The following is a 49,052-nucleotide window of genomic DNA, read 5'->3' on the forward strand; positions in this document are numbered from 1 at the left end:
GCCATGCTCGCCTTTCGTTTAGGAATAAAACAGTTAGATGGTCATCATAAGCCGCTTTATGAATGGATTAGACCGGATTGGTGATATCCACAAAATGGTGCACGAGATCAAACTCACGGGCGAGATGACGGCCTAGGGCTTCAATACCGAAACGCTCAGTCGCATGGTGACCCGCTGCATAATAATGTATGCCCTGCTCTACCGCACTGTGAAACGTTCGCTCGGACACTTCACCACTGATAAACGCATCCACACCTAAACTCGCCGCAACATCGATATAATCCTGTGCGCCACCAGTACACCAAGCTACATGTTGGATCTTTGCATCGCTATCACCAATGTGCAGTGGGGCTCTGCCTAACGTATTCTCAAGGGTGTGAGAAAATTCGCTAGCACTGACTGCAAGATCAAGTTTTCCACGCCACAGTAGCCCCTGAGCCACCTCTTCGATGGCTTCTGCGTCGATGATCCCAAGCTGTCTCCCCAAAGTCGCGTTATTACCGAGCATTGGGTGGGCATCTAAGGGTAAATGATACCCAAACAAGCTAATATCATGCTTGAGCAGCGCCTTAATTCGGCGTTGTTTCATGCCTGTGATCACTTCAGGCTCATTCTTCCAAAAAAAGCCGTGATGAACCAATATCGCATCTGCGTTCAATCGAATCGCTTCATCGATCAAGGCCTGACACGCTGTCACGCCCGTGACTAAGGTTCGGATCTCATCCTTGCCTTCTACCTGCAGCCCATTGGGTGCGTAATCCTTAAAGGCCGACACATGTAAAAAATCGGCTAAATATTGGCTTAGTTCTGTCCGTGTCATTGCATTACCGTCCGTTACTCAAGATGACCATTTACTGAAGATGAGCACTTATTCAATATGAGACAATCGCTTACATCGCGATATCAACACGCACGCCACCTTGCAGGTACACCACTCGAACTCTGTCACCCGCGTTAAACGTCATGCCAGCATCGTAATCTTGGATCACCATGACCTGAGTACCATCTTCTTGATTGATCATCAGTTCAACCAGCTTAAACGATTGCACGCTAGTACCACTGCCATAACGGTTACCGATACCCCCACCAATCAAGGCACCTAAAATCGTCGCCACATCTCGACCCGAACCGCCACCAAACTGATTACCAATCACCCCACCCGCTAAGGCGCCGCCGAAGGTTTTCCAACCTTGATTACGGTCTTCAATTAACTGGGTTTCGGTGATATTACGCACCGAAGTGATATCGCCATAGAGTACTTTCTCAACTGGCACGGCTTGATTGCGATCATAGCCAGCATTAGCGGGGCTGATGATAAAAGCAAAAATAAACATAAAGCTTGCTAGAGTAGGTTTCCACATATCTGAATTTCCGCTAACTTAATAATAAGGTCTATAACTAAATCATACTCAATTGTGAAGTCACTGTCTTTCCTGAATCACGAATTTGACGTTTTTCCTTCGCCCGAGCTCGCCTTAACCGATCCTAATGGTTTATTGGCTATCGGCGGCGACTTACGTCCTGAACGTTTACTCTCTGCTTACTACAACGGTATTTTTCCTTGGTTTAATTCTGACGATCCCATCCTATGGTGGTCACCGGATCCCCGCGCCGTGTTTATTCCAGGTGAAATTCACATCAGCACCAGCCTGCGTAAATACTTAAAAAAACAACCTTGGCGGATCACTATCAATCACGCTTTCACCGATGTGATGGCGGGATGCGCGCAGCCAAGAGAAAAACAGAGCGGCACTTGGATCACCCAAGAAATTCAAATGGCCTATCGAGAATTGCATCACACAGGTCATGCCCACTCCATTGAAGTGTGGGAAGGTGAACGTTTAATCGGTGGGCTTTACGGCTTAGCGATCGGCCAAGTATTTTGTGGCGAATCCATGTTTCACCGAAAAACCAATGCGTCCAAGGCCGCCGTTGCAGCACTGCAACAACATTTACTCAAGATGGGATTCAAACTCATCGACGCACAAGTGATGAATCCCCACCTAGAAAGTTTGGGAGCTAAAGCTATTAAACGCATTGATTTTATAACGTTACTGAGCGAACTGAGAAACAATCCCGTGGACCCAAATACTTGGGCCACTAAAGAGGTCATCCTTGAACTCGAGTAAAGCATCGATCGCTATCGGTATCAGTCAAATATTTCCCTGCAGCTACCTTGATGGCCAACAGGAGCAGCTACTCGTCATCCAAGAAGATACGCTCGATCCCATTTTATTTGAGCGTTTGCTCGCAGTGGGTTTTCGCCGCAGTGGTAGCTCTATCTACAAACCACGTTGCCCTAGATGCAGTGCATGCCAACCAATCCGTGTACCAACGCATGAATTTGTCCCATCGAAACGCCAAAAACGCACTTTAGCAAAAAACCAAGATCTGACTTGGCGTATAACATCGGAGCAAACCGCCGAGCAATATACGCTATATGAACATTACATTCGTGGGCGACATTTTGACGGCCCCATGTTTCCCCCGAGTGAAGATCAATATAATCACTTTCTTTTTTGCCATTGGTTACCGCCAACGTTTATCGAAGTCTATGATGGAAATAAATTATTGGCAGTTGCGGTCACTGATAGTTTGCCCAATAGTCTTTCGGCAATTTACAGCTATTTTGACCCCGACGAAGAACATCGCTCCCTCGGCGCACTGTTAATTTTAATTCAATGTCGACTGGCGAAACTCATGAATAAAGAATTTGTTTATCTCGGATATCAAATAGATGAAAACCGTAAGATGTCTTACAAGCGTTTGTATCGCCCTTATCAAATTCTGACACCGACGGGCTGGGAGTATTCCCAAGTTTGCTAAGTACTTCCCCTTTACAGCGGGGGGAATTTGGGGCATGATACGCCCGTTTTTTATATTCGAAGGCTAATGGGATAATTAATTAATGGCGAAAGAAGACAACATTGAAATGCAAGGCACTATCCTTGAAACCTTGCCAAACACAATGTTTCGTGTAGAGCTTGAAAATGGTCATGTGGTGATAGCCCACATTTCAGGCAAAATGCGTAAAAACTACATCCGGATCCTTACTGGCGATAAAGTTACCGTCCAGCTGACTCCTTATGATCTGACCAAAGGTCGCATTGTCTTCCGCGCACGCTGATATAGCCTCTTAGATTTAAAAACCCGGCAAGGCCGGGTTTTTTTGTTTGCGAAAGATGAAAAAAATGGCTGCAATTGCAGCCATTTTTATGTCTAAAACTAATGGATAATCAAGCATTAAGCTTTTGTTGTCGCTTTTTCGTGACGTTCGGTACGAATGACAATCTCGCCCTCCTTCACATCCACATACGCAACGCCGCCTGACTCTAAGACACCAAATAAGATCTCGTCTGCCAATGGACGTTTGATCAATTCGGTCACGACCCGAGCCATTGGACGTGCGCCCATGTTCTTATCGTAGCCTTTCTCGGCCAACAAGGTTCTGGCTTCGTCGCTGACTTCCAAAGTAACGTGTTTTGCATCCAACTGAGCCTGCAATTCCACCAAGAATTTATCGACCACTTTGGCGATAATCGTCATATCCAAATGATTGAACCAAATGATGGAATCGAGACGATTTCGAAATTCTGGCGAAAATACTCGATTAATTTCAGATAATGCATCTTGGGTGTGATCTTGCTGGGTAAAGCCAATCGACTTACGAATAGTCTCCTGTACACCCGCGTTAGTGGTCATCACCAAAGTCACATGTCTGAAGTCCGCCTTACGACCATTGTTATCGGTCAAAGTACCGTGATCCATCACCTGCAACAGCAGGTTATAGACATCACGGTGGGCCTTCTCAATTTCATCCAATAGCACGACACAGTGCGGATTTTTAATCACAGCATCCGTGAGCAAGCCACCTTGGTCATAACCCACATAACCAGGAGGCGCACCAATCAGGCGTGACACTGTATGGCTTTCCATGTACTCAGACATGTCAAAGCGCACCAGTTTCATCCCCAAGCAGTTGGCCAGTTGGTTAGTGACTTCGGTTTTACCCACACCGGTGGGACCGGCGAATAAGAAGCTCCCCACAGGTTTTCGGTCAGCACCTAAGCCACTGCGCGATAAGCGAATGGCCGAACTCAGACTCTCAATGGCCTTATCTTGGCCAAAGACCACCATCTTAAGGTTACGCTCAAGGTTACGCAGTAAGTCCTTATCAGTAGCGGATACCGACTTCTCAGGGATACGTGCCATTTTCGCCACAATCGACTCAATCTCGGCCTGGCCTATGGTCTTTTTACGTTTGCTCATAGGCAACATCACCATACGCGCACCCGCTTCATCAATCACATCGATGGCTTTATCGGGTAAATGCCTGTCGTTGATGTGCTTGGCCGACAATACTGCAGCGCTGCTGATCGCGGCCTGAGTATAACGAACACCATGATATTCTTCGTATTTAGACTTAAGCCCCATCAAAATCTTAGTGGTTTCTTCCACTGAAGGCTCATTGATATCCACCTTTTGGAAACGACGTGCAAGTGCGCGATCTTTCTCAAAAATACTTTGATATTCTTGGAAAGTAGTCGAGCCCATGCAACGCAAGTTGCCGCTAGATAGCAAAGGTTTCAGTAGATTAGAGGCATCCATTACGCCGCCAGAGGCCGCGCCCGCACCGATAATGGTGTGGATCTCATCGATGAATAGGATGGCATGCTTATCCGCCGCCAGTTCTTTTAACAGGTTCTTAAAGCGTTTTTCAAAGTCGCCGCGATACTTAGTTCCCGCCAGCAGTGAACCTAAATCTAAGGAATACACTGTCGCTTCAAGCATTACATCGGGCACTTGTTTATTGACGATGCGATACGCCAATCCTTCAGCTATCGCCGTTTTACCTACACCCGCCTCACCCACTAACAGTGGATTATTTTTACGGCGACGGCACAGGGTTTGAATCGCGCGCTCAATTTCTTGGTCGCGACCAATCAGTGGGTCAATGATCCCTTGCTTTGCAAGTTGGTTTAAGTTGGACGCAAATTGCGACAACATACTGCGCTCTTCGCTGCCTTCGCCCTGATCTTCGACACGTTCTTGATCTTGATGTGACTCAGCATCATCATTTTTGGCGAAACCATGGGAAATAAAATTCACTACGTCTAAGCGACTAATATCGCAGCGGCGCAGTAAATACACGGCTTGGGATTCTTGCTCACTGAAAATGGCGACTAACACGTTAGCGCCGTTCACTTCATTGCGACCCGATGACTGCACATGGAATACTGCCCGTTGCAGCACTCGCTGGAACCCAAGCGTCGGCTGAGTTTCTTTGTCATCATCAATATCGGCAATGATTGGGGTTGTTTGTTGGATAAAGCTTGCCACTTCATCTCTGAGTTTATCTAGATTCGCTCCACAGGCGATTAACGCTTCTTGAGCCGCAGGATTGTCGATCAGAGCTAATAACAGATGTTCCACTGTCATATACTCGTGACGCGCGTCTCTGGCTTGCTGAAACGCCAGATTTAAGGTGACTTCCAGATCTTTGTTCAGCATAAGCACCCCCAAAATTAACAACAGACTACAGAGTAAAGCGGTTTTATGCTTTCTCTAACGAACACAGTAACGGATGTTGGTTTTGTCTTGCAAATTGATTTACTTGTATCACCTTAGTTTCTGCAATCCCAAACGGGAAAATACCGCAAATTCCTTTTCCTTGGTGATGGATCGTCAACATGATATCGGTCGCTTCCTGCTCGTTCTTGCGAAAGAAAACCTGCAAAACTTCAATCACAAAATCCATTGGGGTGTAATCATCATTATTGAGCACCACCTTATACATAGAAGGCGGCATTAACTCTGATTCGACACGTTCTTCAACGTGTTCAATATTTCCTATCTTTGCCATTTTTTAATACTAGCCTCTCGTGTTGGCCTCTTCCAATTGATCCGTTCAAATTAATCAGTTGTTACCCCTTTGTTAATTTTAGCTTGACTTCCGCATTTACTCCTTACATTCTGTTGTGCAGACGGTGAACGAATACCCGTCTATACAGGTTTTACTATCTTACTGGTAAGTAGACAACAGAAGGAAGTGGAAGTATGGCAAGCGGAACTGTTAAATGGTTCAACAACGCCAAAGGATTCGGGTTTATTTGCCCTGATCAAGGTGGTGAGGACGTTTTTGCACACTATTCTACCATTGAAATGGAAGGCTATCGAACTCTAAAAGCAGGCCAACCCGTTCAATTTGAAGTAGAAGCCGGTCCAAAAGGGATGCACGCTTCAGCCATTTCACCAACAAAATAACGTTTGGTGAGGCCAATGATCAAAAAGGCAGGGACTTGTCCCTGCCTTTTTATTGCTGCGTGTTTCATCAATTCTCACCACTTAATACTGCATCGCTCATCATCATTTCGCATGAATTTAATTCAAGTTCAATCGCCGCACATCACCCATTACATCCCAGCAAAAAAATTTTATCATCGGTCTCGACAGCAAATTTAGGGTATAAAAAAGGATCTGCAATGCAGACCCTTTTTTAAAATCAGTCTAATGACTTACAACTTTACATCAACTTAGATGGCCACACTGACGCGCACGCCATCTAAAAGTGATAACGAGCGGGATTAAGCAATCAACAGCTTGTTCAACGTCTCGCTTGGGCGCATGGCTTTTTCAGCCTTAGCCGCATCTAAACGGTAGTAACCGCCTAAATCGACTGGTGCACCTTGTGCCGTCGCTAATTCAGCCACAATCACTTGCTCATTCGCCGCTAGCGCATGCGCTAACGGAATGAAGTGAGCTTGTAACTGCTCATCGCCCGTTTGCGCTGCTAAGGCTTGTGCCCAGTACATGGCTAAGTAGAAATGACTGCCACGGTTATCCAGCTCACCGACTCTTCTTGATGGCGATTTATTGCTATCTAAGAATTGGCCAATGGCTTGATCTAACGTATCGGCTAACACTTGGGCTTTTGGATTGCCCACGGTTTGGCTTAAATGCTCAAGAGACGCTGCCAGAGCCAAGAATTCACCGAGCGAATCCCAACGTAAGTGACCTTCTTTCTCAAGCTGTTGCACGTGTTTAGGTGCACTACCGCCCGCACCTGTTTCAAATAGACCGCCGCCGTTCATTAATGGAACGATTGACAGCATTTTGGCACTGGTGCCTAGCTCGAGGATGGGGAACAAGTCAGTCAGGTAGTCACGTAGAACGTTACCCGTAACTGAAATGGTATCTTTGCCTTCTTTGATGCGAGCCAAAGACAAACGCGTCGCGTCTTCTGGAGACATAATGCTGATGTCTAAGCCATCAGTATCATGCTCTGGCAGATACTGCTGCACTTTTGCAATGATTTGCGCATCGTGGGCACGTTTGCTATCTAACCAGAATACCGCTGGAGTATTGCTTAAACGGGCACGGCGCACGGCCAGTTTAACCCAATCACGGATTGGTGCGTCTTTAACTTGACACATTCTCCAGATATCGCCCGCTTCGACGTTATGGCTCATCAATACCTTACCGCTGGCATCAACAACGTTGACCACACCGTCAGCAGGAATTTCAAAGGTCTTATCGTGGCTGCCGTACTCTTCGGCTTTTTGCGCCATCAAGCCCACGTTTGGCACGCTGCCCATGGTTTTAGGATCAAAAGCGCCGTGCTCTTTACAGAAAGCAATCGTTTCTTGGTAGATACCGGCATAACAACGATCTGGGATCATGGCTTTAGTGTCATGCAGTTGACCGTCTGGTCCCCACATTTGGCCAGATGAACGAATCGCAGCAGGCATAGACGCATCGATAATGATGTCGCTTGGCACGTGTAAGTTGGTGATACCTTTGTCAGAATCAACCATAGCCAATGCGGGACGCGCAGCGTAAACGGCGGCGATATCGGCTTCGACTTCGGCGCGGCTATCAGCAGGTAATGTCGCGATCTTGGCATAAACATCACCAAAACCGTTGTTAACATCAACGCCTAATTCAGCGAAAAGCGCCGCATGTTTGTCAAATACTGGCTTGAAGAAGACCTTCACAGCGTGACCAAACATAATAGGATCAGACACTTTCATCATAGTGGCTTTCAGATGCAGCGATAACAGCACATCTTCAGCTTTGGCGTTTTCGATTTCACGCTCATAGAAGCTCACTAAGGCTTTTTTACTCAACACCGCAGCATCGATAATTTCGCCAGCCAGCAGCTTAAGACCCGATTTGAGCACCACTTCTTGACCATCTTTTTGGGTCAGCACGATATTCACGCTGCCCGCATCAGATAAAGTGACAGACTGCTCGCTGCCGTAGAAATCGCCGTCAGTCATGTGAGCAACATGTGACTTGGAATCTTTGGCCCATTTCCCCATGGAATGCGGGTTTTTCTTGGCGAAGTTTTTCACCGATAATGGGGCACGGCGATCTGAGTTACCTTCACGCAGTACTGGGTTTACCGCACTACCTTTGATCTTGTCGTAACGGGTTTTAATTGACTTTTCAGCGTCGGTTTTTGGCTCATCCGGATAATTAGGGATGTCGTAACCTTTTTGCTGCAGTTCAAGGATACAGGCTTTTAATTGTGGGATCGAAGCACTGATATTCGGTAACTTGATGATGTTCGCTTCTGGCTGATTCGCTAACTCGCCAAGCTCTGTCAGATGGTCGCCAATCTTTTGTGCTTCGGTCAGTTGCTCAGGGAAACTGGCAATAATACGGCCCGATAACGAGATATCACGGGTTTCAACCGCAACGCCCGCGGCGTCGGTAAACGTTCTGATAATAGGTAAGAGTGAGAGGGTGGCCAGTGCTGGCGCTTCGTCTGTTTCAGTGTAAATAATTGTTGATGAGTTATCTTTCATGTTACATCCTACATTATTGTAAAATTTAATATTTTTTATAATAATTTTATAGCATGGCGAACAAATCTGAGCACAGGGAAAATATCAATCAAGGCAATCGACCACGCCCTCACCTTTCAAATTCTCAATGCCCTTCTGTCTTTGCGCGCAAGCTAAAATTTGTTACAACGACTCATTAAAACCTAATAAACATTTAGGCACAGATCACATTTTCTGGCCGACATCATAGAGCATTCGCAATAATATTCAAATTCCACTAACGGCGAATGCCAAGTACACTATGACCACATTAACGACTCAATCAAGTCAGGTAAGCGTGTCTCAACCTCCTGTTAGCAAAAGTATGAACAAAAACAAGTTTCAACCTAAAGGTGCCAATGCCAGCGCAAGTTCCCCAGCCAAGAGCCCGATTAAACCCGCTAAGCCCGCCAGCAGAGGCCCTGCCAACCGCACTACCGCCGTAGATAGCAAAGTGGCGCCAGCACGAAATGCCAATGGCAGTTTAAAGAAAGAACCCTTTAAAAATCCTAATCGACGCGCAATTGCGGCGGCAAAACCGGTGCAGAGTCAAACGCTCGCACCAATTATCGTGCTGTTTAATAAGCCTTTTGATGTACTTTGCCAGTTTACCGATGAACAAGGTCGTAAAACCCTAAAAGACTACATTCCCATTGCTGACGTGTATGCCGCAGGCCGCTTAGACAGAGACAGTGAGGGCTTGTTGTTGCTGACTAATGACGGTCAATTACAGGCAAGGCTGACAGAGCCAAAAAAGAAAACCTTTAAAACCTATTGGGTGCAAGTAGAAGGCGTTCCGACGGAAGATGTACTGACAAAACTGCGCCAAGGTGTTGAATTAAATGATGGTATAACGCTGCCTGCTAAAGTCAAAATCATGGATTCACCCGACATTTGGCCACGTAATCCACCGGTGAGAGAGCGCAAAAATATCCCAACAACTTGGCTAGAAATCCAAATTCATGAAGGCCGCAACCGCCAAGTCAGACGCATGACAGCGCATATCGGTTTTCCGACCTTAAGATTAATCCGTTATAAAATAGGCCAATGGAGTCTAGATAATTTGCCATCGGGTGAGCACAAATGCATCCGTCTCGGTGATGAAGTCTAAATTTCAGCCTAATTTTTGCGTTCCAATCCACTCAAAGGAGGCTCCATGAGTCAAAGATATAAACCCAATGTGACCGTCGCTTGTATTGTTCATGCAACTTCACAGGACAAATATCTGATGGTAGAAGAGTGGATTGAAGGCGAGCAACGCTTTAATCAACCCGCGGGTCACTTAGAAGCAAATGAAAGTTTAATCCAAGCCTGTGAGCGCGAAGTGTTTGAAGAAACGGGGTTATCACTCAAAGCCCAAGGACTCGTCGGCATTTATCAACTCAGCGCCAGTGAAGACTTAGCCTTTGTACGCTTTACTTTTTTCGTGCAGTTAGATGATATGCCCTCACCTGCGCCGCAGGATAAAGCGATCCATAGTGCGCATTGGTTAAGTCTTGCGCAGATAGAAGCCAAGCCATCTTTACTGCGCAGTTCCTTAGTACTCGATTGCTTAAAAGACTATCTCAATCAGGCACAAAATGGCCAAACTTATCCCCTTAGCTTACTCAATAGTGACCGCCTCACGATAGCCCAAACGAGCAAGGCGTGATAGAATACCGCCCCGCATAAACAGCTGGCTAAGCTTAATGCGTGTGCTACTGCAGAGGCCTTGTACAGCAAATAAATAGTTGGCCGTAAATGCGAGGTTTACTGACAGTTTGCGGACTCATTTTATTTGATAGCGCTGGCAAAGTTTGATTTAGCAATCAGCAGCACAGCACCTAGATGTAAAGTTAGCTTGGATTTAAAGTGAGCTTGGATTTTTAGTTAGCCCATATTTTTAGTTAGGTTAGGTATTTTTGTTACGCGCTCAATGTCGCGGCTTAAATTCATCCACCTAGCCAACACACATACTGCCAACACACATACTCAATGGTTTTTAGGATTTATGACATCAATCGAACCCACTCATACAGGAAAAAAAGTCATTGTCGGCATGTCCGGCGGTGTAGATTCATCTGTTTCAGCCTATTTGCTTATGCAGCAAGGCTATCAGGTTGAAGGCCTATTCATGAAGAACTGGGAAGAAGATGACAACAACGAGTACTGCGCGGCCGCAGAAGATTTAAAAGATGCCCAAGCCGTGTGCGACAAGCTCGGGATCAAGCTACACACAGTCAACTTTGCTGCCGAATATTGGGACAATGTATTTGAGTATTTCCTCGCCGAATACAAAGCCGGCCGCACGCCAAATCCCGATATCATGTGCAACAAAGAGATAAAATTTAAGGCATTTTTAGAATTTGCCGACGAAATCCTCGACGCCGATTACATCGCAATGGGCCACTATGTTCGCCGTCGCGACGGCAGTACGCAAATGCTCCGCGGTGTTGATGGCAATAAAGATCAAAGTTATTTCCTCTACACTCTTAGCCATGAGCAAGTTGCCCGAAGCCTGTTCCCTGTCGGTGAGCTCGAAAAACATCAAGTACGTGAAATTGCGAAAGAAATGGGCTTAATCACCCATGATAAAAAAGACAGTACTGGCATCTGCTTTATCGGTGAGCGTAAATTTACTGAATTTCTAGGGACTTATTTACCGGCGCAGCCTGGCAATATCGAAACCCCAGAAGGCGAAGTCATAGGCACGCACCAAGGACTCATGTACCACACCTTAGGCCAACGTAAAGGCTTAGGCATTGGCGGCATGAAAAACAGCAATGACGATCCTTGGTATGTGGTCGATAAAGATCTTGAGCGTAACGTATTGATCGTGGGTCAAGGCGGACACCATCCCCGTTTGATGTCGACCGGCATGACAGTTAACCAACTGCATTGGGTAGATAGAACTGGGCCTGTCGATGGCTGTCATATCACCGTCAAAACCCGTTATCGCCAACAAGATGTGCCTTGTACTTTGACCTACACAGATGAACACACCTTGCGCGTGGTCTTCGATGAGCCTGTTGCGGCGGTGACGCCAGGACAGTCTGCGGTATTTTATGATGGTGAAGTCTGCCTAGGTGGCGGCATCATAGATCAATTAATCCGAGGGTAAAGCGTGAACGAGCAACTCATTAATCGGACTATGGCGTTTGCAGGCATACTGCAAGCCATTGCCCAAGTTCAACATTTAGCGCGCCATGGCGAATTGGATAATGCCGAGCTCGCAGCGAGCTTAAACACCATTCTCGTCACCAATCCTGACAATACGGCCGATGTCTACCAAGATAAAATCGTATTGCAAAAAGGCTATAAGCTGATCCTGAACCAGCTCGGTGACAGCAGCCAAAAAGATGTTGAAATCACCCGCTATTTAGTGGGCGTGTTGGCGTTAGAGCGAAAATTAGTTCGCTCTAACAGCGGCTTAGGCATGTTGGCTGAACGTATTAATCAAGTGAATCGCCAGCTACATCATTTTGCCATCACAGATGAGCAAGTTGTTGCCAATCTTGCCAGCATTTACAGTGATATCATCAGTAATTTAGGGCCAAAAATCCAAATATCGGGTAATCCTGTGTGTTTGCAGCGCCCTATTGTACAACATAAAATTCGTGCTCTGCTGCTTGCCGCTATACGCAGCGCAGTACTGTGGCGTCAGTTGGGCGGTAAACGTCGACACTTAGTCTTCGCCCGCAAAGCCATAGTCGATACAGCCAAGAAAAGTCTTACCCTATAATAAAATTAGCGTTCATCAAGGAGCTACACATGGATCTTTCCGCACTAACTGCTATCTCTCCGGTAGACGGTCGTTATGGTAGTAAAACCGCGTCATTGAGAGGGATTTTCAGCGAGTTCGGTCTTACAAAGTACCGTGTTCAGGTTGAAATCAATTGGCTAAAACTGTTAGCCGACTGTCCAGACATTAGCGAAGTGCCAACATTGAGCGCGTCAGCTATCGCCGTACTCGATGGCATTAAAGACAATTTCAACGAACAAGATGCGCTGCGTGTTAAGGCTATCGAAAGCACCACTAACCACGATGTAAAAGCGGTTGAATACTTCATTAAAGAAAAAATCGCGGGCAATAGCGAATTAGCCGCTGTGGGTGAGTTTGTTCACTTTGCTTGTACTTCTGAAGATATCAACAACTTAAGCCACGGTTTAATGCTGACTGAAGCCCGTGAGCATGTATTACTGCCTTACTGCAACGAGTTGCTGACGGCAATTAAAAAGCTGGCGATTGAATATCGCTCTGTGCCATTAATGTCACGTACCCATGGCCAACCCGCGTCACCTTCGACGCTCGGTAAAGAAATGGCGAACGTCGCAGTGCGCCTTGAACGTCAAATCAAACAAATCGCCAATGTTGAAATCATGGGCAAACTGAACGGTGCCGTAGGTAACTACAATGCTCACCTGTCAGCCTATCCTGAAGTTAACTGGCATGAGCTGTCTGAGCGTTTTGTGACTAGCCTTGGCTTGCACTGGAATGCCTACACGACGCAAATCGAGCCACACGATTACATTGCCGAATTGTTTGATGCGGTTGCCCGTTTCAACACTGTGCTGATTGACTTTGACCGTGATATTTGGGGTTACATCGCCCTAGGTCACTTCAAACAACGCACTATCGCCGGTGAAATCGGTTCATCGACTATGCCGCACAAAGTTAACCCCATCGATTTTGAAAACTCTGAAGGTAACTTAGGTATCGCTAACGCCCTGATGCAACATTTAGCGTCTAAACTACCGTTATCAAGATGGCAACGTGACTTAACTGACTCGACTGTACTGCGTAACTTAGGTGTGGGTATTGCCCATGCGTTGATCGCGTATCAAGCGACCTTAAAAGGCATCAGCAAGTTAGAAGTTAACGAAGCGCATCTGCGTGATGAGTTAGATCACAACTGGGAAGTGTTAGCAGAACCTGTACAAACGGTAATGCGTCGTTATGGTATTGAAAAGCCATACGAAAAATTAAAAGAACTGACGCGCGGTAAACGTATTGACGCGCAGCAACTGTCAGTGTTTATTGACGGACTTGAATTACCAGACTCAGTGAAAGCTGAACTGAAGAAAATGACGCCAGCCAATTACATTGGTCGCGCCGAAACGTTTGTCGACGAACTGAAGTAAGTTATTAATTAAAATTGGCGATTAACTAATATTAAGCTATTGACTGAAATTAGTTATTAACTGAAGTTGGCGACGGACAATACTCTTTCTTAAACAGAAATAAGGATTAAGGCGACCCACATCACCGCGATGTGGTCGCCTTTTTTAACACTATGTATACACTCAATCTCGATATCGCCCAGTTTCTTAGTGAATACTGGCAAAAGAAACCCCTGTTGATCAAAAAAGCATTTCCGCAATTTGAAGATCCTATCAGCGCCGATGAACTAGCAGGCCTTGCCTGTGAAGAAGAAATCTCTTCACGCATCGTCGTCACCAAAGACAATGATTGGGAAGTAGTGCAAGGTCCGTTTGAAGATTACGACAGCTATGGCGAAACCCATTGGCAGTTATTAGTGCAAGCAGTCAACCATTGGTATCCTGATTCGCAGCCATTAGTTGAAGCGCTGCGCTTTTTACCTGACTGGCGCTTCGATGACTTGATGGCCTCATTTGCAACCCCAAGTGGCGGTGTCGGCCCGCACGTCGATAACTACGATGTATTTATCATTCAAGGCGAAGGTGAGCGTCGCTGGACCGTGGGTGACAATACCCCGCAACAACGCCGCGGTGGCAATCCCAACTCGCCGCTGGTTGAGGACTTTACGCCCATTATCGATGTAGTGTTAGAAAAAGGCGACATGCTTTATATTCCACCCGGTTTCCCGCATTGCGGCGAAACCCTAACTGTGGCAATGAGTTACTCGATTGGTTTCCGTGCTCCTAGCCAGCAAGAATTGGTCAGTGAAGTCGCCGATTATTTGCTCGACAATAACTTAGGTCAGCAGCGTTTCACGTCGCAAACTGAACCGAGTTCAGCCGGTATCGTCAGCCAAGACCATCAAGTGGGCATCATGTCACTCTTGAGCCAGCTGAGCCAAGATCCTAATAGCTACCAAATCGTGTTGGGCAAGTTGCTTAGTCAAAACCGTTTCGAGCTTGATTTGTGTGAAGGCGAAGAAGCTTACAGCATGGAAGATTTGCAAGATGCCTTCGCCCAAGGTGCTGGAGTGAGCCGTATCGGTGGTTTGAAAGTATTGCGCCTTGAAAATGACGCCACGCCGCGATTATTCATCAATGGTGATGTACACGAACTGCCCCAAACACCGGCAGACGTAATCGCACAGTTGAGCGATAACGTCAGCTTAAACGCCGATGAAGCGACTGAAATATGTCAGCATGAAGAAGTCCAAGCCTTACTGTTGAAACTCATCAATCAAGGTTTCTACTACTTGAGCGACAGCGAAGAATAAGCCCTATCGACTTTGTTCGATGACCTTGTTCTTAACATAGGAAATCAACATAAAAGTCAGTATAAAAAAGGCACTCAATTGAGTGCCTTTTTATTATTTATGCCGTTATTTTGAGCAATCAACACAAGTGACTGTATTAACTCAATACTATCTAAATACAACCCTCAACTCATTTGAGTTTAAGCATTCCACAGTTTATCGTCATTGTGCATACGATATAAACTCTCGGCACGCGATACTAATAATTGAGCAAATTTAGCCTGAGTGGCATCACGGGTTGCACCCGAACGCACTAAGTTTTCCGCCTGCATTTGCCACATCATAGAGAAATGACGCACGGCATCACGGGCCGTCGCCGCCACTTTCACATCGACAAAATCCGACGGTAAATCACCTGACATCACCCAATAGGTTTTGTTGCTTGGACGCTTTGATTCCATCTTCCAAATCGCCATATAAGGCGCAAGATAACGGCTTTCATCGGCTAGGACTTTGCTTGGGATCACGCCTTTTTCAGCGAGAAAACGATTAGCTTTTTGAAATTGAGTTCTGACCCACTCTTGACGCAGCTTTTCTATTTCTTCAGCTGATAAATTTTGTTGAGTTTGGTCGACAGCTTGTTCAGTCATACTTCCGTCCTATCTTATTGTTATAACGCGAGCCTAATTCTTGGGATCAGTGCGCGATTCATTCTATTCGTTACGTTAAATTCAGTACAATCCATTCTTAATCGCAAAGCTTACGTTTACGTAAAGTGGAAAGCTAAATTGCCACAAATAATGTATTTATTCGGTCATTATGCATGGTTGAGAGTATCGCTAAATGCTATGGTTCTGCAATAAATATAACAAGCAGTCGATAGAGGCTCACCTCGTCGGCTTTTTCATTGTGTATAGCGGAGAAATTCACGTGGCTGTATTTAATCATGTATCCTTTGACGAACATGAACAGGTTGTATTCTGTCATGATAAAGAAAGTGGCTTAAAGGCCATTGTCGCCATCCATAACACTAACCTTGGTCCTGCCGTGGGTGGATGTAGGATGTGGAACTACCAATCGGATGATGAAGCCCTGACTGACGTATTACGCCTTTCTCGTGGCATGACTTATAAAAATGCCCTAGCAGGTTTAACCATGGGCGGTGGTAAATCCGTGATCATTGCCGATCCGAAAAGACAAGATCGCGAAGCGCTGTTCCGCGCCTTTGGCCGTTTAATTAACAGCCTAGGTGGCCGCTACTATTCAGCGGAGGATGTTGGCACTACTACGGCTGATATTATGATCGCCCATGAAGAAACCCCTTATATGGCGGGTCTTGAAGGCAAAAGTGGCGATCCATCACCGTTCACAGCCCTTGGCACTTATTTAGGCATCAAAGCTGCGGTTAAACATAGACTTGGTTTAGACAGCCTTAAAGGCCTTAAAATCGCCGTTCAAGGCGTCGGTCACGTTGGCTATTACCTGTGCAAACACTTGCATAACGAAGGCGCAGAACTGATTGTTACCGACATTCATCAAGCCTCATTAGACAAAGTCGCTACCGACTTTGGTGCCATTGTTGTCGCGCCTCAAGAAATCTACGCACAAGATGTGGATGTGTATGCCCCTTGTGCCCTTGGCGCAACCTTAAACGATGCGACCTTACCGCAACTGAAAGCCAAAATTGTTGCTGGCTGTGCCAACAACCAATTAGCCGAAGTACGCCACGGTGAACAACTGAAAGAAATGGGCATACTATACGCGCCAGACTATGTAATTAACGCAGGCGGCATTATCAACGTGTCGTTCGAAAAAGATTACGACGCAGCAAAATCGACTGCTAAAGTAGAAGAAATTTACAACACGCTGCTGAAAATATTCAGCCAAGCCGATGCGCAGAACCGTACAACTGGCGCCGTGGCTGATGAAATGGCAAAAGCTATTATCGAAGCCGCTAAGCAGTAATTTTTTACGCGTTTATTATTTTTTATGCCCGTCAAATATTGAAAAAAGCGACCTCTGGTCGCTTTTTTGTTATCTAAAATTTAATCTATCACTAAGCTCATGGTTTAGCCGCGCTTTTAATTTCGACACAGAATATTCATTTAATCACGCTGGAAAACGTCATATTTGTCTGCTTGAATTAGTCTATCAGGTCCCAGCACAGGATAGCGCTATGATCCGTTTCAAATATGATCTCAACCAAGATGTGGTAGAACTGCAAGCCAGCAATTGGAGTGGTTTAGAGCGGGTCTTCGTTAATGGGCAGATGGTGTCGCACAAGCTTAACTTTAAACCTCAAAGCGAGCATACCATTCAGCTTAAAGATGGCGCACCTTGCAAGTTTGAACTGCTTATCGATCCCCAAACCGATGAGTTAATGTGCCGAATTTATAAGCAACATAGACTCGTCGCTAGCCTAAAACAAGGCAAAGAGAATTTATTAGCCAGCCGGCGTTATTTACAGCACTCAGTGATAGCCGTAAGTCTGCTTTGCGTCTTTGCACTTTACTTAAATTAATCAAACCAGTTTAATCCCGCAGAGTGAGGCATAGTGGATGGGATTAAACTGGGAACATGATTTAGATAACCACATACAGATAGAAGTAAAAACGGCTAAACCACAGTTTTCCTCCATACCCATTAGATTCAAAATTTCAAGCCAAACGGTTGATTTTATTTAATAGTAAAATGAATGTCTGTTGTTCATCTTCACTTAAATTTGACAGAAATTTTTCATTGACCCGCTCAGCTTCGCAGATAAGATCTTGCTCTAATGCTTTGGCTTCATCGGTCAAAAAGATTTGGAAAGCACGCCGATTATCGACTTCTTGATGACGAGTAATAAGACCTTGCACCTGCAACTGATCGAGTAAGCGCGTCATAGTGTAATTTGCCACATCGCAACGCTTAGACAATTCAGTTTGGCTTATGCCCTCTTCTTGCCACAAAGCAAACAGCACAGGCCACAGTTTTATATCGAGTTGATATCGCTTAAGATGCAGATCAAGCTCATTTTGCAGCTCGATATTTAAGTGGGATACAAGATAGCCTAAGCTTTCATGACGATTCAAACAGCACCTCCTACAGCAAAGGTTTAACGCGTTTTCACTTACTCTGCACGCCATCATAGGAACCCAGAGTTAGTTTTAATACTACCACTTAACCCATAATAAACTAGCTTAGACCACAGCAAATTATGCGATTAACCTACGAGCTCATTCCTCATCTAGATCAGATAAATTGAATTCATTCACAAAATTATAGTAACAGGCCCGACCTAATTTGCCCCATAAACCGCGCTCAAGCGGCAAATAAACACTGTCATCGGTGAGCTTCATCTGTTTTATATCGACTTTATGATGCTGTGTTTCAATACTGGTTCTTACATTGAGCAGCGAATGGGGTTGCGCTCGCTCGAAATCGACAATCAGTAAGGGAGCATCTTCAACCCACACTCGCACCTTCTCCACTGGGGTAATTAAGAAATACTCATCATCGATGCAATGTAAAATACTGGCGAACAACTTAGCAAACTTTGCTGGCAGCGATGTGCCTAGATATGTCCAATCACCCAAGGCGTTAATGTCAAACAATGGGACTTCACTGCACAATGGCACAACCGAGGTTAGCCTACTATCAGCGGCGAATTGTTTGAGCGTGTGTTGAATACTGTCAGTCATCTTTTCCATCTAGGCCTCCATCATCCATAAAAAAACCAGCCTTGCGGCTGGCTTTAGTGTGACATTCAACACTGGGATATACCAGTGAGGATAATTACGATCTGACTAGCGCAATCAAAACGGCATAAACACTATTAAATATTTGCTAACTCGAGTAAGGCCTCAAGTGGATGCTTTGGCTTGTATCCGGCAAAACGTTTTACCTGACTACGGCACGAATAGCCAGACACTAACACTTGCGGCTGCTCAATTTTCGCTAGCGTTTGCTGCCAAGACATATCAAACAAGGCCTTAGAGCGCTCGAGGTTTTCTGCCTCATGACCATAGGTTCCCGCCATACCACAACAACCTAAATTGACTGCGGTTAACTTAGCGCCAAAATGGGCAAAGATTTTAGTCCACTCATTGGCGGTATTTGGCTTGGCCGTCGATTCGGTACAATGACTAAACCAAGTATATTGCTTACCTTGCGCAGCTTTTGCAGGTAAATCTTTGATGACATTCAGTAGCCATTCGTTGGCTAACTTGACCTCAAAATTACCGCGATTAGCCCCTAAGACTTCACGGTATTCATCGCGATAACACAAGACTAAGGCAGGATCGATACCGACCATGGGCATGCCCAGTTTATGGACTTGGTTCAGAAAGTCCGCACTCGACTGCGCCGTTTTAGCAAACTTATCTAAAAATCCCTTGATATGTGTTGGCTTACCATTGGGTTTGTAGGGCAATAACACCGGCTTTAAGCCGAGTTTTTCAATCAATTGGATAAAGCGCAGCACAAGACCTGAATCATAGAAACTGTTAAAGGGATCTTGTACCACCAACACAAACTGCGAGCGCTTCTCTTCTGGAATCGCTTGCAACGCAGCTAAGTCGTAACCGCGGCTTGCATGACCATCGAGTCTTTGCTTCAAAGTCGGCACAGATAACGCAGGCGCATCCACATAACCAATCGCCTGTTTAATCACCCATTGGCTCAATGGATTTTGTGCAACAAAGTTAGTGAGACGCGGTGCAGCGGCCATCAGTGGCAAGCTATCTTCAATTCCTGCAACGAGATAGTCTTTCGCGGGTCTTAAATAGCGTTGATAGTAAATATTGAAGAACTGCGCCCTAAACTTAGGCACATCCACTTTGACCGGACATTGTCCAGAGCAAGCTTTACAGGCTAAACAGCCCTTAAGCGATTCCATCACCTCGTGGGAGTAATCATAATCACGTTTGGCATTGATGGTATTTTGTATGCGCTGCAATATACCAAAAGGTTTCGCTTTTGCGAGGGCATTAACATCAACCCCTTCAGCCTCAAGCAGTCTTAGCCACTCTCTCATGAGCCCTGCACGCCCCTTAGGTGACTGCACTCTGTCACCCGTCACCTTAAACGATGGGCACATAGGCGAATAGCTACTGTAATTAAAACACAGGCCATTACCGTTACAATTCATCACATCGGGGAACGCATCACGCACATCAACGGGGATTTGTCGATCAAACTTACCGCGCTTAGCACTGTCGACATCGTAATAGAGGGCACCTGTATCTTTAGGCGCCACCAGCTTGCCGGGGTTTAGTCGGTTATCGGGGTCAAACAAACCTTTAATATCTTGCAACACTCCGAAAAGTTCATCACCAAAGACAGCTGGACCGTATTCACCGCGCACGCCTTTACCGTGTTCACCCCACATTAGGCCGCCGTATTTAAGCGTCAGTGCCGCGACTTGATCAGAAATGACTCGTAGTAATTTTTCATCTTCAACATCGCACATATCGAGCGCGGGTCGCACATGCAACACGCCCGCATCCACATGGCCGAACATACCGTATTGCAGATTATGCCCGTCGAGTAACGCGCGAAACTCCATAATATAATCGGCGAGTTTTTCGGGCGGTACCGCAGTATCTTCAGCAAAGGCGATGGGCTTACGGCGACCTTTAGTGGCGCCGAGTAAGCCAACGGCTTTTTTACGCATGCCGTAAATTTTTTCGATACTCGGCTTATCTTGCGTCACTTGGTAACCCAACACACCGCACTCGCCTTTGCTGATCTGCTCAGTTAACACAGCTTCCAAACTCGCGAGCTTTTGCTCAACTTCGACCGTGTCACCTGCAAATTCGACCATATTGAGGCCATCAATAACTTTACCTGGCACTTCTTGGATAAGATCAGCCACTGAATGCCAGACAATATCTTCACGGGCTAAGTTAAGCACTTTTGAATCGACGGTTTCGACCACAGTCGCCCGCGCGGCAACTAAGGATGGCGCATGACGCAATGCCGATTGGAACGAATCGTACTTAATGTTCACCATAGCGCGCTCAGTCGGCAGCGGGGTGAGATTGAGTTTGGCTTCGGTTATCACCGCAAGCGTGCCCTCTGAGCCCGTCAGAATTCGTGATAAATCGAATTGCGTCAGCTTGTCGTTCCACACGTGTTTTAAGTCATAGCCGGTGAGGAAACGATTGAGCTTAGGAAATTGGTTTTCAATCTGAGTACGCTTTTCACGGCATACCGCCGCCACAGCAGAAATCAGTTTCTGCCCCAGCGGATTATCACTGACATTATCGGGGTTACACAGTAGTCCCGCATCTAGGGGATGCGTATCCAGCACACTGCCATCGATCAACACGCTGCGCAGCGCCAGCACGTGATCTGACGTCTTACCATAGACCAGTGAGCCCGCACCCGAGGCATCGGTATTGATCATGCCACCAATAGTGGCGCGGTTTGAGGTGGATAAATCGGGACTAAAAAAGAATCCATGGGGACGCAATGCATCGTTAAGCGCATCTTTAATCACGCCAGCTTCGACTCGAACCCAACCTTCCTCAGCATTCACTTCGAGAACACGGTTCATGTAACGCGACACATCCAAAATCAAACCATGGGTCAGAGATTGTCCGTTGGTGCCCGTACCACCGCCCCGCGCACTGAAGGTCACGCTGCGAAATGCGTCTGTAGCAGCCAGCGTCAATGCAATTTGAATATCCTGCTGATTTTTAGGATAAAGCACGGCTTGAGGCAAAAATTGATATACAGAGTTGTCGGTGGCTTGCACTAAACGGGCGCTGTAACGTTTGTCTATATCACCGGAATACTCACTTTGCTCCAGTGCATCAAGGTATGCCAAATACACTGGCTCTAATGTTTGTTGATGTGATAGCAGGGGTAGCATAGATGGCTTCTGTCAATTATCGTTATGGCGCCATTATAAACAAAAAAAAGCCGCTAAAAAGCGGCTTTTTTAACAAGTTTATAAAATTACTATCTAGATCAACCGTGCGCTTCGGCTAAATACAACCAAGTATCAATCACAGTATCAGGGTTTAATGACACTGTATCTATGCCTTGTTCTACCAACCAAGCGGCAAAATCAGCGTGATCTGAAGGACCTTGACCACAAATACCTATGTAAGCGCCCTTCGCTTTAGCCGCTTTAATGGCTAATGAAAGTAGCATTTTAACGGCTTCATCACGCTCATCGAATAAATGGCTAATGATACCTGAGTCACGGTCAAGGCCGAGTGTCAGCTGAGTTAAATCGTTTGAGCCGATAGAGAAGCCATCGAAATGCTCAAGGAATTGGTCTGCTAACAGGGCGTTTGAAGGCACTTCACACATCATGATGACACGTAAACCGTCTTTACCACGCTCTAAACCTTGCTCTTTGAGCAGACCAACCACTTGCTCAGCTTCTTTCACTGTGCGAACGAATGGGATCATGACTTCAACGTTTTTCAGCCCCATGTCATTACGAACGCGTTTGATCGCTTCACACTCAAGGGCAAAACAGTCACGGAAGGATTCAGAGATATAACGGCTCGCACCGCGGAAGCCCAGCATTGGGTTCTCTTCTTCTGGCTCGTATCTGTCACCACCAACCAAGTTTGCGTATTCGTTAGACTTAAAGTCTGACATACGTACGATCACTTTCTTCGGATAGAAAGCTGAACCGATAGTCGCAATACCTTCAACCAGACGGGCAATGTAGAACTCAACAGGTGATTCGTAACCAGCAATCATTTCGTTGATTTCAGTTTGCAGCGCTGCATCCTGTTGATTGAATTCGAGCAGTGCTTTCGGATGAATACCAATCATACGGTTGATGATGAATTCTAAACGCGCTAGACCCACACCTTCGTTTGGCAAACGGGCAAAATCAAATGCACGATCAGGGTTACCCACGTTCATCATGATTTTCATTGGCAATGCAGGCAGAGAGTCAACACGGTTTGAAATCACTTCAAACTCTTGTTTACCTTCGTAGATAAAGCCAGTGTCACCTTCGGCGCAAGAAACAGTCACGATTTGACCATTCTTGATACGGTCAGTCACGTCACCACAACCCACCACCGCTGGCACACCTAATTCGCGGGCGATAATTGCCGCATGACAGGTACGACCGCCACGGTTTGTGACGATAGCACTTGCGCGCTTCATGATAGGTTCCCAATCAGGATCTGTCATGTCTGTCACTAACACATCACCAGGTTGGATTTGATCCATATCGGCGATTGAGGTTAATACTTTGGCTACACCAGTACCCACTTTATGGCCAATAGCGCGACCTTCACAGATCACAGCGCCACGGCTCTTTAAGTGATAACGTTCAATCAATTGCACATCTTCACGGCTACGAACCGTTTCTGGACGCGCTTGAACGATATACAATTTGCCATCATTGCCGTCTTTTGCCCATTCGATGTCCATTGGACGACCGTAATGTTTTTCGATCACCATGGCTTGTTTGGCTAATTCTTCAACTTCAGCGTCATTGATAGAGAATTGACGACGTTTGTCAGCAGTCACGTCTTCAATTTTGACTTGTTTGCCGTGAGCAGCATCATCTGAATACACCATTTGGATGAGCTTGCTACCGATATTACGGCGCACAACAGCCTTGTGACCTAAGGCTAAAATAGGTTTATGAACATAAAATTCATCTGGGTTTACCGCGCCTTGAACAACCATTTCACCCAGACCAAAAGATGAAGTGATAAACACCACATCGTTATTGCCAGATTCAGTGTCCATAGTGAACATCACACCTGAAGCCGCTTTATCTGAACGAACCATGCGTTGTACGCCAGCAGACAAGGCAACACCGTGGTGCTCATAACCTTGATGCACACGGTAGGAAATAGCGCGATCGTTAAAGAGTGAAGCGTACACATGCTTGATCGCTGTCAGTACGGATTCAAATCCTTTTACGTTTAAGAAGGTTTCTTGCTGACCCGCAAAAGAGGCATCTGGCATATCTTCAGCTGTTGCAGAAGAACGTACCGCGAATGACGCTTCGCTAGTTTCAGCGGCAAGTTTATCGTAAGCTTCACGAATCGCTTGCTCTAATGCTGGTTGAAATGGAGTGTCGATAACCCACTGTCTGATCTGTGCACCTACTTTAGCCAGCGCATTGACATCATCTACATCCAGTGTGGCTAGAATGTCATAAATCTTCTGGTTAACTCCGCTTTGTTCAAGGAACTCGTTGAACGCATGGGAAGTTGTCGCAAATCCGCCAGGTACTTGAACACCGGCATTGGCCAGATTGCTGATCATCTCGCCTAGAGAAGCATTTTTACCGCCAACCAAGTTGACGTCACCCATGCCTAATTCTTGATACCAGAGTACGTATTGCTGCACAGTTCTATCTCCGCAAGTTTATTTCAGTGGCCCCTTCACACGAGGGCAGCGGCATTTTACACTCCTGTCGAACACGCGTAAATCTATAATTTTATTTGTAATTTTATTACTACAAGAGGTCAGTATGGCACCAAAAGTATTCTATATCTCCGACGGGACAGCGATCACAGCTGAAGTTTTTGGTCATGCGGTTCTCTCGCAATTTCCATTAGAATTTGAGTCACTTACGATTCCATTTGTCGAAACATTGACGAAAGCGGAGCAAGTTAAGCGACAAATTAATGATTGTTTTATTACAACAGGTGAGCGGCCGTTAGTATTCCATTCCATCGTAAAAGCCGAGATCCGCGACATCATCTACTCGAGTGAAGGGGTTGATTATGATTTTTTGAATACTTTTGTGGCCCCACTCGAACAACATTTAGGTGTTTCTGCCTCTCCAGTTGTACATAGAACCCACGGAAAAGCGAATCACGGCTATGAAGCGCGTATTGATGCCATTAATTTCGCCATGGATAACGATGATGGCCAGACCATGAAACATATGGATCAAGCCGATCTGGTTTTACTTGGGGTCTCTCGCTGTGGCAAAACGCCATCGAGCCTGTATTTATCAATGCAGTTCGGTATAAAAGCGGCAAACTACCCTTTCACCGAAGATGATATGGATAACCTTAAGTTACCTGAAGCGCTGAAACGCAATAAGAAAAAACTGTTTGGTTTGACGATTGATCCCGTACGTTTACATGAAATCCGTCAGAGTCGAATGGAGAATAGCCGCTATTCATCGCTCAAACAGTGCCGCTTAGAAGTCAAAGAAGTTGAAATGCTGTTTAAACGAGAACGCATTCCTTACATAGACACCACTAATCATTCCGTGGAAGAAATTGCCACTAAAATATTAGATGTCACAGGCCTAGAACGGCATATGTTCTAAGCCTAATAAGCCAAAATCAGCAAAAGAAACCGAGTGAATTTAGTCTAAAAGAAACTAACTTAAATCAAATTCATTGCACAGTTGCCGACAATTAACGCAATTGGCACTGTGCAACTCGGTTCGATTCGTTATAATCCGAGGCAATCTGGCGAAAAGCGCCGCACGCAAGCTCGGTATTTTGAATGACCATAAAAACAGACGAACTACGCACTTCCTTATTAGCAAAAGTCATCTCACCTGCGCAACTGGCATCTGAGTTCCCATTAACTCAAGATGCAGCCGATTATCTGGTTCAGCAACGTCGTGAAGTCGAAGCCATCATTATGGGTGAAGACCAACGTCTATTGGTGATCATAGGCCCATGCTCAATCCACGATACTAAAGCGGCATTAGATTATGCTCAACGCTTAGCCGCGTTACACCAAGAATTGAAAGATGACTTGTGTATCTTAATGCGCGTCTATTTTGAAAAACCCCGCACAATTGTCGGTTGGAAAGGATTAATTTCAGATCCCGATCTCGATGGTAGTTTCGAACCAAACAAAGGTTTACGCATTGCCCGCGAATTGCTGCAACAAATCACTGAATTAAAATTGCCTATCGCCACCGAATTTTTAGATATGGTGAACGGTCAGTACATAGCGGATCTCATCACTTGGGGCGCTATTGGTGCGCGCACCACGGAAAGCCAAGTCCACCGTGAAATGGCTTCAGCACTGTCTTGCCCGGTTGGCTTTAAAAATGGTACTGATGGGAACATCAATATTGCCGTTGATGCAGTGCGTGCCGCACAAGTGCCACATGTTTTCTATTCACCGGATAAAGATGGCGCTATGGCGGTCTATCGCACCCACGGCAACCCGTTTGGCCATATCATCCTACGTGGTGGCAAAAAACCTAATTATCACGCACAAGATATCGAAGAAGCGCGTCAACAGCTTGCATCTGTTGGGGTAACTCAACGTATGGTTATCGATTTCAGCCACGGAAACAGTGAGAAGAACCATCTCAAACAGCTGATGGTCGCCGATGAAATTATGACTCAAATGCGTGCTGGCAGCACTGCCATCGCAGGTATTATGGCTGAAAGCTTCTTACAAGAAGGTAATCAAAAAGTCGTTGAAGGCCAGCCACTCTGTTATGGCCAAAGTATCACCGACGCCTGCTTACATTGGGACGACTCTGAAATTCTGCTACGTAAGCTCGCAGCGGCTTCCCGCGAAAGAAAAGCACTGTTAACCAAATAAATCTGAAGTAGAATAAATCGTCCAATAAAAAACCGATCTCATTTCGGTTTTTTTATTGGAAGCATGACATTACCCTCAGTCATATGCCTACTGCAGGTTAAAGCCTGTAGTTTTCTATCTTTAACCACCATAAATCTTTATAATTCGAGCTTATTTTGCTGCATTACCTTAGGTTGCTGTATGTCGCTTACCCCCATGTCCACAAACACCGAAAATACCTCACGAATCGAAGCCGCTGAAACACCTTTTCCTGACGCGATTCAAACTCGAATTGATTCCTCAGAAGCGCGCGTGATTAAAGCAGTATTCCCCTCAATCACCAACCATCACAATACGTTATTTGGTGGCGAAGCTTTAGCGTGGATGGATGAAACAGCCTTTATTGCGGCAACTCGTTTCTGCCGTAAAACCTTAGTCACAGTGAGTTCCGATAGAATTGATTTTAAAAAGCCTATCCCAGCTGGCACACTAGCAGAACTCATCGCTCGTGTGATCCATGTAGGTAATACGTCATTAAAAGTTGAAGTCAACATCTATGTCGAAGACATGTATCAAGACCATCGAGAGCATGCCATACGCGGTGTGTTCACCTTTGTTGCGGTTGACGAACAACGAAATCCTACAAAAGTGTGGACATATGGGTAGTTTTTAGACGATTTTAAAGTATAGGTTAGCCCGTACTTTCGGGCTTTCAATTGAAACTATACTGTCCATCTTTTTCCCTGTAAAACACCGACCAAAGTCTAACAACCAGAAACATATCAAAATTTTGTCCTTATTCCTGAATAAAGCAATAGGATCCTTGATTACTTTTCTGTTACATTGAGTTCAATCTTCACGCGCACCGAACATAATCATAAAAGCCATGAAGCTAGAAAACTTAAATATTATTATCGCAGACGATCATCCATTGTTCAGAAATGCACTACGTCAAGCGCTGACCAGCGCTTTCGAGCATGCACAGTGGTTTGAAGCCGACAGTGCTGACGCACTGCAATCTGTATTGGATGTTCGAAGCGTCGATTACGATCTTGTACTGTTAGATCTGCAGATGCCCGGGTCCCACGGCTATTCCACGCTTATCCACCTACGCTCACATTATCCTGAGTTACCCGTTGTGGTGATTTCAGCCCACGAGGATATCAATACCATTAGCCGTGCGATTCATTATGGCAGCAGTGGTTTTATCCCTAAATCAGCTTCAATGGAAACCCTAAAAGAGGCGCTAAGTGCGGTGTTATTCGGTGATATTTGGTTGCCTAAAGGCACTGAGATTATTGCTATCAATGACGATGCCATTGATAAAATGGCCAGCAAGTTATCCGATCTCACGCCGCAACAATATAAAGTGTTGCAGATGTTTGCCGAAGGGTTATTAAATAAACAAATAGCCTACGATCTTGGCGTGTCTGAGGCGACCATCAAGGCGCACGCGACTGCCATATTTAGAAAACTTGGCGTTCGCAACCGCACTCAAGCAGTTATTGCCCTTGCGCAACTCGAGATGGATAAAGTCGATTTATCTTAATCGCTAAACCCATAAAAATGCCGCTTTTATTAGCGGCATTTTTATGTTTGTAAATCATCCAAGTTAACGCATTGGCAGATTTTTATCGGCAAACATTTCATCTATGAGCTGTTGATCCCGTAATGCTACGGCTTTCTCCACCACATCACGGGTTAAATGCGGCGCAAAGTGCTGAATAAAATCATACATATAACTGCGCAAGAAACTGCCCTTCCTAAAACCAATTTTAGTCGTACTGTGGGCAAACAAATGACCAGCATCAATAGCAACTAAATCTTTATCAACATTTGGATCAATGGCCATAGACGCGATGACCCCCACCCCTAATCCTAAACGAACATAGGTTTTAAGCACGTCGGCACTGGTCGCACTAAAGACAACACGCGGCTCTAAATTGGCCCGATTGAACGCTTTCTCAATTTCAGAAGCACGGTCAAAACCAAAGACATAGGTCACTAAGGGGAAACGGGCTAAATCTTCGATACTAATCAAGCTGCCTTGATTGCGGGTCGCAAGAGGATGGTCTTTGGGCACAACGATAGAGCGGTTCCAGTGGTAACAAGGCAACATTATCAGATCTGAATATAAATGCATTGCTTCGGTCGCAATGGCAAAATCTGCATCACCGCGAGCAGCCTGTTCGCTGATCTGAGACGGTGTCCCTTGGTGCATATGCAAGTTCACTTTAGGATAGCGATCAATAAACTGACGAATTATCGTCGGTAATGCATAGCGTGCCTGAGTATCTGTTGTGGAAATATTTAACTCACCTTGATCTGGCTTAGTATATTCTTCAGACACTTTTTTGATACTTTCAACTTTACCTAAAATATCATTGGCAATGCTGATCACTTGCAAACCCGCAGGTGTGACATGGGTTAAATGCTTACCGCTACGACCAAATATTTGGATCCCCAACTCATCTTCAAGCATACGAACTTGTTTACTGATCCCAGGTTGAGAGGTATACAAGTTTTCAGCTGTCGCCGATACATTGAGGTTATGTTTTACGACCTCAGCAATATACCTGAGTTGTTGCAGTTTCATCTTATTTCCTTGTCTCAAACACGCAAAATGCCATTAACAACTGAGCCCTCAAAGCACTCTCAGCTATAATCAATCGTTATAGTATATAGTAAAAATTAAAGCAAATAGGAATATAGAGCACAAGTCTACAGATTCATACGACAGAAATGATAACCTAGGCTAAGATAACTATGCTAGTTTATTGATTTATTGTAGCATTAGCTCAATTGGATAAATAATGGAACATCTATGTCATTCACCTTGGTTCTGATCCTCATCGGTGCGCTTTTACTGCTTGTTATCGGAATTAACGTATTACAGCAACAAAAAGAACGTGTAGAGGCTGAGCGTCGCATTGAATTTGCCCGTCAAAGAGCAATTATCGATGAAACTGAAACTGTGTTATCAAACACAGGAATGATGCCTTGTAGCACGAATATAGTGTTGGTTTTGTATCGGCGTGTACAAGATGCCTTGCAATCTGCAACAGCGATCAGTAATGGCCAACAACAGTCAGACTACCAACGCCGCTTAGCCGATATTAATAATCAAATAACAAGCTTACAGTCTGGACAACCTCAAACTCCTCCAATTGAGAATTTCAGACTACCCGATAATGACAAACAAATTTTAGCGCTTGTTCAAACCTTAAAAAAATTAAAGGCGATACTCAGAGCCGAGCATAATAAAGGTAAAGTCGATCCGAGCATTTTTGCTCAAGAAGAAAGCCGCATCGACAGTTTACAGCTCAGAATTAATGTCGATTCTATGCTTTCTCGTGCCCGCGCGGCCAGTTTTATGAAGCAATATGGCTCATCAAAACAAATGGTAACCAAAGCCCTATCAACATTACACGCCATTAAGGCACAAACGCCTAATGATCCCTTCATTGGGCGTAAAGTCGATGAGGCTAAACAATTACTTGATGAAATTATGGGGGCACAGAAACAATCTGAGCCCAGTGCGCCTAGACCTAAAAATGAAGAAGATGATATCGATATGCTGTTTCAACCTAAAAAGAAATGGTGATCAGTCTCTATTTGCTTACCGTTAAGTTGAATTAGCGACACATTTGCCACTCATGCTACCGAGTCATTGTGAGTCAGTTTGTATCTGCAGGTGTAAAGTACTCAACATGTTTGAATTATTATCTATAGAACAAATTAATATCGAAAACACACAAACAAAAAGCCAAGTCATATTTGACTTGGCTTTTTGTTGTTCTATTAGCGTTAAGCTAGCTTAATCAGTCACTATGCGCCTTTCTTGGCCTTCTTGGTAGATTCACTCACCCACTTCCCATTGACGTAATGCGCAGACCAACCCGTGGCTTTGCCATCGACTTCAGTCGCAACGTATTGCTCTTTCGTCTTACGGCTAAACTTCACCGCAGCCTTATTGCCTTCATCATCAGTGACTGGCGCATCCGCTAAATACTGATACTTAGGCCATAGCAGCTCACGATATTGAACCAGCTCCTCAACCAGAGGCGCACGGGTTTCACGTGATTTAGGGAAAGTACTAGCCGCTAAGAAGATACCCGCCGCACCATCACGTAATACGAAATGGGCATCCGATTTACTGCATTTCAGTTCGGGTAAATAAATAGGATCTTCTTTTGGCGGCGCCGCCTCACCATTTTTCAGTAATTTACGGGTATTCTTACACTCTTCATTGGTACAGCCAAAGTACTTACCAAAACGACCATTTTTCAGTTCCATATCGTGACCACAGCGATCACACTCAATCAGTGGACCTTCATAGCCTTTGATCTTGAATTGGCCTTCTTCGACTTCATAGCCTTCACAGATTGGATTGTTACCGCAGACGTGTAACTTACGCTTCTCATCGATCAGGTAACTGTCCATTGCCGTGCCGCAAATACTACAACGGTGCTTCGCACGCAGTGCATCTGTTTCGGCATCTTCACTGTTTTCGCTAATCGCCTCAACGCCAGGCGTGAGGTTCATCGTCGTCTTACAGCGTTCTTTAGGGGGCAATTCATAACCAGAGCAACCAAGGAAAACCCCAGTCGTTCCAGTGCGGATCCCCATAGGACGACCACAAGTTGGGCACTTGATATCCGTCATCACCATTTGGTTAAGACGCATGCCACCTTCTTCGGGATCTAGCTCCGCTTTTTCTAATTGCTTAGTAAAGTCAGCATAGAAACCATCGAGTACTTTTTTCCAGTCTAACTCGCCCCGAGCCACATCATCTAATGTTTGCTCCATGCTGGCGGTAAAGTCATAGCTCATCAAATCAGCAAAACTGCTCACCAATCGTTCGCTGACAATTTCACCCATTTTTTCGGCATAGAAACGACGATTTTCGACTTTTACATAACCACGATCTTGAATCGTTGAAATGATGGTTGCGTAGGTTGATGGGCGGCCAATACCGCGTTTTTCTAATTCTTTTACTAAAGAAGCTTCGCTGTATCGTGCTGGTGGCTTAGTGAAGTGTTGTTTAGGCTGCAATTCTTTTAATGCTAATACATCGCCCTGAGCCACGAATGGTAACGTATTGTCTTCTTCGTTTTTCTTCTTAAGCGCTGTTTGTACGCGAGTCCAACCATCGAAACGTAAGGTACGTCCCGTAGCTTTGAGCTCATAATCACCCGCTTTTACTGTCAACTTAGTGGCATCATATTGTGCAGGTGTCATTTGACATGAGACAAACTGGCGCCAAATAAGCTCATATAAGCGCTGAGCGTCACGTTCCATGTCAGATAAGGTCGCTGCTTGCACTTGAACGTTTGATGGACGAATCGCTTCGTGAGCCTCTTGTGCGCCTTCTTTCGATCCGTATCGAATCGGTTCGGCGGGTAGATACTTATCACCAAATTCTTTGGCAATCATATCGCGCAAGTTTTCAACGGCTTCTTGACTCAAATTGGTCGAGTCGGTACGCATATAAGTGATATGACCGGCTTCGTAAAGTCGCTGCGCCATCATCATGGTCTTCTTCACACCAAAACCTAAGCGTGTACTCGCGGCCTGTTGCAGTGTCGACGTAATAAAGGGAGCCGATGGTTTACTTTGAGTCGCTTTATCTTCGCGGGCTAGCACTGTAAAACTTGCTGCCGATAACGCTTGAACCGCAGCCATCGCTTGCTGTTCATTGATAGGATTAAAGGCAGCATCTAGATGCTTAACCACTTCCATCCGCAAAGCTTCTTGAGCGGGCGTATTGAGTTCTGCGTGTACATCCCAAAATTCTTCAGGCACAAAGGCTTTGATTTCGCTTTCGCGTTCGACCACTAAACGCACGGCAACCGACTGCACTCGCCCAGCGGATAAACCGCGAGCAACTTTTTTCCACAGCAGAGGCGACACCATAAAACCGACAACTCTGTCTAAGAAGCGGCGCGCTTGTTGGGCATTAACCATGTTAGTGTCGAGTGTCGACGGTTTACTAAAAGCATCTTGAATCGCAGACTTAGTAATTTCGTTGAAAACGACACGTTGATACCGTGAAGGATCACCACCAATCACCTCTTGCAAATGCCAGGCGATAGCTTCTCCCTCACGGTCTAAGTCGGTTGCGAGATAGATTTGGTCAGCAGAATCGGCAAGTGCCTGTAACTCTTTAACGACTTTTTCTTTACCCGGCAAAATTTGGTACTTAGCCGCCCAGCCCTTTTCAGGGTTTACGCCCATACGAGACACTAGCGCTTGCTGATCTTTCACCTTTTTATATTGAGCTTTTTCTTCTGGCGACATCTTCTTAACTTCGACAGCGGATTTAACCTTTTCATTGCCTTCTGAAGTCGATGATGTCGGCAGATCACGGATGTGACCTACGCTCGATTTAACGATGAATTCTTTGCCAAGATATTTATTAATAGTCTTAGCTTTGGCCGGTGATTCGACAATAACTAGCGATTTACCCATAGTTTAATTTGCGCCAAAAAATCTCAAGAAGGTGGAAATTGGCACCATATATAGAGGGTTGTACTGATAGTTTCAAGTTAATCCCTCTTTTATATGTACCAGCGAGTCACTTTTTAATCAAAGTTGAAAAAATGTAAAAATATAATATGCGTAATTAAAAACTAATATTTCATTATTTGCCAGCAAGCAAGAAATAGTTATGCATTTATCGTGAAAAAGTCGCTTTGAGCACAAAACCGTCCGCTTGTGCACTCGAAAAGCTTCAGTATACTGGGTTCCCTCAGGGACCATATGAACAAATAATAACTTTCCCTATCACAAGGATAAGCAATGAAGCACTTTGAAGCGAATTTTGATGGACTCGTTGGACCAACACACAATTACGCAGGGTTGTCTTTTGGCAATGTAGCCTCACTTAGCAATGCCGCCTTAGTTTCCAACCCCAAAGCTGCAGCAAAACAAGGACTCCAAAAAGCCAAAGCACTAGCCGATATGGGCATGGTTCAAGGAATATTAGCTCCTCAAGAGCGCCCAGATCTCTATACATTGCGCCGAATTGGATTTTCCGGCTCTGATGCTAATGTATTAAAACAAGCGGCAAAAGAAGCGCCTATGTTACTTAATGCCTGTTGCAGTGCTTCCAGTATGTGGACAGCCAATGCCGCTACCGTCTCACCAAGTGCAGATACACGTGACGGCAAACTGCATTTTACCCCAGCAAATTTAGTCGATAAACTGCATCGCAGCATCGAGCCTTTGACAACGGGGCGCATATTAACAGCAACTTTCAGTGATCCCCACTATTTTCATCACCATAGTCACTTACCTGAGCATAATAGCTTCGGTGATGAAGGTGCCGCAAACCACACTCGTCTCTGCAATGAATACGGCCATGCTGGTGTTGAGCTGTTTGTTTATGGACAAGAAGCCACCAATCCCAACGCACCTAAACCGCAAAAATATCCAGCAAGACAAACCTTAGAAGCGTCGATGGCAGTCGCACGCTTACATCAGCTGGAAGACGATAATTGCGTCTTCATCCAACAGAATCCTGATGTAATTGACCAAGGTGTATTCCATAACGATGTTATCGCAGTAGGTAATCAAAATGTCCTGTTCTACCACGAACAAGCCTTCTTAAATACCCAGAATAAGATCGATGAAATTAAACGTAAACTCGACACTGAGCTGTATTTCATTGAAGTGCCCACCGCGAAAGTAGCAATTAACGACGCAGTCAAAAGCTATTTATTCAATACTCAAATTATTACATTGCCATCCGGTGAAATGGCGATTATTGCCCCAACAGATTGCCAAGAAAATCCCGCGGTATTTGCCTATTTGAACGAATTACTCACGTTAAACACGCCGATTAAGCAAGTGCTTTATTTCGACGTAAAACAAAGCATGCAAAACGGTGGCGGCCCTGCCTGTCTTCGTTTACGTGTCGCCATGAATGAAGTGGAAGTCGCAGCGGTAAATCAACACACTCTGATGAATGATGCTTTATTTACTCGTTTAAACCTTTGGGTAGACAAACATTATCGAGACAGATTAACCACCCAAGATCTTGCAGACCCTCAGCTAATCATCGAATCTCGAACAGCTCTAGATGAACTGACACAGATCATGAAACTAGGTAGCGTGTATCAGTTCCAGCGTTAATGAATAAATATAATTCTAAAGACTAAACACTAAAAAGCGCACAATTAAGTGCGCTTTTTATTTATATTGTGACCCGTCCTAAATAGCGTTGACACTGGCTAATATTTTTACTTCATACACATCATGGCTAGTGAATAACAACTGGGATCGTTGCAATCTGCGTCAAAACACCTTTTTTAGTCAGTGCTTCAATCACTAATGATCCTGCATCTGGTTGGTCAGCACCTTTTATAAGAACGCTATACTTTCCTGCCCCGTTATCATTTGAAGATGCGACAGTGAAAGAGCCTTTACTTGCTAAGCTACCAGCTGAGGGGGTAAACGTAATAACTGTTCCTGAAGGTAATCGCTGATTATGTAAATCACCAATAATGATAGTAACTCCCCCAGTTGATTTACCTATGATATCAATTGTATTGTTATCGTTGAGGCCATCACATACATCAGCTTTAGTGTTATCATCTACACAACTATCCGTAATAAGAGGAATTGAAGCCATCGCATCACTACCAGACATAACCAAAACTAATGAAGCACGTACATTCAGCGAAGTGCTACCCGCTGCACAGCCTGCATGTTTACTGCCATTAGCATCTAATTGGCACAAACTACCATTGTATAAACCATCTGCTTGGTCATAAACGCCATTACTATTAAAATCAGTAAACACTTCAGCATCCCCTCCCTCTTCACCACCTGCTACACTTGGGTTAAAAATACGGTCTTCATTATGGTCGACAAACGCTTCACTTAAGTCATACGGATTACCCGATACATCCTTTTTACTTAAAAAATTAGCTAATTCAGATGCGTCAAAACGTCCATTACTATTAGTATCGGGGAAAGATTCTTCACCGATAGCCGTCGCTAAAATCGTCACGCGCCCGCCATAAGGTTGACCCAATTCCGCATCTAACGAAGGTTCTTTACCTTGCATGGCTAACGTATCACCAGTAGGGCGAGGATTTTGACTTGTCCATTTAACCGAACAAGCACCATTAACTGTCTGACACGAAGACACTATCACACCGCCCTCTGTGGTAAAGGAAACCGCTGTGCCATCGGGTACAGGGTTGTTGAATGCATCAGCCAATCGTGCCGTCACATCAACCTCAATGCCATCGTAATCCCAACCTTCAGGGCTTAGGTTTGATGCCGATAAAGAAAAGCTATCTTGGTCAGGTAAACCTGTCGAAATAACTAATTGATTCGATTGACTCGATATTGCTGGCGTACTGCCAGCAACCACTGCAGTAACCCTTACACTTGTTGATACTGAGCCCGAATTAACTACCGTTTGAACAACTCCCTGACCATTTGTAGTAGCAAACTCAGGATCAAGAGTGATATTGCCAACTTCAGTATTGAGCGAAAAATTCACACGTTGATTACTAACCGGAATACCATTTTTATCCATTACTTTAAATTTCACGGTTGAGGCTTCTGCCCCACCAGTTCCCTTAAGCCTAATGACTTCAGGTACTGCCTCTAGGAAAAAGATACTGCCGACACTTGCAGGTAAGACATTTACCGTCGCCTTGGCGGTTAGAGATTTTCCACCAACATTTGCGCTTATATTTATAGTATCGTCCCCCACACAACCTTTTGCTAAGTAGGTGCTGGTTGCAATACCATTAACCGCGACTACAGGCGTGCTTAATTCGGCTTCAGCATTCGCCTTCAAAGCACAAACAGAGGTAAATTGTACTTCAACTGGATCTGCAAATGGATTTCCAGCGTCATCCTGAATAGCTACAGAGACACTTGAAGTCCCACCCGCTGAAACAACCGAAGGCTCAACAGATGCAACACCATTTTGAAATGGAGAACCACTCCCCATAAATACATTAGTCACACCGATACTAAACACTAGTGGTTCCGATTTTTCTCCCGTTAGTAACGTTGCTGTCGCACTACCTGCACCTGGCTGGGTACCTGCTAAAATTTGAACATAAGCAACACCTTGTTCTGTAACAGCGGTATCAATGGGTAATTCACCGCGCGTACTGGAAAATTGCACAATTGTTTGCTTGGAAATACCTGTAACATTAGCAATAAGATAACCAGGTGAAAGAGATGTTATTGTTGATATAGGTGTTTTTGACTCAAGATCACTCACCATTACTAAAGCCACCTGTGCACCTCCAGTTGATGCACCACCATCACCTTTGGTATTGAAAGAAATATCGGCAGTAGCTGTGCTTCCACTTGCAGGTGTGTAAGTGGCGGTAATTTTACCTGAACCTAATTTGTTTCCAGGTAAGACATTAATAAACACTTTACCATCTGCATTAGTGACACCACTATCTGGAGTTAGAGCTCCTTGTCCATCTATACTGAAGACTATTCGCGCACCAGCAAGAGCACTCGCATTCTTAGTTAAAGTCGCATTCAACTTTCCAGGGATATCATTCGAAATATCTGTTATTGCCTGTCCATCTGAATTAACTAATTCTAATTTAACAACAAATTTATCAGATGGCGGAGTACCGGAACCATCATCAGAGATACTGCCTCCACCACCACATGCTAATAATAAAAGCGAACACAATCCTGCGAGAAAAACCTTATACGCTGACTTCATTGTCAGGCTCCCTGTTACTCTGATGATAATACCTAAGCGAGACGCTTATTACTTATAGGCTAACATTACACAATTTTCACGCAACTTTCCCATAACTATCTTATTTTATTTCGCAAATCTGATAAATACTTTAACATTAATTGTCATTTCATCTTCACGATTTTCTTGCTAGTCTTGTGAGCGCCAAAAAATAGAATGTATAAAAAACACACAGGACTCTCTATGGCAATTTCTATAAAAAATAAACTCGGCCTTACAAGTAAAATTCTGATCGGTATGGGAACAGGTATTGCTTTAGGCCTCTTTCTTCGTAATGCCTTTCCAGAAAGCGATATAGTAAAAGATTATATTACCGAAGGTTTCTTGCATGTTATCGGTACTATCTTCATCTCCAGCTTAAAAATGTTAGTCGTTCCTTTAGTCTTTATTTCATTAGTTTGCGGAACTTGCTCACTGAGTGAACCTTCAAAATTAGGCCGCTTAGGGGGGAAAACCCTCGCCTTCTATTTATTCACGACCGCCATTGCTTTAGTGATTGCGATTGTCAGCGCAGCCCTAATACATCCTGGAAACGCCTCACTGGCGTCAGAAAAAATGGAGTACGTCGCAAAAGAAGCCCCAAGTCTTGCTGATGTGCTGATAAACATAGTGCCTACCAATCCGATGCAGGCATTGAGCGAAGGTAATATGCTGCAAATTATTATTTTTGCAGTCATTTTTGGCTTTGCTATTGCCCATATTGGTGAGCGCGGCAAACGTATTGCGGCGTTGTTTGAAGATTTAAATGAAGTCATCATGCGTGTCGTGACACTGATCATGCAACTCGCGCCTTATGGTGTGTTTGCGCTGATGGCAAAACTTGCATTAACACTCGGTTTAGAGACCTTTGGTAGTGTGGTTCAATATTTCTTCGTGGTCTTAGGTGTATTACTGGTCCATGCGTTTATCGTTTATCCAATCCTTTTAAAACTTTTCTCAGGCCTCAACCCCTTAATATTCATTCGTAAAATGCGCGATGTGCAGTTGTTTGCTTTTTCAACCGCCAGTTCAAATGCCACTTTACCCATTACCATAGAAGCGTCTGAACATAGATTAGGTGTCGATAATAAAATCGCCGCTTTTACGCTACCGTTAGGCGCTACCATTAATATGGATGGCACAGCAATCATGCAAGGCGTTGCCACTGTGTTTATTGCGCAGGTTTTTGGCATTGAGCTCTCACTAACCGATTATGCCGTTGTTGTTGTGACAGCCACATTAGCATCAATTGGTACCGCGGGTGTTCCAGGTGTCGGACTTATCATGCTGGCCATGGTGTTAAATCAAGTTGGCTTACCAGTGGAAGGGATTGCCCTGATTATCGGTGTCGATCGCTTACTCGACATGGTACGTACTGCTGTAAACGTCACAGGTGATTGCGTAGCAACTGTAATTATTGCTAAATCAGAGGGCGAATTTAACGAGCAAGTGTTTAACAACACTCAAGCGGGTAAAGTTGCTAGAAGTTTTGATGAGCAAGTTCATCATTTAGATAAATCGAACTAAACCTCACAAAGACCAAAATGACGCCCAGCTTCAGTTGGGCGTTTTTGTTTGAACGCAATACAGTTAACATGTCTATTGTTAGCAAAATGTGAACGCGCCAATAGTACGGAAGTTTGTTTTTAGATACATTATGTTTACTATTTTAATACGTTTAATGGGAGGGGTATAAATGTGGTGGAGAAGTCTTTGGATCCTGATTGCATGCTGGTTATTGAGTGCCCACTTCGTACGTTACGAACAAATTAACTTTGCTATTCCTTTTGCACTTGCGCCTTTGGTCTTATTTTTTAACTCAGTTTACTTACTTCGTTTATTACAAATTTTATTATTTATAAGTGTCTTTGCCGTATGGGGCGTCACAACCATTGAAGCGGTACATCTGCGATTAGCGCAAGAAATGCCTTGGTTGAGATTGTCTTTTATCATGATGGCGGTGATGTTATTTACCTTAGGCGCGATTATGTGTGGCAACGGCATTTTGCGGATCAGAAAACAAAAATCGCCTTGGGGAAATTCCCCGATACGCTAACACTTTAACGGCAAAACCTTCTTATTCAACAATCAATTAGTACTTATTTTGACCACAAGTTCAACTCGGTCAGCAAAGGTTAAGTTCAACTAAGATATGCTGATCCTCTATTTGGTTATCAGTGTGATTTTACGTAGACTAGTTTGCTAAAGCTTAGCTCATACACTTTAAGGCATTATATTATGAGAATTTTGGTTGTTGAAGACGATCCTATTTTATCCCACCACTTAAAAGTGCAATTAAGCGATCTCGGCAATCAAGTTCAAGTGGCACTGACTGCCAAAGAAGGTTTTTATCAAGCCACTAATTATCCCATCGATGTCGCCATTGTCGATTTAGGGTTACCCGATCAAGATGGTATTAGCTTAATTCAACAGCTCCGTGAAGCGGGTCTTAAAGCACCAATATTAATTCTCACGGCACGAGTTAATTGGCAGGATAAAGTCGAAGGCCTAAACGCCGGAGCCGATGACTACTTAGTGAAACCCTTTCAAAAAGAAGAGCTTGTCGCAAGGCTTGATGCCTTAGTGCGCCGTAGCGCAGGTTTTGTTAAACCCGTGATTTGCAGTGGAGAATTGAAACTCGATCTCGCCGCCAAACAAGTCACTCTGGGTGACGAAGTCATGGAGGTCACTGCCTTTGAATATTTAATCCTCGAATATTTGATGCGCCATTGTCATGAGGTTGTCGCCAAGCAACGTTTACTCGATGTGATTTATGGTGATAAGGAAGGCGATCCCAATACGATTGAAGTCATGGTCAGCCGCCTGCGTAAAAAACTGACCCGCGATGGTATCGATAACCCCATAGTGACCATCCGCGGCCAAGGATATAAATTTAACCTGCCATGCAATTAAGATTAAAATTCAAGAAACGTCTGCTGACACGGATGTTTCTCACCTCGCTATCAATTATTACCTTAGTGGGTTTTGGTCTCGCATGGATGGTTAATATTCTGCATGCGCAAAATAGTTATAACGAAGAAACGGCCCAACTCATTGCCGAAATTCCCCAAGTCGCCGCCGAATTACGGGAGCACGATCTTATCCCCGATACCAGTGCTTGGCTGGAAGAAAATAATAAACAAGAGCGTTATGTGATAGCGAGTTGCGATGACAAATTTAAGCAGGTTTGGACCTCATCCCTCGCAGTAGATCGTGGCTTATTTGATACCTGTGAGCGTTTTAACGAAATCCGTAACGACTCCCCGCCCTACTACCTCACCATGGCTGACGACAGAGGCTATTTCGTCTATTTGCTCGCGGTAGAAATTGCCAGTGTGCATTACAACCTCCTTGTCATGAAAGATGCCGCCAAACTGGAACAAGAATACAGTAAGTTCAGTAAACGTACTTATATTCGTTTAGCTATGGTATTGGCATTAGCCTTAATTCTATTAGTCAGCGCCGCCTATTGGGGCATGCGTCCCTTGGTACGGATGCAAAATGAACTGCAATCAATTAACCAAGGTAAGAGTAAATCACTTTCTGAGGGCTATCCTGTTGAACTTGAAGGCGTAACGCAAGCACTCAACCAGATGTTGCAACAATCTAGTGCCCAACAACAGCGCTATCAAAATGCTATGAATGACTTGGCACACAGTCTTAAAACCCGCTTAGCCGCCGTGCATGCCATTACAGATGACGCCAGTTTGAGTAAACAATCGGCAAGCGAAAAGATCATGGAACAAGTCAGCCAGATGGATCAGCTGGTCAAATACCAATTAAAACGGGCCATGTTAGGCCGCCAAGGCCTGAAGCAAGAACAAACTGTTATTGCGCCCTTAGTCGATCAATTAGCACAAATGTTGTTTAAAATTTATCGAGAAAAACAAGTGCAGTTCTCGGCCAACATCTCCCCTTCCTTGATGTTCCCCGGCAACAAGGGTGACTTAATGGAGCTGTGTGGCAACCTTATGGAAAATGCTTTCCGCCTGTGTATCAGCCAAGTGCATGTATCGGCTAAAATTAACTCACAAGGTGAGTTTGAACTCATTGTTGAAGATGATGGCCCAGGTGTTGAAGAAAGCTTAAGACAGAAGATTATCCAACGTGGCGTGCGAGCCGATACCCAGTCCCCAGGGCAAGGGATCGGATTAGCTGTCTGTGATGAAATCGTTCACAGCTACGGTGGCAGCTTAAAAATTGAAGAAAGTCGCTTAGAAGGGGCGCTCTTTAGGATCCGTATCCCAGTGTAAGAAACTGGGATACTATCAGGCAATCACCGCATATAGCTGTTCGGCTCGATTAAACATGATCCAAGAAGTGGCAATATATTTGTCACCACTCACAGGTTTATTTCCCCGATGTGAATGAGTAAATCCCGCAGGCGCTATCACCATAGTGCCTTTTTTGGGGGAGATTTTACGCTGTTGATAATAAAATTCGGTTTCGCCGCCCTCTTCCACATCATTTAAATAAAACATATAGAGCACGACGCGATGCAGAGCTTCATTGTGGCCATTCTGCGGGAATTGCTCCGAATGCCAATGGGGATAACCGCCTTTATTTTGCTGATACTTTTGAATATTAATACTGCCACTGCGATACAAATACTTCACTAAGCCATCGGCCCTAGGCGCACCCAGCGTCGCAAAATTAGTCGGAGTTAGCGTTACAGGTTGGCCCTGCTCATCACTCACTGACACTGACACCGCCCCCATTAATGCCATTGAATACTTTGTGAAATAATCTACCGCGCCCTTTAAGGTATAACCTAAGAGTTCGTTTCTGATGGGCTGCAGGTCGACGAAACTATCTAAGGTCAAATCGCGGCTGATCTTCTTCTCCAAATCGACGCCATTGCCCGTATGTCCATCAACAACGCCAGCATGTTGCTCAAATGCCAGAATGAGACGGTCACACAAGTCATTCGGCAACGCATTAGGGTATACTTCAATAAAGTCCATACTTCCTCAATGGAGTGGCTACTTTCTAGGCTTACTATGCTGACATGTTAGTTAAGTAATTGTAAAGCAGCATCATTGAGATAAAATAACCCACATTACGCTTCACGATAACAAGAATATGAAAAAAAGCTGTAAAGTTTCAGTCCATCAACTTCAAGTCGGCAACTTTGTGCGTTTGCCCGTGGCTTGGAAAGATCATCCCTTTTTATTCAGTAGCTTTCATATTAAACAAGCTGCGCAAATCGAGTTGATTAAAAATCTGGGCATCGAACATGTCATCGTCGATTTAGAACGCAGCGACGTCGCCCCGATACATGCTGATGCGGTCAACCCTATCAAATTGCCGCCAAGTGCTGAAATCAATGTGCTTAAAAACGACATGGATCAATACAAGGCTGAGCAAATCGAAGTACAAAAAAAATTACGCCGTGACATTAATAAAACTGAGCAAAATTTTACCCGCTCAGTAGCCATGATGCGCAGCCTCATCTCTAAGCTACGTAATCGCCCCTTAAATGCGGTCGATGACGCCAAAGATTTGGTCCACACCATAGTCGAACAGTTGCTCAACTCAGATAACTTAGTGCTGCATTTGATGAGTGATGCTAAGCAGGATGAAAGCATTTACTACCACTCCTTGAATGTTGCGATCCTCTCTATGCTGATCGCCAAAGAAATGGAATGGGATAGAAGTGAAATCGAAACGGTCGGTCTCAGTGCCCTGTTCCACGACGTGGGTAAATTAAAAATCCCACCACAAATTCTAAAAAAATCGACATCTTGGTCAGCACCAGAGCTTAATTTTATCAAGCAGCATCCATTACTTGGGATTGAACTGCTCAAATTAGCCGATAATTTTCCCCAAGCAGCCTTACCTGCAATCACCAATCACCACGAGTTTCTCGATGGCAGTGGTTATCCCAAAGGCCTAAAGGAAGAGGCTCTCGATAAGGTATCGCAACTGATTGCGGTAGTGAACGAATATGACTCCTTGTGTTACCCAAGCCAACAGGGCAAAGCCAGAATGCCCTACGCCGCACTGGGGCATTTGTATAAGCAATACAAAACTAAGCTAAATCAAGAGTATATTGGCAAGATGATCAAGATGCTGGGCATTTATCCCCCCGGCAGTGTGGTGGAATTATCCAGCGGTCAATATGCCATGGTGATGTCGGTTAACTTAACTAAACTGCTATGCCCTAAGATATTGGTTTACGATGCGTTAGTTCCTAAAGACCAAGCGCCTATCGTTGATTTAGAGATTGAAGGGATCAGCATAGTGCGCTGCTTACCACCTGCGGCGCTTCCTGAAAAAGTCCACGAGTATCTAAATCCGCGCGAGCGAGTGAGTTACTACTTTGGCGGCGATAGTCGTAAGTAGTTGATTAAGAAACTGGCTTAACGATTATGTCTAACGAGCTTCACTCATTTAAGCAAAGTCATCGAGTCTCACTCATTGAATAAAAGTCATTGAATGAACGTAGTTAAATGGCAGTGATAAAAATAAGGGTCGAATATTACATTCGCCCCTTATTGTTAATTCGAGAAATCAACACAGCTAGCGGCTGACTTATAACCAATGCTTACGTTTAAAGAAGAAGTAAGTACCTGCGGCACTGGCTAACATCATCACAATCGCCATAGGGTAACCGTATTGCCACTCAAGCTCAGGCATGCTGGCAAAGTTCATCCCATAACTACTGGCAATCAAGGTCGGTGGTAGAAACACCACAGCGGCAACCGAGAAGATTTTGATGATTTTGTTCTGTTGCAGACCACTGAAACCCATGGCCGCATCGAGCAGAAAGTTTAACTTATCGAAAATAAACTGGCTGTGGGGCATCAGCGACTCGATATCCGACAACATTTCCCGCAAGTCCTTTAAATGTTCATCGGATAGCTGGCCACGATAATAACGTTGCATATAACGCAGTGAACGCTGAGTATCGAGCAAACTTAATCGGATTTTACCATTAGAGTCTTCTTGCAGAGTGATGAGTTTAAATACATCGTCAAGTTCGTCGTTATCAAATACTTGCTCACCGACATTTTCAAGTACAGTGTAAACGTCTTCAATTAAGTCAGATAGATAATCCACTTTCAGATTAAATAATTCGAGAAACAATTCCTGCGGTGTCGATACTTCTAACCGCCCCAAACGCAAATAGTTACGCAGTAAACGGATAAGACCTACGTCTTCTTCACGAATTGTCAGTAAAAAATTGCTACGAAGGTTGAAGGAAACGTTAACGCCGCGCACATCTTGGCCGACACGCTGTGGGAATAACGAATTAATATGCAAGCCGTCACTGTTTTGATAAAAACGTGCTGAGGCCTCAATTTCATTGATATCTTCTTCGTCAGGCACTTCTTCAACAGAAAAATGACTTAACCACTCTCGCTCCTCATCATCGGGTTTATACAGATCTAACCAAATGGTCGACGCGGGAATACTGTCCAGTATGCCGAGCTCTGTCACAGTAAGGTGACGATTATCATAGACATAAGCAGTAATCATTTGTCCTCCTGAAAAAAAACTTAAGTTAACGATTCCACTTAAGTGCAGGCTAAAAAATTGTCGCTAGTTTACCGCATAAGTTGGCAATGAAAAGGCGTGCAAGGTAATTTAGTAAAATAAATATGCCTTAGTCGGTTTCGATAATTGCCAACCGTTCTTGGGTCGAAAAGCGAATATGGATGCCATCAATAGTGACCATTTTCGAGTCTGAAATATCCCCTTTTCGCACACGATACTCGCCGTTATTGTCGGCATTCGGTGACACAATTCTCACAGTGACAATTCTATGCTGATCGCGCCAATACCAAACACTGTAACTCAGCAGGCTAAATCCAATCACCACAAACACACCCGTCAACAGGTATCGGCGCCACAGCGGTTCACTAAAACGCTTTGAACTGAGATTAACAGCCAGAGGTTCAATCTGACGCTTGCGTTTCACCAGCAAAAACCAAGCGCCAGCAATAACTAAGACTGTTAGTAAAATTTTAATGAGCATGGCTCTTTCCTCTGATATACGTCCGCTTGTGCTCAATGGTCTCGGTCAAGCCAGCAGCAATCTTGCATTGACCCTTCAATGCCACACAAGTTAGCGCATTATACGCAGAGTTATGTGGATAAACTGTCTTTGGGATCAAGCTTAAAGTGCACAGTCAAATAGATAAGGCGAATGTATGAGCCACACACATGCACATAGACAAAGCAGAACGTTGAAACAGAGTACAACAGACTTATGACAGGGCGAAAACACTGCGGGACCTATACCTAAAATTGATTGCTACAGATCACAATACTCAACAATTAAGTAAGTACCTGAAATTAAAAATCTTCAAATCCCTTCGCCATCCGCTGAATTTGTGCCAAAGAAACGCCGTGGCGATTACGTTTCGCGCATTCCTGCTGATGAGCCAGACTGCTTGGTTCACCCACAAGCACAATTCTAACTTGATAACCTAAGGCTTTTGCCGCCGCTTCATAGGCCATGTATTCCCAGTGGCACAGATTGGTATTGTCACAAATCACCACTGGCTCACTTGAAGAAAGTGCCTGAATAAACCCAGTCAAATTACATTGATGAAACTCAGGTAATTTCTTGGCATCGAAACGGTATTCATCTTCATGGTAGAAAAAACTATCGGTCGAAAATACGCCACGTTGCCGCACGCCAATGGCTTTTTCTAAAGGAAGGGAAAGAATGTAAGTTTCAACCCAATGTGACTTACCACTGCCCGGTAAGCCACGCATTATAATCGCAACTTTTTCGCTCATGCGTTCGACTCACTGCCAATCACTCGACCCGCTAAAATGGTATCAACCAACTGAGGCACTAACTCCCCCGCTTTTCCTGTGAGATGATATTGAAACTGACTGTGTCTATCAGGTGCCATCATATTCACTTCGACTGTTTGAGCACCATGATGGTTAGCAGTATCCACAAAGCCCGCGGCAGGATACACAGTGCCAGAGGTGCCAATGGCGATAAACAAGTCGCAGTTATCGAGCGCATCGTGAATTCGATCCATCCCTAAGGGCATTTCACCAAACCACACCACATGGGGGCGTAAACGCTGAGCCGGAATACAGCAAGTACAGCAATTATCGATACCAAAGGGCTCACGTAAAATAAAGGTCTGACGCGAGCGCGGACAACGGCCTTTGGATAATTCACCGTGCATATGCAATAGACGGCGCGAGCCCGCACGCTCATGCAGATCATCAATATTTTGTGTGATGATAAGTAATTGACCTTTAAACTCCGCTTCCAACTTTGCCAAGGCCACATGCGCTGCATTGGGTTCAACCGTGCCACTGTGCAGTTGCAACCAACGACTATTGTAAAATCGCTCTACTAATTCAGCATCACGTTCATACCCTTCTGGTGTCGCAACGTCTTCAATATGATGCTCTTCCCATAGACCATCTTGATCGCGAAAGGTGCGTAAACCCGACTCAGCTGAGATCCCTGCGCCGGTTAACACCACAATTTGCTGGTACATGCTGATTCCTTATTATTTTATTTATTTGAATTATTCTCACTGACTTTGGCAGCCGTGAATATTATTCCTTGGTATAACCATACAAAAACTATGCTTGAATTGCCGCAAAATATTGTGATTTAACGCCTATTGACACAATTTATCTGCATATCGCCCTAGAAAGCCAGAACAAAGGTTTAAGTTTTCAACCTGAGCACCTATAATGGCAAACTCTATCCACGGATGAACCTATTGGTTCTGCAATCAAGAGATTAGCAATGACAGATGGAAATCAAGCGCTAAAAAAAGCGGGTTTGAAAATTACCCTGCCACGAGTCAAGATCCTAGAACTGATGCAAGGACCTGAAAACCAACATATCAGTGCAGAAGATTTGTACAAGAAGCTGCTCGATATCGGTGAAGAAATTGGTCTAGCCACCGTCTACCGTGTGTTAAACCAATTTGATGATGCAGGTATTGTCAGTCGCCATCATTTTGAGAGCGGTAAAGCCGTTTTCGAACTATCGACTCAGCATCATCATGATCACTTAGTTTGCCTATCGTGTGGCAAAGTGATTGAGTTTTCAGATGAAGTCATCGAACGTCGTCAAGATGAAATTGCCATGAAACACAATATTAAGCTGACTAATCACAGCTTATATTTGTACGGCACTTGCACCAACGATACCTGTGAGCATAACGACGCCTAAGTCGGCCATTGTGTTTATAAAGCATTAAGCAAAAAACCAGCCTAAGGCTGGTTTTTTATTGGATGATGTTTACGGGTAAACCTCTATAACACCTTGGCGTAGATATTCACTTTATGGCCCATAAACTCATTTTGCTCACGCCAATGCATGCCCACACGCTTAGCCACACCTTCAGAACCGAGATTCCCTGCTAAGATAAGTGCAATCGTCTGGTCAATGCCAAAACGTTTAAATTCAGCTAATGCAGCAAATGCGGCCTCAGTACCAATTCCAGTTCCCCAATACTCTGGGAAATAACGATAACCCAGTTCGACTTCGCTGAATTCTGGAATAAATTTCGGACCACAAAAACCAATCACCCGCTTATCAGCTTTATGCTCTACCGCCCAGCGACCAAAACCATGTTGCTGATAATCGACTTGGATCACCTTGTGAAACAACTCAACCGCCTGCTCGCGAGCTGTAAATGCCGCGGTGGGAATGTATTTCAGCATCGCGGGATTACTGTTCATCAAATAAAGCGCTTCACAATCTTGCTCAGTAAATGGTCGAATAATTAACCGTTCAGTTTGGGTTATCATCTTTGCTCCTTCAAAAATGGCACTTAAAAATCAACCAATGGTTCGCTTAAAGTGCACTGGCGTAACGTCAACGACACTACGCCAATACCTCAAGCTTAACGGTGGAAATCACCACTGCGTTCAGGCTGATACAGGATTTCTTCAATACGCACTTTTACCATAGAACCACCCGGACCTGGCCATTCAATTTCATCACCTTGAGAGAGCCCTAATAATGCGCTGCCCACTGGCGCCAAAATAGAAATCGTGCCCGCGCCGTTCACGTCTTTTGGATACACTAAACGTAAACAGAAAGTCTCATTACTGGATGAAACGCTAAACTTCACTTCTGAATTCATGGTCACCACATTCGCGGGCACCTGTGATGCAGGCACAATATCGGCTCTGTCTAATTCAGCCTCCAATGCCGCTTTGCCCGGAAACGCATTTGCCGGCAGTGACTCCAATAATCGCTCTAGTCTTTCTAAGTCAATTTCCGAAATAATGATTTTAGGTGTTTTCACAGTTTTTCCCTCATAAAAAAATGTGATGTTTAAGCCGTTACTGTGGCTAACATCGACTCTGTTGCTTACCCTCCCCCAATGCGATAAGCCCCATAAAACAAATACGCTCGCAGCGATAGACTGCAACCGTGTTAAATAAATTTGAGTTCAAGATTTTTTGCAGAACAGCACTGAAGCCATAAGCACTTAGCTCATGGTTAATGGCTCTACTCACATTATCCTCGCCAATGACACAGACGAGCGCGTAGTAGAGAAGCATCAATCTAACCCGTAGAAGAAAAAATATCTAGTCTTCATGGTGTTAGCTCAATCCCATTCCTGTCATTTACTGCGATTCGCTGCCGAAATTACA

Annotated in this window: 44 protein-coding genes; 24 read left to right on the top strand and 20 right to left on the bottom strand. The window is 44.7% G+C overall.

All coding sequences use genetic code 11. From position 1 onward, the window contains the following. Nucleotides 1-67: 67 nt before the first annotated feature. Together ACHA99_RS10560 and ACHA99_RS10565 are read right to left on the bottom strand one after the other, a co-directional pair. Entirely contained in the window at nucleotides 68-820 is a 753-nt protein-coding gene (locus ACHA99_RS10560; RefSeq protein ID WP_263148405.1) for a Nif3-like dinuclear metal center hexameric protein, read from the bottom strand. A 70-nt stretch (nucleotides 821-890) separates the two neighbouring features. Next, nucleotides 891-1,361 (bottom strand): glycine zipper 2TM domain-containing protein, encoded by a 471-nt coding sequence (locus ACHA99_RS10565; protein ID WP_028759742.1) that lies wholly within the window; start codon nucleotides 1,359-1,361, stop codon nucleotides 891-893. A 54-nt stretch (nucleotides 1,362-1,415) separates the two neighbouring features. Here ACHA99_RS10565 and aat point away from each other — a divergent pair, with 54 nt between their 5' ends. From aat to infA, 3 genes are all read left to right on the top strand, one after another. Next, the gene (gene aat, locus ACHA99_RS10570) at nucleotides 1,416-2,129 is read left to right on the top strand and encodes a leucyl/phenylalanyl-tRNA--protein transferase (protein WP_393942629.1); all 714 of its coding nucleotides are present in this window, start codon (nucleotides 1,416-1,418) and stop codon (nucleotides 2,127-2,129) included. Continuing rightward, nucleotides 2,116-2,826, top strand: a complete 711-nt coding sequence (locus tag ACHA99_RS10575) for an arginyltransferase (RefSeq protein WP_028759740.1) — start codon at nucleotides 2,116-2,118, stop codon at nucleotides 2,824-2,826. Before aat ends, ACHA99_RS10575 begins: the two co-directional genes overlap by 14 nt. A gap of 82 nt (nucleotides 2,827-2,908) precedes the next feature. Next, nucleotides 2,909-3,127 (top strand): translation initiation factor IF-1, encoded by a 219-nt coding sequence (gene infA / locus ACHA99_RS10580; protein WP_006081934.1) that lies wholly within the window; start codon nucleotides 2,909-2,911, stop codon nucleotides 3,125-3,127. 116 nt (nucleotides 3,128-3,243) lie between these two features. Here the strand turns inward: infA and clpA are convergent, their stop codons facing one another. Further along, a complete protein-coding gene (clpA, locus tag ACHA99_RS10585) occupies nucleotides 3,244-5,511 on the bottom strand; it encodes an ATP-dependent Clp protease ATP-binding subunit ClpA (protein WP_263148401.1) in 2,268 nt (755 codons plus the stop codon). A 43-nt stretch (nucleotides 5,512-5,554) separates the two neighbouring features. After that, nucleotides 5,555-5,863 (bottom strand): ATP-dependent Clp protease adapter ClpS, encoded by a 309-nt coding sequence (gene clpS, locus ACHA99_RS10590; protein WP_006081936.1) that lies wholly within the window; start codon nucleotides 5,861-5,863, stop codon nucleotides 5,555-5,557. Between the two features lie 194 nt (nucleotides 5,864-6,057). Here clpS and cspD point away from each other — a divergent pair, with 194 nt between their 5' ends. Beyond that, the gene (cspD, locus tag ACHA99_RS10595) at nucleotides 6,058-6,264 is read left to right on the top strand and encodes a cold shock domain-containing protein CspD (protein ID WP_006081937.1); all 207 of its coding nucleotides are present in this window, start codon (nucleotides 6,058-6,060) and stop codon (nucleotides 6,262-6,264) included. 320 nt (nucleotides 6,265-6,584) lie between these two features. Here cspD and ACHA99_RS10600 read toward each other — a convergent pair whose 3' ends face one another. Then, nucleotides 6,585-8,810 (bottom strand): NADP-dependent isocitrate dehydrogenase, encoded by a 2,226-nt coding sequence (locus ACHA99_RS10600; protein ID WP_105252673.1) that lies wholly within the window; start codon nucleotides 8,808-8,810, stop codon nucleotides 6,585-6,587. Nucleotides 8,811-9,153: 343 nt separating this feature from the next. Between ACHA99_RS10600 and rluE the strand changes: the two genes are divergently transcribed. From rluE to ACHA99_RS10630, 6 genes are all read left to right on the top strand, one after another. After that, complete coding sequence (rluE, locus tag ACHA99_RS10605) at nucleotides 9,154-9,939, top strand: 23S rRNA pseudouridine(2457) synthase RluE (protein WP_393942634.1); 786 nt, start codon at nucleotides 9,154-9,156, stop codon at nucleotides 9,937-9,939. A 45-nt stretch (nucleotides 9,940-9,984) separates the two neighbouring features. Then, entirely contained in the window at nucleotides 9,985-10,479 is a 495-nt protein-coding gene (locus tag ACHA99_RS10610; protein ID WP_393942636.1) for an NUDIX hydrolase, read from the top strand. Nucleotides 10,480-10,818: 339 nt separating this feature from the next. Continuing rightward, complete coding sequence (gene mnmA, locus ACHA99_RS10615; RefSeq protein ID WP_393942638.1) at nucleotides 10,819-11,928, top strand: tRNA 2-thiouridine(34) synthase MnmA; 1,110 nt, start codon at nucleotides 10,819-10,821, stop codon at nucleotides 11,926-11,928. Between the two features lie 3 nt (nucleotides 11,929-11,931). Next, a complete protein-coding gene (gene hflD / locus ACHA99_RS10620; protein WP_131523325.1) occupies nucleotides 11,932-12,549 on the top strand; it encodes a high frequency lysogenization protein HflD in 618 nt (205 codons plus the stop codon). A 29-nt stretch (nucleotides 12,550-12,578) separates the two neighbouring features. Next, nucleotides 12,579-13,949: an adenylosuccinate lyase gene (gene purB, locus ACHA99_RS10625; protein ID WP_113940534.1), complete on the top strand. Its 1,371-nt coding sequence runs from the start codon at nucleotides 12,579-12,581 to the stop codon at nucleotides 13,947-13,949. Nucleotides 13,950-14,101: 152 nt separating this feature from the next. Next, nucleotides 14,102-15,241 (top strand): cupin domain-containing protein, encoded by a 1,140-nt coding sequence (locus ACHA99_RS10630; RefSeq protein WP_287479508.1) that lies wholly within the window; start codon nucleotides 14,102-14,104, stop codon nucleotides 15,239-15,241. A gap of 179 nt (nucleotides 15,242-15,420) precedes the next feature. On the opposite strand, the gene ACHA99_RS10635 is transcribed toward ACHA99_RS10630, so the two are convergent. Beyond that, a complete protein-coding gene (locus tag ACHA99_RS10635) occupies nucleotides 15,421-15,870 on the bottom strand; it encodes a DUF4826 family protein (protein ID WP_011789106.1) in 450 nt (149 codons plus the stop codon). 280 nt (nucleotides 15,871-16,150) lie between these two features. On the opposite strand from ACHA99_RS10635, the gene ACHA99_RS10640 reads away from it, so the two are divergent. Beyond that, nucleotides 16,151-17,185, top strand: coding sequence for a Glu/Leu/Phe/Val dehydrogenase dimerization domain-containing protein (locus ACHA99_RS10640; protein ID WP_028759730.1), 1,035 nt, complete (start codon nucleotides 16,151-16,153; stop codon nucleotides 17,183-17,185). Between the two features lie 211 nt (nucleotides 17,186-17,396). Next, complete coding sequence (locus ACHA99_RS10645) at nucleotides 17,397-17,741, top strand: hypothetical protein (RefSeq protein WP_011789104.1); 345 nt, start codon at nucleotides 17,397-17,399, stop codon at nucleotides 17,739-17,741. Nucleotides 17,742-17,877: 136 nt separating this feature from the next. Here ACHA99_RS10645 and ACHA99_RS10650 read toward each other — a convergent pair whose 3' ends face one another. The 4 genes from ACHA99_RS10650 to ppsA form a co-directional block, all read right to left on the bottom strand. Next, entirely contained in the window at nucleotides 17,878-18,294 is a 417-nt protein-coding gene (locus ACHA99_RS10650) for a MarR family winged helix-turn-helix transcriptional regulator (RefSeq protein WP_028759729.1), read from the bottom strand. A gap of 144 nt (nucleotides 18,295-18,438) precedes the next feature. Beyond that, a complete protein-coding gene (locus ACHA99_RS10655; protein WP_393942642.1) occupies nucleotides 18,439-18,912 on the bottom strand; it encodes a DUF1285 domain-containing protein in 474 nt (157 codons plus the stop codon). 125 nt (nucleotides 18,913-19,037) lie between these two features. Further along, nucleotides 19,038-22,079: an FAD-binding and (Fe-S)-binding domain-containing protein gene (locus ACHA99_RS10660; RefSeq protein WP_393942644.1), complete on the bottom strand. Its 3,042-nt coding sequence runs from the start codon at nucleotides 22,077-22,079 to the stop codon at nucleotides 19,038-19,040. Nucleotides 22,080-22,177: 98 nt separating this feature from the next. Continuing rightward, nucleotides 22,178-24,547 (bottom strand): phosphoenolpyruvate synthase, encoded by a 2,370-nt coding sequence (gene ppsA, locus ACHA99_RS10665; protein WP_028759726.1) that lies wholly within the window; start codon nucleotides 24,545-24,547, stop codon nucleotides 22,178-22,180. 124 nt (nucleotides 24,548-24,671) lie between these two features. Here ppsA and ACHA99_RS10670 point away from each other — a divergent pair, with 124 nt between their 5' ends. From ACHA99_RS10670 to ACHA99_RS10685, 4 genes are all read left to right on the top strand, one after another. After that, nucleotides 24,672-25,484 carry a pyruvate, water dikinase regulatory protein gene (locus ACHA99_RS10670; RefSeq protein ID WP_028759725.1) on the top strand — a complete coding sequence of 271 codons (813 nt, stop codon included), beginning with the start codon at nucleotides 24,672-24,674 and terminating at the stop codon, nucleotides 25,482-25,484. 182 nt (nucleotides 25,485-25,666) lie between these two features. Continuing rightward, complete coding sequence (locus ACHA99_RS10675; protein ID WP_028759724.1) at nucleotides 25,667-26,731, top strand: 3-deoxy-7-phosphoheptulonate synthase; 1,065 nt, start codon at nucleotides 25,667-25,669, stop codon at nucleotides 26,729-26,731. A gap of 180 nt (nucleotides 26,732-26,911) precedes the next feature. Next, nucleotides 26,912-27,376 (top strand): acyl-CoA thioesterase, encoded by a 465-nt coding sequence (locus ACHA99_RS10680; RefSeq protein WP_168825401.1) that lies wholly within the window; start codon nucleotides 26,912-26,914, stop codon nucleotides 27,374-27,376. 220 nt (nucleotides 27,377-27,596) lie between these two features. After that, nucleotides 27,597-28,259: a response regulator transcription factor gene (locus tag ACHA99_RS10685; protein WP_028759722.1), complete on the top strand. Its 663-nt coding sequence runs from the start codon at nucleotides 27,597-27,599 to the stop codon at nucleotides 28,257-28,259. A gap of 63 nt (nucleotides 28,260-28,322) precedes the next feature. Here the strand turns inward: ACHA99_RS10685 and cysB are convergent, their stop codons facing one another. Further along, a complete protein-coding gene (cysB, locus tag ACHA99_RS10690) occupies nucleotides 28,323-29,306 on the bottom strand; it encodes an HTH-type transcriptional regulator CysB (protein ID WP_028759721.1) in 984 nt (327 codons plus the stop codon). Between the two features lie 228 nt (nucleotides 29,307-29,534). Here cysB and zomB point away from each other — a divergent pair, with 228 nt between their 5' ends. Further along, nucleotides 29,535-30,314, top strand: a complete 780-nt coding sequence (gene zomB / locus ACHA99_RS10695; RefSeq protein WP_028759720.1) for a flagellar motor control protein ZomB — start codon at nucleotides 29,535-29,537, stop codon at nucleotides 30,312-30,314. A 224-nt stretch (nucleotides 30,315-30,538) separates the two neighbouring features. Here the strand turns inward: zomB and topA are convergent, their stop codons facing one another. Beyond that, a complete protein-coding gene (gene topA, locus ACHA99_RS10700; RefSeq protein WP_393942648.1) occupies nucleotides 30,539-33,181 on the bottom strand; it encodes a type I DNA topoisomerase in 2,643 nt (880 codons plus the stop codon). A gap of 330 nt (nucleotides 33,182-33,511) precedes the next feature. On the opposite strand from topA, the gene astB reads away from it, so the two are divergent. Further along, entirely contained in the window at nucleotides 33,512-34,846 is a 1,335-nt protein-coding gene (gene astB / locus ACHA99_RS10705; RefSeq protein WP_173244483.1) for an N-succinylarginine dihydrolase, read from the top strand. 127 nt (nucleotides 34,847-34,973) lie between these two features. On the opposite strand, the gene ACHA99_RS10710 is transcribed toward astB, so the two are convergent. Continuing rightward, on the bottom strand, nucleotides 34,974-37,430 hold the full coding sequence (locus tag ACHA99_RS10710) for a hypothetical protein (RefSeq protein ID WP_393942651.1): 2,457 nt from the start codon (nucleotides 37,428-37,430) through the stop codon (nucleotides 34,974-34,976). Nucleotides 37,431-37,652: 222 nt separating this feature from the next. Between ACHA99_RS10710 and ACHA99_RS10715 the strand changes: the two genes are divergently transcribed. The 4 genes from ACHA99_RS10715 to ACHA99_RS10730 all read left to right on the top strand — a co-directional run bounded on the left by ACHA99_RS10715 (nucleotide 37,653) and on the right by ACHA99_RS10730 (nucleotide 41,701). Beyond that, nucleotides 37,653-38,975 (top strand): dicarboxylate/amino acid:cation symporter, encoded by a 1,323-nt coding sequence (locus ACHA99_RS10715; protein WP_028759716.1) that lies wholly within the window; start codon nucleotides 37,653-37,655, stop codon nucleotides 38,973-38,975. Between the two features lie 169 nt (nucleotides 38,976-39,144). After that, complete coding sequence (locus ACHA99_RS10720; protein WP_028759715.1) at nucleotides 39,145-39,504, top strand: hypothetical protein; 360 nt, start codon at nucleotides 39,145-39,147, stop codon at nucleotides 39,502-39,504. Nucleotides 39,505-39,686: 182 nt separating this feature from the next. Beyond that, complete coding sequence (locus ACHA99_RS10725; protein WP_028759714.1) at nucleotides 39,687-40,361, top strand: response regulator; 675 nt, start codon at nucleotides 39,687-39,689, stop codon at nucleotides 40,359-40,361. Beyond that, the gene (locus tag ACHA99_RS10730; RefSeq protein ID WP_028759713.1) at nucleotides 40,352-41,701 is read left to right on the top strand and encodes a sensor histidine kinase; all 1,350 of its coding nucleotides are present in this window, start codon (nucleotides 40,352-40,354) and stop codon (nucleotides 41,699-41,701) included. The genes ACHA99_RS10725 and ACHA99_RS10730 overlap by 10 nt, the downstream gene beginning before the upstream one ends. 15 nt (nucleotides 41,702-41,716) lie before the next feature. Here the strand turns inward: ACHA99_RS10730 and ACHA99_RS10735 are convergent, their stop codons facing one another. After that, complete coding sequence (locus ACHA99_RS10735; RefSeq protein ID WP_168825391.1) at nucleotides 41,717-42,412, bottom strand: 2OG-Fe(II) oxygenase; 696 nt, start codon at nucleotides 42,410-42,412, stop codon at nucleotides 41,717-41,719. Nucleotides 42,413-42,530: 118 nt separating this feature from the next. On the opposite strand from ACHA99_RS10735, the gene ACHA99_RS10740 reads away from it, so the two are divergent. Next, nucleotides 42,531-43,793 (top strand): HD-GYP domain-containing protein, encoded by a 1,263-nt coding sequence (locus ACHA99_RS10740; RefSeq protein WP_393942654.1) that lies wholly within the window; start codon nucleotides 42,531-42,533, stop codon nucleotides 43,791-43,793. A gap of 189 nt (nucleotides 43,794-43,982) precedes the next feature. Here the strand turns inward: ACHA99_RS10740 and corA are convergent, their stop codons facing one another. From corA to cobB, 4 genes are all read right to left on the bottom strand, one after another. After that, entirely contained in the window at nucleotides 43,983-44,930 is a 948-nt protein-coding gene (gene corA / locus ACHA99_RS10745) for a magnesium/cobalt transporter CorA (protein ID WP_105252689.1), read from the bottom strand. A 127-nt stretch (nucleotides 44,931-45,057) separates the two neighbouring features. Further along, nucleotides 45,058-45,429 (bottom strand): hypothetical protein, encoded by a 372-nt coding sequence (locus ACHA99_RS10750; protein WP_168825387.1) that lies wholly within the window; start codon nucleotides 45,427-45,429, stop codon nucleotides 45,058-45,060. A 320-nt stretch (nucleotides 45,430-45,749) separates the two neighbouring features. Then, complete coding sequence (locus tag ACHA99_RS10755; RefSeq protein ID WP_393942657.1) at nucleotides 45,750-46,199, bottom strand: ATP-binding protein; 450 nt, start codon at nucleotides 46,197-46,199, stop codon at nucleotides 45,750-45,752. Then, complete coding sequence (cobB, locus tag ACHA99_RS10760) at nucleotides 46,196-46,927, bottom strand: Sir2 family NAD+-dependent deacetylase (protein WP_393942659.1); 732 nt, start codon at nucleotides 46,925-46,927, stop codon at nucleotides 46,196-46,198. Before cobB ends, ACHA99_RS10755 begins: the two co-directional genes overlap by 4 nt. 257 nt (nucleotides 46,928-47,184) lie before the next feature. Between cobB and fur the strand changes: the two genes are divergently transcribed. Then, nucleotides 47,185-47,616, top strand: a complete 432-nt coding sequence (gene fur / locus ACHA99_RS10765) for a ferric iron uptake transcriptional regulator (protein WP_028759706.1) — start codon at nucleotides 47,185-47,187, stop codon at nucleotides 47,614-47,616. 83 nt (nucleotides 47,617-47,699) lie between these two features. On the opposite strand, the gene ACHA99_RS10770 is transcribed toward fur, so the two are convergent. Further along, nucleotides 47,700-48,197, bottom strand: coding sequence for a GNAT family N-acetyltransferase (locus ACHA99_RS10770; protein ID WP_263148927.1), 498 nt, complete (start codon nucleotides 48,195-48,197; stop codon nucleotides 47,700-47,702). 95 nt (nucleotides 48,198-48,292) lie between these two features. After that, the gene (gene rnk / locus ACHA99_RS10775; RefSeq protein WP_028759704.1) at nucleotides 48,293-48,700 is read right to left on the bottom strand and encodes a nucleoside diphosphate kinase regulator; all 408 of its coding nucleotides are present in this window, start codon (nucleotides 48,698-48,700) and stop codon (nucleotides 48,293-48,295) included. Nucleotides 48,701-49,052 lie beyond the last annotated feature (352 nt).

The organism is Shewanella sp. S23-S33, from assembly GCF_043359565.1.
Lineage (GTDB): Bacteria > Pseudomonadota > Gammaproteobacteria > Enterobacterales > Shewanellaceae > Shewanella > Shewanella oncorhynchi.

Excerpts from the sequence above, each read along its gene's own strand:
- astB (WP_173244483.1), top strand. The coding sequence starts at position 33,512 with ATGAAGCACTTTGAAGCGAATTTTGATGGACTCGTTGGACCAACACAC.
- ACHA99_RS10750 (WP_168825387.1), bottom strand. The coding sequence starts at position 45,429 with ATGCTCATTAAAATTTTACTAACAGTCTTAGTTATTGCTGGCGCTTGG.
- purB (WP_113940534.1), top strand. The coding sequence starts at position 12,579 with ATGGATCTTTCCGCACTAACTGCTATCTCTCCGGTAGACGGTCGTTAT.
- ACHA99_RS10710 (WP_393942651.1), bottom strand. The coding sequence starts at position 37,430 with ATGAAGTCAGCGTATAAGGTTTTTCTCGCAGGATTGTGTTCGCTTTTA.
- ACHA99_RS10630 (WP_287479508.1), top strand. The coding sequence starts at position 14,102 with ATGTATACACTCAATCTCGATATCGCCCAGTTTCTTAGTGAATACTGG.
- rluE (WP_393942634.1), top strand. The coding sequence starts at position 9,154 with ATGAACAAAAACAAGTTTCAACCTAAAGGTGCCAATGCCAGCGCAAGT.
- cobB (WP_393942659.1), bottom strand. The coding sequence starts at position 46,927 with ATGTACCAGCAAATTGTGGTGTTAACCGGCGCAGGGATCTCAGCTGAG.
- ACHA99_RS10735 (WP_168825391.1), bottom strand. The coding sequence starts at position 42,412 with ATGGACTTTATTGAAGTATACCCTAATGCGTTGCCGAATGACTTGTGT.
- ACHA99_RS10645 (WP_011789104.1), top strand. The coding sequence starts at position 17,397 with ATGATCCGTTTCAAATATGATCTCAACCAAGATGTGGTAGAACTGCAA.
- ACHA99_RS10740 (WP_393942654.1), top strand. The coding sequence starts at position 42,531 with ATGAAAAAAAGCTGTAAAGTTTCAGTCCATCAACTTCAAGTCGGCAAC.
- cspD (WP_006081937.1), top strand. The coding sequence starts at position 6,058 with ATGGCAAGCGGAACTGTTAAATGGTTCAACAACGCCAAAGGATTCGGG.
- infA (WP_006081934.1), top strand. The coding sequence starts at position 2,909 with ATGGCGAAAGAAGACAACATTGAAATGCAAGGCACTATCCTTGAAACC.
- ACHA99_RS10565 (WP_028759742.1), bottom strand. The coding sequence starts at position 1,361 with ATGTGGAAACCTACTCTAGCAAGCTTTATGTTTATTTTTGCTTTTATC.
- topA (WP_393942648.1), bottom strand. The coding sequence starts at position 33,181 with ATGGGTAAATCGCTAGTTATTGTCGAATCACCGGCCAAAGCTAAGACT.
- ACHA99_RS10660 (WP_393942644.1), bottom strand. The coding sequence starts at position 22,079 with ATGCTACCCCTGCTATCACATCAACAAACATTAGAGCCAGTGTATTTG.
- ACHA99_RS10635 (WP_011789106.1), bottom strand. The coding sequence starts at position 15,870 with ATGACTGAACAAGCTGTCGACCAAACTCAACAAAATTTATCAGCTGAA.
- ACHA99_RS10720 (WP_028759715.1), top strand. The coding sequence starts at position 39,145 with ATGTGGTGGAGAAGTCTTTGGATCCTGATTGCATGCTGGTTATTGAGT.
- ACHA99_RS10680 (WP_168825401.1), top strand. The coding sequence starts at position 26,912 with ATGTCGCTTACCCCCATGTCCACAAACACCGAAAATACCTCACGAATC.
- fur (WP_028759706.1), top strand. The coding sequence starts at position 47,185 with ATGACAGATGGAAATCAAGCGCTAAAAAAAGCGGGTTTGAAAATTACC.
- zomB (WP_028759720.1), top strand. The coding sequence starts at position 29,535 with ATGTCATTCACCTTGGTTCTGATCCTCATCGGTGCGCTTTTACTGCTT.
- ACHA99_RS10685 (WP_028759722.1), top strand. The coding sequence starts at position 27,597 with ATGAAGCTAGAAAACTTAAATATTATTATCGCAGACGATCATCCATTG.
- ACHA99_RS10770 (WP_263148927.1), bottom strand. The coding sequence starts at position 48,197 with ATGATAACCCAAACTGAACGGTTAATTATTCGACCATTTACTGAGCAA.
- ACHA99_RS10600 (WP_105252673.1), bottom strand. The coding sequence starts at position 8,810 with ATGAAAGATAACTCATCAACAATTATTTACACTGAAACAGACGAAGCG.
- ACHA99_RS10725 (WP_028759714.1), top strand. The coding sequence starts at position 39,687 with ATGAGAATTTTGGTTGTTGAAGACGATCCTATTTTATCCCACCACTTA.
- ACHA99_RS10715 (WP_028759716.1), top strand. The coding sequence starts at position 37,653 with ATGGCAATTTCTATAAAAAATAAACTCGGCCTTACAAGTAAAATTCTG.
- cysB (WP_028759721.1), bottom strand. The coding sequence starts at position 29,306 with ATGAAACTGCAACAACTCAGGTATATTGCTGAGGTCGTAAAACATAAC.
- ACHA99_RS10755 (WP_393942657.1), bottom strand. The coding sequence starts at position 46,199 with ATGAGCGAAAAAGTTGCGATTATAATGCGTGGCTTACCGGGCAGTGGT.
- ACHA99_RS10610 (WP_393942636.1), top strand. The coding sequence starts at position 9,985 with ATGAGTCAAAGATATAAACCCAATGTGACCGTCGCTTGTATTGTTCAT.
- ACHA99_RS10655 (WP_393942642.1), bottom strand. The coding sequence starts at position 18,912 with ATGGAAAAGATGACTGACAGTATTCAACACACGCTCAAACAATTCGCC.
- ACHA99_RS10670 (WP_028759725.1), top strand. The coding sequence starts at position 24,672 with ATGGCACCAAAAGTATTCTATATCTCCGACGGGACAGCGATCACAGCT.
- clpS (WP_006081936.1), bottom strand. The coding sequence starts at position 5,863 with ATGGCAAAGATAGGAAATATTGAACACGTTGAAGAACGTGTCGAATCA.
- ACHA99_RS10675 (WP_028759724.1), top strand. The coding sequence starts at position 25,667 with ATGACCATAAAAACAGACGAACTACGCACTTCCTTATTAGCAAAAGTC.
- corA (WP_105252689.1), bottom strand. The coding sequence starts at position 44,930 with ATGATTACTGCTTATGTCTATGATAATCGTCACCTTACTGTGACAGAG.
- clpA (WP_263148401.1), bottom strand. The coding sequence starts at position 5,511 with ATGCTGAACAAAGATCTGGAAGTCACCTTAAATCTGGCGTTTCAGCAA.
- ACHA99_RS10560 (WP_263148405.1), bottom strand. The coding sequence starts at position 820 with ATGACACGGACAGAACTAAGCCAATATTTAGCCGATTTTTTACATGTG.
- mnmA (WP_393942638.1), top strand. The coding sequence starts at position 10,819 with ATGACATCAATCGAACCCACTCATACAGGAAAAAAAGTCATTGTCGGC.
- ACHA99_RS10730 (WP_028759713.1), top strand. The coding sequence starts at position 40,352 with ATGCAATTAAGATTAAAATTCAAGAAACGTCTGCTGACACGGATGTTT.